Genomic DNA, 56,658 nt, shown 5'->3' with positions numbered 1-56,658 from the left:
GAGGTAGTCCTTGCTGCTGACGTCGCCGGGGTTGATTCCGTAGACGGTGACGTCCTGGGCCTTCGCGTACTCGCCGGCCTCCTTGAGGGTGAGGATCGGTTCGCCGGCGACGTAGTTGTCGGTCGCGAGGACGATCGACCGTGACCGCTGCTCGCCGACCTGGTCGAACCGCATGACGCACGAGCCGAGACCGTCGCCGATGAGTGAGGAGCCGTTGCCGAGGTCCGTCCCGTTCCAGTACTCGTAGTCGCTCTCGGGCGAGGTGAGGTCTTCGACGAGGTGGTCGAGTTGGGCGGTCACGTAGTCGTAGTCGCTCGTGAGCGGGAAGTAGGTCGTCGCGGACGCGTTGAACAGCACGAGCGCGATCCGTTCGCCGTCGAAGCGTTGCACGAGGGACTCGAACACCCCCACCAGGGCGGCGTCGTACTCGGTCATCGAACCGGACACGTCGAGGCAGAGCACGATGTCACGGTTCCGGAGCTCGGGCTGGAACACCGTGGTGCTGACCACGCGTGATCCGAGCGCCGTGCCGGCGAGCAGCAGGACCGCCACCGCGGCGATGGTCGCGACGACCAGCCGTCGGTACCGCGTCAGCGCCCGGCGGTAGCCCGGAAGCGCCGTGAGGCGTCCGGAGTGGGCGACCCACAGCGGCTCCTGGTTCGCCTTCCGACGACGGCCGGCGCGCGTCGCGAGCACGGCGACGGCGACCACGGCGGCGACGGCGAGGAGCCAGACGAGCGGCATCCACCAGTAGATCAGCTCCATGTCGTCACCACCTGTCGGGCGAGCGCGGCGGCGTCCGGGACGCTCCCCGTCTCCGCCTCACGGAACTCGACCGGGTAGTACGCGGACACGGCACGACTGAGCGGCGCGAGCCCCGCGCGGTCGAGGTCGGCGAGGGTCATGACCTGGGCACGGACACCGCTCGACTCGTGGGCGTACATCCGGAGGATGGCGCCGAGCCGCTGATGGGCCCGTCGGGTGCTCAACCCGCCCTCGGCGTGCTCCTGCTCGATCTCGCCGATGAGCCCCAGGTAGCGGTCCCGCAGCACGGTCGGCGACGGCGGAGGCGTCGGTCGGGGCGCGCTGCCGCGGGCGCGTCGGCGTACGTGCGCGAACATCCAGACGTACCACCCGATCACGAGGGCGATGAGCACGAGTCCGATGACCGGCCAGAGGAGCGTGTACTGGACCGGTGCGTAATAGCCGTTATCGCCGGGCATGACGGTGGGCCTCGAGGAGATGGAAGAGCACGGGGATGACGTCGTCGGCCCCGGTCACCCGCTGCCCGCTGATGCCGAGCGTTTCGAGCTGGTCGAGATGGCGGGCCGTGGCGTTCCGGACGGCGTCGGCGAACTCCCGGCGGAGCGCGTCGTCCGACCGGACGAAGGCCGGCAGGGACCGCTCGTCGGCGACGTCGACCATCGACCGGCTGGTGTAGTCGGCGCGCATGAGGTCGGCGTCGCCGACGGAGATCCACAACACCTCGTGCTGCGCGTGCAGGCGGCGGAGGATCGCCGACCGTCTCGGGGTGATCTCCTCGTCGTCGGAGACGATCACCAGCAGGCAGCGCTGGGTGACGGAGCGCGCGGCGAACCCGAGGAGTTCGTCGAGGTCGCTCTGCGGCGCTGCGAGCGAGGCGCGCCGGTCGATGTGCTGCAGCAGGCGCTCCAGAGCGGACTCGGTGCCAGCCGGTCGCACGAGTTCCGGTGCCGCGGCGTCACCGGCGACGAGACCGACGAGGTCGCCGTGCCGGATCGCGAGGTACCCGAGGATGCCCACGGCCAGGATCGCGACCTCGCGTTTCGTGCTGCCGCCCTCGGCGAGCGCCGCGAGGTCGCGTCCGGTGTCGACGGCGAACAGCACGTGGTGCTTCCGGCTCGCAATGTAGCGCTTGACGAGCGGCGTGCCGTGCCTGGCGGTCGCCTTCCAGTCGATGTCCTTGATGTCATCGCCGGGCGTGTACTCCCGGAGGTCGTCGAAGTCGAGGCTCCTGCCCTGGAACACCGATCGGTACTCGCCGTCGAGCATCCCCCGCACGCGGCGGTGGGCATGGATGAAGAGCTTCGACTTCACCCGGTGGAGCAACGGAGCGGACATGGTCCTACGGCGCCTGGACCGCACCGAAGACGGCGTCGATGATGGTCTCCGCCGAGACGTCGTCGGCCGCCGCCTCGAAGTTGAGGATGATGCGGTGGCGGAGCACCTGGTGCCGGTAGCTCTTGACGTCCTCCGGGATGACGTGGTCGCGGCCCGCGAGGATGGCGAGCGCGCGGGCGACGGTGCTGAACGCGATGCTGGCACGCGGGCTGGCCCCGTAGTCGATGTAGCTCGCCAGCTTGGGCGGGAGGTAGTCGCGCGCATGGCGGGTCACGTAGACCGTCTGCACGATGTAGTTGAGGATCGACGCGTCGAGGTACACCCGCTTCGCGAGTGACTGCAGGAACAGCACGTCCTCGAGGCTCACACCCTCGCGGTGCTGGTCCGTCTCGTACAGACCGGAGTTCACGCGGCGGACGATCTCGGCCTCCTCGCCGATCGTCGGGTAGTCGAGCACCTCTTTCAAGAGGAAGCGGTCGAGCTGGGCCTCGGGCAGCTGGTAGGTGCCCTCCTGCTCGATCGGGTTCTGCGTGGCCAGCACGAAGAACGGCTTCGGCAAGGGGTAGTGCGTCCCGCCGATGGAGGTCTGTCGCTCCTGCATCGCCTCGAGCATCGCGCTCTGGGTCTTCGCGCTCGAACGGTTGACCTCGTCGAGCAGCACGAAGTTGGCGTGCACCGGACCGAGCTGGGTCTGGAACGCGCCGGTCCTGGCGTCGTAGATCTGAGTGCCGATGATGTCGCTCGGCAGGAGGTCCGGCGTGCACTGGATGCGCTTGAAGGAGGCGTTCACCGCTTCGGCGATGGACTCCGCCGCCGTCGTCTTGGCCAGGCCGGGGACGCTCTCCAGGAGCACGTGCCCGCCGGAGACGAGGGCGGCGAGGAGCGTGGTCCGCAGCCCCTGCTGCCCGACGACCTTGGCGTCGTACGCGCCGACGATCTCGGAGAGGATGCTGCGCGCCCGTTGCAGCTCGGCGGGCGCGATGGGGGTGCTCGGTGTGAGGGTCACTGGTCTCCCTGGCGAAGCGGGCGGTCCGGCCGGATGACCGTCGAACACGGAGGGCCGGGTGGAACCCAGCGGTCCGGACAGTCTACGTGGCCGGATGCGCCGGACGGGTGCATCGGCAACCGGATGGTCACCCCGGCGTCGGTCGCCGTTCGCCCGGTGTCCCCCTCCCGGCCACCGCGGATTCCTACCGTGGATCGATGACACACGCAGCGAACGCTCAGCTCCGGACGGGCGACGGGGCGACGGCGATCGTCCCGGTCCGGGGCGGTTCGAAGGGGATCCATCGCAAGAACCTGCGGACGGTCCGCGGCACCACCCTGATCGCCCGCTCGGTCGAGGGACTCCTGCGCTCCGGTGGTGTCTCACGGGTCGTGGTCACGACGGACCACCCGGACCTCGCAGCCGCCGCCGTCGCCGCCGGCGCCGAGGTGATCGACCGGCCCGCAGCCCTCGCCGAGGACAGCACCTCCTCCGAGGCCGCGCTGCTGCACGCCCTCGGCGTCCTCGCCCGGCGCGGCGAGCTGAGCCCCGTGACCGTGTTCGCACAGGCGACATCGCCCTTCCTCGACGTGGAAGCACTCGACGACGCCATCGCCTCGGTCGCCTCCGGGCAGGCGGACTCCGTCTTCGCGGCGGTGCTCGACCACGGCTTCCTCTGGACGGAGAAGGCGAAGGGCGCCCGAGGGATCGGTCACGACCATCGCGAGCGTCCCCGGCGGCAGGACCGTGCCCCGCAGTATCGCGAGACCGGGTCGTTCTACGTCTTCGACACGGACGGCTTCCTCGACGCCGGTCACCGCTTCTTCGGCCGGATCGCACCGGCCGTCACCCGGTCCTTCGCCGCGCTCGACATCGACGAACCGGAAGACCTCCTCGTCGCCGAGGCGATCGCCGGACTCGCCGAACGCCAGCTCGGGATCCCGTCGGGCTCGGAGCACCCGGAGCACCACCTCGACGTCGACGCCGTCGTCACCGACTTCGACGGTGTGCACACCGACGACCGCGCCAGCATCGACGCCGACGGTGTCGAACGGGTGAGCGTCCATCGCGGTGACGGCCTCGGCGTCCGCCTGCTGCGCGAGGCCGGGCTGCCGTTCCTCATCCTGTCGACCGAACGGGTCCCGATCGTCGCCGCGCGCGCGGCCAAACTCGGCGTCGACGTCGTCTACGGCTCCGCCGACAAAGCGAGCGCGCTCCGCGACTGGGCCGAGACGAACGCCGTCCCGCTCGAGCGCATCGCGTACCTCGGCAACGACGTCAACGACATCCCGGCCCTCGAGATCGTCGGCTGGCCCGTCGTCGTCTCCGATGCGCACCCGGCCGCCAGGGCCGTCTCCAGGCTCGTCCTGGAACGCCGCGGCGGCGATGGCGCCGTCCGTGAACTCGCCGACCTCGTCCTCGCCGCTCGCGCGGTCACCCACCCAGAGAAGCTGTCCCCGCCGCAACCGAACGGAGCATGACCATGAGCATCCACCAGGACTCGAACGACCGGACCACCATCGACGGCGGTGTCACGCCGGCCCCCGTGCGGATCGACGGCATCCCCGTCGGCGGCGACGCCCCCGCCTACGTCATCGGCGAGATCGGCCTCAACCACAACGGCGACGTCGAACTCGCCAAGCGACTCATCGACGTCGCTGCGGACGCCGGCGCTCAGGCCGTCAAGTTCCAGAAGCGCACGCCGGAGATCTCGACCCCGGCACACATGCGCGACGTCCCGCGGCAGACGCCCTGGGGTGAGATGAGCTACCTGGAATACCGCTACCGCGTCGAGTTCGACCGTGAGCAGTACATCGAAATCGGCGACCACGCCACCCTGCGGGGTCTCAGCTGGTTCGCCTCCCCCTGGGACGAGCCGTCCGTCGACTTCCTCGAGGACCTCGGTGTCAGTGCCCACAAGGTCGCGTCGGCCTCGGTGACCGACTCGGGGCTGCTGACCCGTCTCGCCGCCACGGGGAAGCCGATCATCCTCTCCACCGGGATGTCGACGCTCGAGCAGATCGACCGCGCGGTCGAGCTCCTCGCCGGCTCCCCGCTCGTGATCCTCCACGCGACCTCCACCTACCCGTTGCCGCCAGAGGAGGCCAACCTCCGCATGATCGACAGCCTGGCGGCCCGCTATCCCGGCGTGCCCGTCGGCTACTCCGGGCACGAGACCGGACTGCAGATCTCCCTCGCCGCGGTCGCGCTCGGCGCGAAGGTCGTCGAACGACACATCACGCTCGACCGCGCCATGTGGGGATCCGACCACGCCGCCTCGCTCGAGCCGCACGGGTTCTCGAACCTCGTCCGCGACATCCGCGTCATCGAGACGGCGATGGGCGACGGCGTCAAGCGCATCTTCCCCGGCGAACTCGCACCGTTGGCGAAACTGCGCAGGGTCGATGCCTGATCACGGACCCCGCCGGCGGGTGATCGGGGTGGTGGACTCCGACTCCTTCGTGAAGTGGGGTGCCGCCACCCTGTCCCGAGCGACCGACTGGGACGTCGACCTCGTCCTGATCGAGAGCGACGTGTCGGCGACCGACCGCCAGGTGGACATCGCGTTGCTCCACACGGCGTTCGAGGGGCGTTCCGTCCGTCGGTTGACGCTCCGCCAGTTGATCGCCTTCGTCGGATCCGAGCGCCCCGACGGCGTCTTCGTCTCGACCAGGGGGCCGGTCGCGGAGGTCGTCATCTCCGAGCTGCTCGCGCTGGGGCGCACCACCCGGCCGGTCCTCCTCACGGGTCTGCCGGGCATCTCCATCCCCGCGAAGTGGAAGGGGATCTTCCTCCGCGCCCAGGCGGACGTCTTCATCCTGCACAGCCACCGCGAGGTCGCGGCCTACCGGGAACTCGCCGCGGAGCACGGGGTCGAGCCGGCCTTCGCGCTCGCCACCCTGCCGTTCCTCGCCGTCGCCCCGACCCGGCCGCCCGCCGTCGACATCGATCCGGCACCACGGACCCGGGTCGTGTTCGCGGCGCAGGCGACCGTTCCGGCCGATCGCGGCGACCGGCTGCGGATCATCTCCTGGCTGCGGACCCTCGCGAACCGGCATCGGGACCTCGACGTCGTCATCAAGGTCCGAGGGCTCGCCGGCGACCCCCAGACGCATCACGAGCACTTCCCCTTCGACACCCTCCTCACCGGCCCGATCCCCACCAATCTCAGGGTCGCCACCGGGTCGATGGCCGTGCACCTCGGCCACGCGGCCGGTCTCGTCACGGTGAGCTCCACCGCGGCGATCGAGGCTGTGGCGGCCGGGGTCCCGGTCATCGTGCTCGACGACTTCGGCGTCGATCCGGCGCTCATCAACAGCGTCTTCGAGGGCAGCGGCCTGCTGGCGTCCAAGGATGAGCTCATGGCCGCGCGGTTCCGCCACCCGAACGAGGACTGGCTCCAGCAGAACTACTTCCACCCCGAAGAGGAGGACGACTGGATCGAACGGTCCGAGGTGGCCTTCGCCGCCCGCGACCGCGGTGTCCTGCCGATCCGCCCGCGGGCCCGACAGAGCCGGGGCGGCATGCTCCGCACGGGCTGGGAGCGACGCCGGGCGTTCGGTCGAGCCGACACGAGCGTCCTCGGGACGGTCGCCTTCGTCATCGGTCGACCGATCCAGATCGCGCGCCGCCTGGTGCGCCGCGCGCGCGGCATCAGGCCTGCCGAGCGGCGACCGATCCCGTCACGCCGGCTGGAGCCGATCGAACCGGAGCCGACCATGCGGGCTCCGCGTGGCGCCCGGCACCGGACGGCTCGCTGACGACCACGACGGTGGTGCCGCCCGATCAGGCGGTGTCACCGTCGACGGGAACAGCGCGACCCGGTCAGTTCGCGCCGACGGTGACCACGGGTGCGCCCGTGGAGCTGTCGTCGGCCGGCATCTCGGCGGCGAGCCGGTTGGCCTCTTGGATGAGCGTCGCGACGATCTCGGACTCCGGGACCGTCTTGATCACCTCACCCTTCACGAAGATCTGCCCCTTGCCGTTCCCGCTGGCGACGCCGAGGTCGGCTTCACGGGCCTCCCCCGGACCGTTCACGACACAGCCCATGACGGCGACGCGGAGCGGGACGCTCATCCCCTCCAGGCCGTCGGTGACGTCGTTCGCGAGCTTGTAGACGTCGACCTGGGCGCGTCCACAGCTCGGGCAGGAGACGATCTCGAGCTTCCGCTCGCGGAGGTTGAGCGACTGCAGGATCTGCAGGCCCACCTTGATCTCCTCCGCCGGCGGGGCCGAGAGCGACACACGGATGGTGTCGCCGATCCCTTCGGAGAGCAGGATGCCGAAAGCGGTCGCGCTCTTGATCGTGCCCTGGAACGACGGACCAGCCTCGGTCACGCCGAGGTGCAGAGGCCAGTCACCACGTTCCGCGAGGAGTCGGTAGGCCTTCACCATGACGACCGGGTCGTTGTGCTTGACCGAGATCTTGAAGTCGTGGAAGTCGTGCTCCTCGAAGAGGCTGGCCTCCCAGACGGCGCTCTCGACGAGGGCTTCCGGTGTGGCCTTGCCGTACTTCTGCAGCAAGCGTGGGTCGAGGGAGCCGGCGTTGACGCCGATGCGGAGGGAGACACCGGCCGCCTTCGCCCGACGGGCGATCTCGCCGACCTGGTCGTCGAACTTCCGGATGTTGCCGGGATTGACCCTGACCGCCGCACAACCCGCGTCGATCGCCGCGTACACGTAGGCGGGCTGGAAGTGGATGTCGGCGATGACCGGGATCTGGCTCTTCTTCGCGATGATCGGCAACACCTCTGCGTCGTCGCGGGTCGGGACCGCGACTCGGACGATGTCGCAACCGGAGGCGGTGAGCTCCGCGATCTGCTGGAGGGTCGCGTTGATGTTCGTCGTCTGGGTCGTCGTCATCGACTGGACGCTCACCGGGGCGTCACCGCCGACGAGGACCTTGCCGACCTTGATCTGTCGCGACTTGCGTCGCGGGCTGAGCGTCTCGGGAACCGACGGAAGACCCAGATTGATAGCTACCACGAACCTCAGCTTACGCGCGCGACGCCCCGCAGGCTCCCCGTGGGCTGAATGCCGGCTGGGACGTCGCGATCGGCGGTCAGCGGGTGGGCGGAGCCTCGCGGTTCGACCGCAGGACGCCGAGCCGTTCGCGGTACTCGGCCTCGTCCACCTCACCCTGGGCGAACCGCTCGGCGAGCAGTTGCTCGGCGCTCCGTGTCCCCTCATGACGCCAGGCCCACGGCGGCCCCTGGCGGCCGTCCGGAGACGTTCCGGCCCAGGCGCGGCGACGCCACCGTCGACCGACGAGCGCGACGACGAGGGCGATCACGGCGATCCAGAACACCGGGATGAGCGCGAGCCACAGGAGGTGGAACCCCGGCCCGTTCCAACCCGGGTGCATGGCGGTCATGGCGATCATGGTCAGGGAGGTGGACACGATGGACTCCGTTCGTCGGGCGGGCGACGACGACCGTCGTCCGCATCACGACCTCGAGCCTCCTCCGGCGGTCGGCCGCACGCATCCGACGACGGGACCGTTCGCGGGACTCCCCGGGGAGTAGGCCGTGCTCCGCTCAGGAACCGGGGCTGACCAGCCCGGTCTCGTAGGCGATGACGACGAGCCTGACCCGATCACGCGCGGCCAACTTCGACATGATGCGCGACACGTGGGTCTTCGCGGTGAGCGGGCTGAGGAACAGGGCGCCGCCGATCTCCTCGTTGGTGAGGCCTCGCCCGACGAGCGCCAGCACCTCGCGCTCGCGTTCCGTGAGGCCGACGATCGCTGCGTCGTCGAGCGGCGCCGCGATGACCCCGGCGACCTGGGTCAGGAGGCGTCTCGTGACCCCCGGCGACAGGAGGGCGTCACCCGACGCCACCACCCGGACCGCTCGGATGAGTTCGGCGGGCTCCGTGTCCTTCACCAGGAACCCACTCGCGCCGGCGCGGATGGCCTGCGCGACGTACTCGTCGAGCTCGAACGTGGTCACGACGATGATGCGGGTCGACCCCAGCGCCGGGTCGGCGACGATCAGCTCGGTCGCGGCGAGACCATCACCACCCGGCATCCTGATGTCCATGAGCACGACGTCCGGGTGCTCGCGGCGGACCAGCTCGAGCGCCGCGACGCCGGTCGCCGCCTCGCCGACGACCGCGATGTCGGGCTCGGCGTCGAGCAGGGCGCGGAACCCACCACGGATGAGCGCCTGATCGTCGGCGACGACCACGCGGATCATGCGACACCTCGCACCGGGACGCGCGCCTCGACACGGAACCCGCCGAGCGGGCCGCGTCCCGTCTCGAGCGTGCCGCCCAGGAGTTCGGCGCGCTCGGTCATCCCGAGCAGCCCGTTCCCGCGCTCCGCAGGACCCGGCGGCGCCCCGACCCCGTCGTCGGTCACGCACAGGCGGTACACACCGTCCGCTTCCACGAGTTCGATGGCGACCCGCCGTGCACGTGCATGCCGGAGGACGTTCGTGACGCTCTCCTGAGCGATGCGGTACAGCGCCGACTGCAAGGCCGCGCCGGGCTGCGTGGTGAGGCGCTGCTCCAGCACCGCCTCGACACCCTGCTCGCGGAGGGCCTCGGCGAGCAGCGGCAGCGCGGTGAGGTCCGGCCCCGGGCGGGTCGGCGCACCGGTCGCCGGATCGGCCGAGCCGTCGGAGCCTCGGAGGACGTCGAGGAGTCCGCGCACCTCGTCGAGCGAGGCCGTGCTCGCCATCCTGATGTTGGTGAGCGCCTCCCTCGCACGTTCCGGCTGGGAGTCCATGAGGTGGAGCCCCATCCCGGCCTGCACGGCGATCTGTGCGAGCGAGTGCGCGATGACGTCGTGCAGGTCGCGCGCGATGCGGACGCGCTCCTCCTGCGCGGCTGAGGCGCGGCGCTCCCCCTGGCGGATCCGGAACGCCTGGAGCTGTTCGCGCCGCGTCCGGAGGCCCTCGGCGAGGAGGACGGCGATCACGACGAGGACCGAGGTGACCCCGATCCGGAAACCGGACAGCCCCCAACCGACGGCGAGGGCAGCGGCCAGCGGGAGCACCCAGGCGAGCCCCAGCGAGAGGTAGGCCCAGCCGCGCGCCCCGCGGACGATCCCCGATCCGGCGGCGAACGCGAGGGCGACGGCCGGCGGTCCCCACACCGGGCCCGTGAGCATGGAGGCGCCAGAGAGGACGGCCACGACGGCGACCGTCGGGCCGGGCGATCGCCGGGCGGCGAGCAGGGCCAGGACGGCACCGAGCACCGTCAGCACGGCCGAGACGCGCGACCATGCGGAAGCGTCGGCTCCTGCGGCGAGTGAGCCGTGGAGCGCGAGGGCGGCGGTCGCCGGCACCTGGACGAGGAAGGAGACGACCACAGGAGCCCACAGCCGCCAGACGGGTCGGCCCTGGCGGATCAGCGGGCCGCCGAAGCGACCGTCGCCTTGGCGCCCGTGCACCGCGCTCGTCTCGACCGATGGCATTCCTGCATGGTACCCGCGGGCCTCGCCGGTGGCGTCGGCTCCGCGGTGCACGGTTCGTACTCCCTAGGGAGTACGACGATCTCGGAGCACCCGGCTTACGGGCGCGTCGCGACTATCCGAAGAGGTTGACGGGCTTGACGATGTCCGCGTAGACGAGCAGGGCGCTCATGCCGCCCAGCACGATGACCACGCCGAAGGTCAGCGGGATCAGCTTCGCCGCGTCGACCGGGCCGGGATCACGGCGGCGGAAGACCTTCGCGACACCGCGCCGGAGGGCCTCCCACAGCGCTGCGGCGACGTGACCGCCGTCGAGGGGCAGCAGGGGGATGAGGTTGAAGACGAACAGCGCGACGTTGAGCGAGCCGAGGATGCCGAACACCGTGGCCGCCTTCGACGCGACCGGGATCTGGTCGAGGCTGACGACCTCACCGACGACCCGTCCGACGCCCACGACGCTCATCGGGCCGTTCGGATCGCGCTCCCCGGGACCGAAGGCCGCCTGCCCGACGTCGATGAGCCGTTGCGGCAGGTTGAGGATGATGTTCGCGGTGCGGGCGATGGTGTCGCCGACCGTCGGCAGGATGGCGGTGAACGGTTGGGCGACCATCTGCTGCTGCGGCGTGATCCCGACGAAGCCGACCTCGTGGGTCTTGGGCGAGCCGTCGGCGTTCGTCACGATCTTGCCGGTGTCGGCGTCCACGACGTCCCGCTCGAGGAGCAGCGGCGTCAGGGTGAGGTCCAGTCGTCCATCACCGCGGGCGACCTCGAGGGCGAGCGGCTCGCCGGGCGAGCGCTGCACCGCCGCCGACACCTCCGCGAAGGTGGAGACCGGGGTGCCCTGGATCGACAGGATCGTGTCGCCCGGCTTCAGGCCGGCTGCGGCGGCCGGGCTCTCCGGGTCGCCGGATGCGCAGCTCTGGCGTTCGCTCGTCGACGGCAGGACACATTCGTACACGGAGGTCAGCGTGCTGCTCTGCTGCGGCACACCGAACCCGGACACGGCGATGCCGATGAACAGGATGGCGAGCACGAGGTTCATCGTCGGACCGCCGAGCATCACGACGATCCGCTTCCAGACGGGCAGACGGTAGAAGGTGCGCTCCTCGTCGCCGGCGCCGATGGTGTCGGCGCTGGCCTCACGTGCGTCCTGGACGAGGGTGTCGAAGAAGCCGGTGCTCGCGTTCCGCGCGGCCTCGCCGGGCTGCTTCGGTGGGAACATGCCGATCATGGAGATGTACCCGCCGAGCGGGATCATCTTCACGCCGTACTCCGTCTCACCCTTCCGGCGCGACCAGATGGTGCGCCCGAATCCGATCATGTACTGGGTGACACGCACCCCGAACAGTTTCGCCGGCACGAGGTGACCGACCTCGTGCAGCCCGATGGACACGATGAGGCCCACGAGCACGATGACGATGCCGAGGATGTAGAGGAGGACGGTTTCCACGGCGCAACCTTACTCGCGCCAGGACGGCCTCGACTGCGCGCCGGCTGTGCGGACGCCCTGAGGGTCTGGACGGGCGACGCGGGGCGTCAACCGATCCGCTGCTGCGCGCGCGCCCTCGCCCAACGCTCCGCCTCGGCGAGCGCCTCCCGGGTGAGTTCGCCCTCGGGCGCCTCGTGGTCGTCCACGACCGCCCGCACGGTGTCGAGGATGCCGAGGTAGCCGAGTCGCCCGGCGTGGAACGCCTCGACCGCCTCCTCGTTCGCGGCGTTGAACACCGCCGGGTAGGTCCGGCCCTGTCCACCGACGAGCTTCGCGAGGCGCACCGCCGGGAACGCCTCGTGGTCGAGCGGTTCGAAGGTCCACTGCTGCGGCACGGTCCAGTCGAGCGGGACACCGACGCCGCCGACCCGGTTCGGCCAGTCGAGGCCGAGCGAGATGGGCAATCGCATGTCGGGCGGGGAGGCCTGTGCGATCGTCGAGCCGTCGACGAACTCGACCATCGAGTGGACGATCGACTGCGGGTGGACGGTGACCTCGATGCGGTCGTACGGGACGTCGAACAGCAGGTGCGCCTCGATCACCTCGAGGCCCTTGTTGACAAGGGTCGAGGAGTTGGTGGTCACGACGAGGCCCATGTCCCAGGTGGGGTGGGCGAGGGCCTCTGCCGGGGTGACATCGGCCAGCGAGTCACGGTCCCGACCACGGAACGGACCGCCCGAGGCGGTCAACACGAGCCGACGGACCTCCGCCGGGGTGCCCGAGCGGAGCGCCTGGGCGATCGCCGAATGTTCGGAGTCGACCGGCACGATCTGGCCGGGAGCCGCGATGCGCCGGACGAGGTCACCCCCGACGATGAGTGACTCCTTGTTCGCCAGAGCGAGCGTCCGGCCGGTCTCGAGGGCCGCGAGCGTCGGTCCGAGCCCGATGGAACCGGTGATGCCGTTGAGCACCACGTCGGCGTCGACGCTCCGGATCAGCCGTTCGGCGTCGTCCGCTCCCAGGGCGGTGTCGTCGACGTGGAACGCGGCGGCCTGTTCGGCGAGCAACTCGGCGTTGGAGCCGGCGGTCAGGCCGACCACCTCGAAGCGGTCGCGGTCGCCACGGATGACGTCCAGCGCTTGCGTACCGATCGAGCCGGTGGATCCGAGGATGATGACGCGTCTCACGCCGGTCAGTCTACGGCGGTGGGCGGTGGGACGGTCAGCCTGCTGCCGGCGCGGTGGTGCTGCTCGCGTCGAGGATGTCGATCACGAACACGATCGTGTCGTCGGCCTCGATACCGGCCTGACTGTTGCCACCGGCCGGCCCGTACCCGAGGTCGGGCGGGATGACCGCGACGACCTGCGAGCCGATATGCTGGCCGGCGATCGCGCTCGAGAAGCCCTGCACCACGGCGGACAGCTGGAAGTTCGTCGGCCCGTTGCCCCAGCTCTCGTCGAAGACCTCGCCCGTCCGCCAGTTGACGCCCTGGTAGTTGATGATGACCTCGGCGTCGGGCTGGACCACCGCGCCGTCGCCCTGTTTGAGGACCGCGACCTGCAGCTCGGCCGGGGCCGCCGCCTCGGGGATCGTCACCGTCGGCCGGCCTGCGGAGTCGAGTTCGACCGCCGGCATCCCGGCGACGGGCTCCTGCGGAACGCCGTCCGCCTTCGCGTCACTGTGGACCGTGCTGAGCACGTCGGCCACCACGACGAGGGGCTGGTCGGCCTGCACCGTGCCGTCGCTCGAGCCCGCCGAACCGAATCCGTCACCGGCGGTCACGAAGGCCGCGACCCGCGTGCCGACCGTCGTGCACTCGACCGCGCGGACGAGGCCCTTCAGGTACTTCTGGTCGTTGACGACGATCGCCGTCGCCGGGCTCGCGCCGTAGGCGGTCTGCGCGACGATGGAGCCCGTGACGGCGTTGTAGATCGACATCTCGACGAACGTCGTGTCGCCCGGATCGACGCGCTCGCCGTCGCCCTTCGCGACGATCGTGCGCTCGGTCGTCTCTGCCGAGAGGGTGCCCTTCGCGAAGGTGACCTCCGGGATCCGGCCGAAGTCGCCGCTCACCGAGATCGCCTTGGAGGCGGTGCCCGCGCTCGTGTCGGCGCACTCCCCCGGACCGGCCAGCGCCTGCGACTGCGACGTCGCCGAACTGCAGGCCGTCAGCGACACGAGGGACGCGATGACGGCCAGGAGGGAGAGGCTCTTGCGCACAGGGGAACTTTCGGTCGTTGCTGAGGGGTCGGTCCAGTCTCACCCACGAGGCTCCATGCTGGCTGACAGCGCGCCGAACATCCTGGGTGCGCCGCCGCCAGGCCAGTATGCCGACCCACGCATGCGTCCGCGAGTACAGTCGTCCGCATGGCCGATGAGGAGCAGACGCAGCGACGCGCCCGGGAATCGTCGGAGACGCAACCGGCCGAGGCCGCGGAACCGACCTCCAAGCCCGGACTCGTCTACTACGTCGGGCGGGCTGTGTTGAACACCACGGCGAAGTTGCTCTACCGCCCGAAGATCATCGGCCGGAAGAACGTGCCGAAGCGCGGCCCGGTGATCCTCGCGAGCAACCACCTCTCGTTCATCGACAGCATCGCGATCCCCATCAGTGCGCCTCGACGCGTGCAGTTCCTCGCGAAGTCGGACTACTTCACCGGCCGGGGACTGAAGGGCTGGGTCTCGCGCACCTTCTTCACCTCGATCGGCGCCGTGGGCGTCGAACGCGGCGTCGGCCAGGCCGCCCAGGAGGCCCTCGACCAGGGACGGCGGATCCTCGAGGGCGGAGACGCCTTCGCGATCTACCCCGAGGGCACCCGATCACTCGACGGACGTCTGTACCGCGGCAGGACCGGGGTCGCCTGGCTGGCGCTCACCACCGGCGCGACCGTGGTGCCCGTCGGCCTCATCGGCACCGACGAGCTCATGCCGGTCGGTACGACCATCCCGAAGTTCAAGCCCGTCACCGTGATCTTCGGTGAGCCGATCGACGTGAGTCACCACGGTGCCGCTGAGTCCGGGCGCGCACGCCGGAAGGCGACCGACGAGATCATGTCCGCGATCCACGCCCTCACGGGGCAGGAACTCGCGAACGCCTACAACGAGTCGCCGCCGGCCGACGCCGTCGAGCGGATCAAGCGAGCCCTGCGCCCCGAGCGACTCTGAGTCGCGGCATCGGACCGTGCGGTGCTCCGCCGGTCTGCGGCGGCCAGTCGGTCAGACGGCGTCGTCGGATCCCGCGACGACGATCGTCGGCTCGTGCCGCACCGGGAAGTTCACCGAGTTGGCGATGAAGCACAGCTCGTTCGCCCTGGCGTGCCCGGCCCTCGCGGCGTCGACCATCGAGTGGTCCGCGACGGTCACGCGCGGTCGGAGGACGACCTCGGTGAAGGCACCGCTGCCCGCACCGTCCTCGACCATGGTGCCGACGGCGTCGTCCGTATAGGCCGTCACGACGACACCGAGGGTCACCGCGACGTGCAGGTACGACAACAGATGGCACTGGGCGAGGGACGCGAGAAGCAACTCCTCCGGATTCCACCGGGCAGGGTCGCCTCGGAACGGCCGGTCGGCGGAACCCTCGAGATCGTGTTTGCCGACCGCGGTGACGGTGAGCTCCCTGGAGTAGTCGCGGTAGCCGCTCGTACCTGTTCCGAGGTCGCCGTCCCAGCGGACACCGATGGCGTAGTCGTGGTGGCCGGAGATCATGCCACCAGTATCCCACTGGCCTGCCCGCCGGGGGCCCGCCCAGCGGCTCCGGTGTCAGGAGGTCGCGCTACGCTGGAGGACTATGACTGACACGCTCGACACCACGAACCAGACGTCCGCCTCCGCCCCCAGCGTGACGCAGGAGCGTCGGATCGTGACGGCCGTTCCGGGGCCCCGCTCACAGGAGCTCCACGCTCGCCGGACCGCTGTCGTGTCCGACGGCGTGTCGAGCGTCCTGCCCGTCTACATCGAGCGCGCGCACGGCGCGATCGTGGTCGACGTCGACGGCAACCAGTTCATCGACCTCGGGGCCGGCATCGGCGTCACCACGATCGGGCACACCGAGTCGTCCGTCGTCGGCGCCGTCCAGGACCAGGCGGCCGACGTCCTCCACACGCTCTTCACGATCACGCCCTACGAGGAGTACGTGCGGGTCGCCGAGCTCCTCGCCGAGCACACCCCCGGCGACTTCCCGAAGAAGTCGGTGCTCGTAAACTCCGGCGCCGAAGCCGTCGAGAACGGTGTCAAGATCGCGCGGAAGTACACCGGTCGCCGCGCCGTCGCGGTGCTCGACCACGGCTACCACGGGCGTACCAACCTGACGATGGCGATGAACTACAAGGCGGCCCCGTACGCCACCGGCTACGGACCGTTCGCCGGCGACGTCTACCACGCACCCAACTCCTACCCGTACCACGACGGCCTCAGCGGCACGGCGGCAGCGGCGCGCACCATCGCCTACCTCGAGAAGCGCATCGGCGCGACGGACCTGGCCTGCCTGGTCGTCGAACCGATCCAGGGCGAGGGTGGCTTCGTCGTGCCCGCCGAGGGCTACCTGCCCGCCCTGCAGGAGTGGTGCACCGCCAACGGCGTCGTGTTCATCGCCGACGAGATCCAGAGCGGCATGGCCCGCACCGGCGAGTACTTCGCCAGCTCCCACTTCGGCCTCGTCCCGGACCTGGTGCTGAGCGCCAAGGGCATCGCCGGCGGCCTCCCCCTCGCCGCGGTCACCGGGCGCGCCGAGATCATGGATGCGAGCCAGCCCGGCGGGCTCGGCGGCACCTTCGGCGGCAACCCCGTCGCGTGCGCCGCCTCGGTCGCGGTCTTCGAATCGATCGAGTCCCGCGGCCTGCTCGCCGAGGCCGACCGCATCGGCGCGACGCTCACGGCAGCCCTGCTCGAGCTGCAGCGGAAGTACGACATCATCGGCGACGTCCGGGGCATCGGCGCGATGATCGCCATGGAGCTGGTCCAGCCCGGCACGGGCGACACCACGAAGGAGCCGAACGCGGCGGCGGTCAGTGCCATCGCGGCCGCGGCTGCCCAGCAGGGTGTGCTCGTCCTCACGGCCGGCACCTACGGCAACGTCCTCCGCTTCCTCCCGAGCCTCGCGGTCTCCGACGAGCTCATCGCCGACGCGATGACCGTCATCGACCAGGCGCTCGCGGCGCTGTGAGCACGGCGGCCCCGCAGACCTTCGGCGTCGAGGACGCCGTCGAGCTCGCCGTCGTCGAACGCAGCGGTTTCGTCGAGTCGAGGCACGCCGGTTCGGCGATCGTCCTCGGGCCGGAAGGCGAGGTGCTCGCAAGCCTCGGCACGCCGAGTGCGCCGGTCTTCCCCCGCTCCTGCCTGAAGCCGTTCCAGGCGATCACGATCATGAACGCGGGCGTCTCGCTCGAGGGCGCGCAAGCCGTGCTCGCCACCGCGAGCCACGCCGGTACGCGCAAGCACGTCCAGGTCGTCCGGAGCATGCTCGGACGCGCTCGCATCGAGGACTCGGCGCTGCAGTGTCCGGCCGACTGGCCGGGCGACCGCTCCTCGCGCGACGAGCTCGTCCGCGACGGACTCGGCACGAGTCCTCTGTACATGAACTGTTCCGGGAAGCACGCTGCCATGCTGCTCGCCTGTGCGCAGAACGGCTGGGATCAGGCGACGTACCTCGATCCCGAGCACCCGCTGCAGCTCGCTGTCCGCGACACCATCGAACGGTTCACCGGTGAGAAGCCGCCCGCGAGCGGCGTCGACGGTTGCGGTGCCCCCGTGCACGCGATCTCCCTCACCGGGCTCGCGCGCGGCATCGGGCGCGTCGTCAACTCATCGCCGACCTCGCCGTTCGCCCTGTACCGGAACGCCGGGCTGCTCACCGCGGCGGTCCTCGCCGACGGCTGGGCGCTCGACGGTCCGGGCCGAGCGAACACCCTCGTCATCGAACGCCTCGGCGTGTTCGCCAAGCTCGGCGCCGAGGGCGTCATGGTCATGTCGGTCCCGGGTGGCGCGACCGTGGCACTCAAGGTGCTCGACGGCTCGCTCCGGGTCTCGACGATCGTGGCCCTGCGACTGCTCGTCTCGGTCGGCGCGCTCGACGCGGCGGCCGTCGACGCTCTCGAACCCGAGCTCGACCTCGCCGTCCACGGCGGCGCAGCGGTCGTCGGTCGCATCACCGTCACAGCCGTCTGATCACCGTCGGGGCAGGTCTGCTCGGCGGGTGATTCAGTCATCGAGCAGATCGACCCGTCGGGTCGGCTCACCGGCGCGCCACCACCAGGCCCGACCGCTCGCGTAGCCGAGCAGCGGCGGCAGCTCCCGGCTCCGCGTCACCTGCCGGAAGTCCGCGGCCGAACAGGCGTGGATCACGAGGTCCGCCCGCGCCACCCGCGGCGGGAGGTCCCGCCCGACCACCAGTCGACCCGACGACCACGTCTCCGGGTCGACGAGCACGATCACGGCCGCTGGATCCTCGTGTCGGAACGCATCGTTCCGGTTCCCCGCGACCATCGGGTGCGGGAACGGTTCTGCCGCCGGTTCGATCAGCCGCACCTCGGCGTGCGAGGTGTCGCGCTGCTGCAGCGCCGAACGCAGCACACCCGGTGCGCGGGTCACGACGACCGTCGTACTGCCGGGTGCAGGCCGCCACCGGTGGGCATCGGTCATGGGTGCCCCGTGCGGCAGCGGTGACGTGATCGCGATCTGCACCTCCGCGTCCTGCCAGTGAGCGCGTCCGGCCGGGCGCCGCGGGTCGAAGCAACTCGCCGGCGCGCCGGCGACGAGATGATCCTGACGATCCGCGAGCCGCAGCACCACGGTGCTGTCCAGGTGAGCCGAGAAGCGATGGACCACGCCGCCGACCCGCGAGGCCACCAGGACGACGCTGACCCCGCGGCGTCCGCCATCGCGGAGGAGGGTCAGGATCGCCTCGCGGAGCGCGGCTCCGTGCTCGTCTCCGGCGGTCGCCAGCAGCGACTCGACGTCGTCGACGAGCAGCAGGGTCCTCTCAGGCGGGCGGAGCGGTTCGGCCAGCGCCATGATGACGTCCCAGCCCTGCTCGGCATCGTGCGCCACGCGCTCGACCCGCCATCGACCTCGTGCCGAGGCCTCGACCGTGTCCAGGAAGGACGTCCGGCCGGAGCGTCCGGCACCGAGGACCAGCAATGATCCGTCGGTCGACGGCCGCCAGATCGCCGGTCGTTGTGCCTGCTCCTCGGGAAGGTCGGCGAGTCCGAAGACGATGCCCTCAGCATCCGTCTCGTCGCCGGTGAGCGTCCGGCCGTCGGTCCGGCCGGAATCCAGTTCGAGGACGGCCTCCAGCGGGAGGCTGAACGGGAGCGGATCCAACCAGGGACGTCGAGGGCGGGGCGCGTGGCGCCAGCGTTCGCGCACCGTCGTGAGATCACCAGGACTCGTGACGGCGGCTTGGAAGACGACCCGCCCCTCGCCGTTCCAGACGATGCAGCGACCAGGTGTCCCTGCGGGGAGTGCAGCGGCGTCGGCCACGCCGAGGATCGCCGTGCTGTCCTGGCGGGAGGTGACCCTGAGCGAGAGGCGCAGGGTGCAGTTGGCGAGGATGGCGTCGGCCGCGACGGCCGCCGGACGCTGGCTGCAGAGGATCAGATGGAGTCCGAGCGATCGACCACGCGCGGCGAGGTCTGCGAAGACCTGGTGTAAGTGTGGGCTGGCGTCCAGGAGCGCTTGGAACTCGTCCACCACCACCACGAGCCGCGCCGGTCGATCGTCGGGCGCGAGGGCGCTGTCCAGGAGATGGCGAGCCCCGAACCGTGCCAGGATCCGCTCCCGGTGCCGGAGTTCCGCGCGCAGACTCGACACGACCCGTTCCGCGGCACCCGGCTCGAGATCGGTCACCATGCCCACCACGTGCGGCAGTGATTCGACGGCACCGAACGAGGCGCCACCCTTGCAGTCGACCAGCAGCAACGAGAGCTCCCGGGGTGAGGACCGTGCGGCGAGCGCCGTGATCCAGGTGATCAACAGCTCGCTCTTCCCGCTCCCCGTCGTGCCGCCGACCAGGGCATGCGGTCCGTCCGCCGCGAGGTCGAGGGTCACCTCGCCGTCGGTTCCGAGCCCGATGGGGACACGGAGTGCGTCGGGTGCCCAGCCTGCCTCATCATGCGGGCGCCGCCCCCGGACCGGACCCACCTCCTCGAAGGCGACGTTCGACGGCAGGCTCGAGAGCATCGGGGACTCCCCCGTCGTCAGCGCGGCCGCGGCGAGCGCACCGACGAGGTGCTGTGCCTCGGCCTCGGCCAGGAGTGTCGGGGCCACGGTGACGGACGGCGATGCTCCGGTTCCGTCGGCCAGTGTCGTCCGCCCGTCGGCGTCGAGGACGAGGAGGTGCCGGCATCTCGTCGGGAGGAGTTCGATCGTGTCGGAGAGCGCGACGAGCACCCCACCGGCTGGAGGGCGTCCCACCTGACGGGCCGGCGTGGCGGTGCCTGTCTGCCACCGTTCGGAGATCGAGACCCTGACGGACTCGACGTCGCGCCCGCTCTGGAACGGGTCGACCGCGATCGCCGCCGATCGGTGTGGCAGGTCGTCGAGGAAGGCCCAGGGTGCGCCCTCGACGTCGGAACCGGGGGCGGCGTCGCGGGTGAACTCGGCCGCATGCGGGGGCAGCTGACGGCCGAGTTGGACCAGGATGCTGCGAGCCACCGCACGAGCAAGCACCCTCCCGCCGACGATGCCGATCCCCTCGGCCGCGTCGACGACGACGGGCGCGTCCGGGAGCCGCGCCGCCCACGCCCATCGCTCGTCGTCGGCCGCGGCGTCGACTCGGACGGAGCTGGCGGTCTCGCCGCGGCCGACGCTCACCAGGGTTCGTCGATGGTCGGGGACGCGCCATCGTGCGCGGTCCGGGCCGTCGAGGAGCTCGAGCGACCGACCCGCCGGATGCAGGGTGCGCAGCTCCTCGCGTTCCACGGCGTGGGCTCGCTCGATCTCGAGCTCCAGTTCGTCGGCGGCAAGGCTATAGGCGGCTCGCGCCCGTCGCCCACGCCGACGGCGCGTCCAACGTGCGTCGACGAACCCGGCGACGGCGATCAGGGGACCGAGCGCGGCGAAGACGAGCGTGACCGGTGATCGGGTGATGGCGAACAGGGCGAGCGACCCGACGACGGGCGCGATGCTCGCGAGGATCGGGAGCGAACCGGACGCCGCCTCCTCCGGCTTGCGCGGCGCGTGCAGCCGGGCCGGGGGCGTGGTGGTCCGGTGCGATGCGATCGCCGAAGCGGTGACGTCCGTGGGGCTCATGGTCCCAGTGCAGCACGGCGACGGGTCGGGACATCGCCGGACCCGGCCTCGTGGAGTGGCCAGGCCGAGGACGGAGGCTGTGGAGCGGGCTCAGGAGCCCGGCTGCTCCTGGGGCTCGTCCGCCGCGTCGTCGAGCTCGGCGATGTCGAGGACCACGACCGAGACGTTGTCACGACCGCCGTTGTCGAGCGCGGCGCGCAGGAGCAGCTCCGCGGCGTCGACGGGGGTGCTCCCCTCGGTGAGGAAGTACCAGATCCCGTGATCGGTGAGTTCCTTGGTGAGCCCGTCGGAGCACACGAGCCATCGGGCGCCACCCTGGATCGGGAAGAGTTCGACGTCCGGCACCGGATCGTCGGACGGACCGACGGCCCGGGTGATCATGTTGCTGTTGGGGTGGAACTCGGCCTCCTCCGGGCTGATCGCTCCGGCACGGATGAGTTCCTGCACGATCGAGTGGTCCTCGGTCATCTGGACGAGCTCGCCGTCCTGCAGGCGGTACACGCGCGAGTCGCCGATGTTGAAGACCGCCACCCTGCCCTCGCCCTCGTCGGCCGTCAACACGACGCCGGTGACGGTCGTGCCCATGCCGAGCTCGCCCTCTTCCGCGGTGTCGATCATGTCGGCCACCGCCATGCGCAGCGCGTCGACGAGGCCGTCCACGGTGAGGATCTCCGCACCGTCGGTCGCAAGGGTCAGACGGTGGGCGACCGCGGCGCTCGCGACCTCCCCGGCGGAGTGTCCACCCATGCCGTCGGCGACGGCGAACACGGGAGGCAGTGCCACGAAGGCGTCCTCGTTCAGCTCGCGCCGCTTGCCCACGTCCGTCATCCCGGCCCACGCCAGGGAGAGCCGACGTCCGCCGGGCAGCGTGACGATCCGTTGCCCGTGCTCGGTCACGTCTGCTCCTCTAATACGGCTGGCGGTGGCTGATGCACCATCGACGATAGTACGGTACCGATGCGCCGCCCGACCGCCCCACGCCGCTCCTCCGATTCCAGAACGGGGATCGGCGAGCGGAACGACGGATCCGTCGGCCGCGGTCGCCCAGCCCTGCGGATCCGCTTGCCGCAGGTGGGCGCCGCTGCCATGATCGACGCATGATACGAGCGAGCTCCGACCCGCATTCGAAGGTGGCCCAGCCCGATGACACCTCGAAGGCGATCATCGAGCAGCTGCAGACCGATGGACGCCGTTCCTATGCCGAGATCGGGAAGGCGGTCGGGCTCAGCGAGGCGGCCGTCCGGCAGCGGGTGCAGAAGCTCACGGAGTCCGGGGTCATCCAGATCGTCGCGGTCACCGACCCCATGCAGCTCGGCTTCACACGCCAGGCGATGATCGGTGTGCGGGTGGCGGGTGACACCCGGGTCGTCGCGGACCGCCTGGCCGGCCTGGCCGCCGTGGACTACGTGGTGCTCACGGCCGGATCCTTCGACCTCCTGGTCGAGGTCGTCTGCGAGGACGACGAGGAGCTCATCGCGCTCCTGAACGACGACATCCGCACGATCGACGGCGTCGCGGGAACCGAGACCTTCGTCTATCTGCGCCTGCACAAGCAGCTCTACGACTGGGGAACCCGGTAGGTCCCGACCCAGGGATCCGTGGTCGGCGCCGACGTGCGCGTTGCGCACCGCGTACCCCCCGATCGCGGTACTCTCAACCCATGCCCGCGAAGCCGACCGGAGAACGGACGCCCCCGTCCGACGAGTCGCGGTCCAGCGCCACCCACGGGTCGGCGAGCGGCGGCGACACCGGCCCCGTGAGGACCGGCCCGCACGCCGTGGAGGTCCCCCGACGCGTCGGACGGATGACCGGGTACAGCGCCTTCCCGCAGCTCCTCTTCGGACTGGCCGTCGTCGCCATCCTGTTCGCGACGCTGTTGTTCCAGGGTGTCGAGGACAACTCCGTCCTGTTCTACGTCGGCGTCATCCTCGCGTTCATCGCGACGGCGCTCGCTCCGATCGTTCCCTGGCATCAGGTGCCGCGGCTCCTCATCGCGCTCCCCATCCTCGACATCATCGCCATCGCGTTCATCCGGCAGGGCGAACCCGTGATCGGCGCCGGCCTCCTCTGGGTCTTCCCGACCATCTGGATGGCGACGGCCTTCGGACTCTCGGGGGCCGTCACCGCCATCGTCCTCGTATGCGCGTCGACCTGGTCGACGCTGGCCATGACCCCGGGGCAGATCACCCTCGCCAACCTCCCCGGTCTCGTCATCCTTCCGATGGTGCTCGGATTCGTCGCCGTGTCCACAGCGATGACGGCGAAACGGACGGAAGCCCAGCGGGTGCTCCTCAACAAGCAGGCCGGCCAGCTGGAGACCGCCCTCTGGCGCGCCCAGGATCAGGAGAGCCGCCTCGCGGAGATCCTGAACGCGGTCAACTTCGGCGTGGTCCGCTTCGACCGCATCGGCGCCAGGGCGATGGTGAACCGCTTCCAGACCCGCCTGCAGGACGAGGTGGGCGAATTGTCCGACGTCAACCCCGACCTCCCGGTGTGGGCGGAGGACGGGCTGACGCCGCTCGAACCGCAGGACAAGCCCTACATCCGGGCGCGTCGTGGTGAGGAGTTCGAGAACCTGACCGTCTGGCTCGGAGCTCCCGGCACCGAGCGGGTCGCCCTCGCACTCACCTCTCGGCGGCTCTACGACCACGAGGGCGGGTACGACGGCACCGTCCTCGTCTCGCGGAACGTCACGACGGAGATCAACGCGATCCGGGCGAGGGACGACCTCGTCGCGTCCGTGTCGCACGAGCTCCGGACGCCGCTCACCTCGATCCTCGGCTACCTCGACCTCGCGCTCGACGACCCTGAGCTGCCGCCCCGTGTCGCGAAGCAACTCACGATCGCGCAGACCAACGGCGACCGGCTCCTGGAACTCATCGCCGACATCCTCGCCGCCTCCCGCGACGTGAACCGGACGATGGCGCTCAAGCGCTCCGACTGCGAACTCCGCGAGATCGTCGACGTCGCGGTCGAGTCGCTCGCGCACCTCGCCGCCGAGCGGAACATCACCATCGTCCGCCACGACGAGGAAGCGGTGCCGCTCTTCGCCGACCCGTTCCGGCTCCGCCAGGTCGTCGACAACCTGTTGTCGAACGGCATCAAGTACAACCGTGACGGCGGTGAACTGAGCGTCGGTGTCACGGCCGAGGGCGACACGGCCTGGGTGATCGTACGCGACACGGGCATCGGCATCTCGGAGAAGGACCAGCCGAAACTCTTCGAGCGGTTCTTCCGTTCGGACCTCGTCCGCAATTCGACCGTGCACGGCAGCGGGCTTGGCCTCGCCATCAGTCGCGACATCGTCAGACTCCACGGCGGTGACCTGACGCTCCACAGCGTCCTGGGCGAGGGCACCACCGCGGTCGTCCGTATTCCGAGAGGCCGGACCGAATGACCCTCGACACGCAGACCGTCGCCGTGATCAACGCGCTCGTGATCTTCGTCTGCGGTGCGACGTTCATCGTCAACACCTTCATGCGGAAGGACGACGCCAGCGGGCGGGTGTGGTCCGTGTCGTACATGGCGGGGATGTTCACGAGCTTCTCCTACGTGGTCGGTGCGCTCAGCCCCGACGCCTGGTGGGCCACCGCGGCGGGGAACGGCGGCTACGTCCTGAGCATCGCCGCGCTGTGGTCCGGAGCCCGCCTGTTCAACGGTCGGTCGAATCTGCTGTGGATCTCCCTCGTCGGCGCGACGGTCACCGTCGTGGCAGCCCTCGCCGCCGGTCCGTCCGGCGGGCCGTGGGCCGGATCGGGCGTGACGTTCGCGTGCATCGCACTGTTCGCTGGGCTCGGGACCGCCGAGACCCTCACTGGCGCGATGCGCGACAACCCGAGCACGCGGGGGTTCACCGTCGTGCTCGGCATCGCCGCCGTGTTCTTCACGGCGCGGTTCGTCGTCTTCCTCGTCGAGGGCTCGTCAGGCAGGTTCTTCACCACGTTCTTCGGGACGGTCGCCTCCTCGCTCCTCCTCATCGCCCTCCTGATCGTGGCGACCGTGGTGCTGTCCGTCCTCCGCGCCGAACGGGCCGCCCCGGCGAGCCGCCGGCACGGCAGCATCGTCGCGTACACCGGTGACGACGTCCTCCTGCACGAGTCCTTCATCAGGATCGCCGACGACTGGCTGGAGCGCGCCAACTTCCACGACGAACAGCTCGCGATCCTGCACATCCGGCTCGACGACCTCGACGAGATGACGACGGCGTTCGGCTCGAACTTCAGCAGCGAGGTCGCCGGGGGGTTCATCTCCTCGATCCGTCGGTACGGACCGACGCTCTCCGACATCGGGGAGGACGGCGCCGGATGCCTCCTCATCGCGACGCCCGCGGTGGACGTCGACGCGGCGCTGCAGGCGGCGGCCGGCATCCAGGACGGGCTGCTCGACCACCCCGTGGAGACGACGCCCCGGCTCCGCCCCACCGCGAGCATCGGCATCGCCCTCACCGACTACCTCGGCTACGACGTCGGCGTGCTCACCCGAGCGGCCAGGGACGCCAGCCTCCGCGCGTCCGACGCCGGAGGCAACCGGACCGTCCTCGCCGCGTCAACGGCGGCGGGCGCCTGAGGACCTCGCCGAACAGGCGAGGTCCCGCGATCACTCCGGTTGGGCGATCGCGATGGTCAGTGTGTCCACCGCGGTCTGCTTCGCGTACTCCGCCGACGTCGGGGTCGCCTGGACGAGCAGCTCGTAGGTGATCGTCAGCGTGACGCCGGTGGCTGCGCTGTCCACCTCAGGGAGCACGAAGGTCTGGCTGTAGCTGTACGGCGCCTTGATCAGGTACCCGGGGGCCACCGTCGCCTGGTCCGTGAACGGTGCCGGCGACTCCAGCTGCCCGGTGGGCCCGTGGACGGTCGTCGTGAGCGTCACCCGCGACAGGTAGAGCGCCTGGAGGTCGTCTGGGGTGAGGATGCCGCTCAGTGAGAAGCTCACGGGCTTGTTGACGTCGGCCGTCCACGCGTCCATCGAGAGCGTCGACCAGTAGTCGACCGAGAGCGTCGCCGACCCCGCCGTCAGGGAGTGCTTCGCGCTCCCGCTCGCCAGTTCGTTCGTGATGGCACTGACCGTCGGCTTCGGCGTCTTCGAGGTCCGCGGCGACGCCGTCGGCCCGGCACCTGGCTCCTCCCACGGCGGGGTCCCACAGGCGCTCAGGCCGAGGACGAGGAGCGCTGCGGTCGCGAGCTGCGCGGCGTGGACGAGGCGCCGGTTCCGCACCGGGCTGGGCTGCTGGGACATGGGACTCCTGGCGGGGTTCGGAGGGGTGGTCGGGCGATGCTCAGGACGTCGCGCGACCCCCTGAACTGGGGGCACAGCGAATCTTGAGGAAATCCTGAGCCGACGCTATCGCATTCGCGCGCCAAACCAGCACCCGGCGCGGCAGAGTTGGCTCTACAGCGCGAACCGCTGTATCCGGCCCCCTCAGAACAGGACCTCTGATGTCAGAACTCGAAGCGCGACCCGACAACACTCGGCCCGCCGCACAGCAGGCTGACCCTCGGTACATTCAGACCCAGCCGCTTCTCGCGCCCGAACTTGAAGCGTATGCGAACGAATTCATCGACTCGGTCAACTCGCTTCCCGAGTACCGGGCCACCATCGGCTGCATCATCCCCGCCTACAACGAGGAGGAGTCGCTGCCGGCCGTCCTGGCCTCCCTGCTCGAGCAGACGCGGATGCCCGACGTGATCCACGTGGTCATCAACAACACCACCGACCGCTCGGTCGACGTCGCAGCACCCTACGCCGGCCCGCACTCGAAGGTCGACGAGCACGGGTACGAACAGTTCACCGAGGTGTTCATCCACGACATCGGCAAGAACCCCGACAAGAAGGTCGGTGCGCTGAACTACGGTTTCACGCTCGTCGAGGGGTACGACTACCTCCTCGGCGTCGACGGCGACACGGTCGCCGACCCGACGGCCATCGAGTCCCTCGAAGCGGAGATCGTCTCGGACACCCGCATCGGCGGTATCTCCGCGATCTTCTCGATCGACGACGAGCCGTTCAAGAAGCAGATCATCCCGGCCTTCCTCATCGCCGGCCAGCGCACGCAGTTCGCCGCGTTCAACATGCAGAACATGCTGCGAGGCCGCAACATGGCCGTGCTCGGCGGGCAGTACTCCATCTTCTCCGTCCAGGCGCTGCGCGACGCCATGGAGCAGAACCACCAGTCCACCCCGTGGGTGAAGGACTCCGAGGTCGAGGACTCGCTCCTCTCCTTGCAGATCAAGAGCGCCGGGTACCTCACGAAGATCAGCGCCCGCGCCCGCGCCGACGTCGGCGGTATGACGACGGTCCGCTCCCTCGACGCGCAGCAGGTCAAGTGGAACTACGGCGCCATCGAGCTCATGTGGCCGGGCCAGCGCGGCGACACCAAGGGGCAGCCGTTCCACCCGAACCTCCGACTGCGGTGGCTCGAAAACGCCGAGATGCTCCTCAACATCGTCACGCGCATCCTCTTCATCGTGCTGCTCGCCGGTTCGCTGTCGATCCACGCGTTCGTGTTCAGCCCGGTGTGGCTCATCCCGCCGGTCGTCGCGATCCTCCTCAACCTCCGCATCGCGCTGTCGATGAAGAAGCGCAACACCCGCGACATCCTCTTCGCCGTCCTGGTGTTCCCCGCCGAGTTCTACATGTGGATCCGTATGGGCCACTTCATCCGGGCATGGTCGAAGTTCGCGTCGAACAAGAAGGTCGACAACTGGGCGGAGCAGGCCAAGGCCGAGCGTGGTTCGGGCAACGCCCACCTCGCGCCGCTGCTCTTCGTCCTCGCCGCGATCATCGCGATCGTCGCCGTCTGGACCCAGCTGTCCCCCGTCGTGCAGTCCACGATCCTCTGGGCGGGTTGGCCCGTGCTCGGCGTCATCACCGTGCTGCAGACGCTCAGCATGTTCGGCAAGCTCATCCGTCGCCAGCGCGGCTACCGGGTGTGATGACGTCCGACCCAGGAACCGTCGACGCCGGCGAACTGCGCAGGTTGCTCCGAGAGCTCTCGGGCGACCTGCGCAGTCGTCGTCGTTTCGTCCACACCTACGTCGAGATGTGGCCGACGCGCCTCAGCCGTCTCGAAGCCGCACTCGAGGCGGAGGACCTCGACGAGGCGAAGGTCGTCCTCCTCAGCATCCGCTCGTCCAGCGTCATGCTCGGTGTGATCGGGGTCTCCGCCCTGGCGAGCGCCGGACTGCGCGCCGTGGAGCAGGCCGACCTCGTACGGGCCGCGGACATCCGGTCCGCGCTCTCGGAGCTCGGAGCGCGCAGCTGCGAACGGCTGCTCGAACTGGACGCGGCCGACGTCTCGGAGGCGTGACCGACGGATGGTCCCGTCGGAGACGGACCGGCTCCGGTCTGGAGGGGCGTCCGCTCAGTCGTCGGAGGTCATGCGGTAGCCGACGCCGCGGACCGTCTCGATGAAGCGCGGCGCGACGGTGCTGTCCGCGAGCTTCCGACGCAGGTTGGCGAGGTGGACCTCGATGGCGCGCTTGTCGGCCTCACTGACGTAGTACGCGGTGATGTAGCTCTCGCCTCGGAGCATGAGCGCCAGGTCCGCCTTGCTGCGCACCCGACGCCGGGACTCCATGAGGGCCTGCAGCAGGTCGAACTCGCTCCGCGTCAGGTCGACCTCGCCACCGTCCACCTCGACGATGCGCGTGGCGGGACTCAGCTTGAGACCTCGGTGGACGAGCCACCCCTCGACATCGTCGGAAGCGGATGTCGTGGGCTGCATGATGATGGGGACGACCGATTGACCGACCGGAGCGGCGTGACGCGCGACGTTCTCGTGCACGATCGTGGGATCGGACGACTGGACCGGCTGCTGAGAGACGGGCTGCTGGGACATGGGCTGCGCCTGGGGCACGGGCTGCACCTGCGGCACGACGGCCGCGGCCGGTGATGGCTGGACAGGCACCGGAGTCGGTGCGGCAGCCGCCTCGCCGTTCGCGCGAGGCCGACGCAGCATCGCCTCGATGCGCGCCCGGAGTTCACGGGGTCGGAACGGCTTGGTCATGTAGTCGTCGGCACCGGAGTCGAGCCCCTGCAGGGTGTCGATCTCGTCGCCACGGGCCGTGAGCATCACGATGTAGGTCGAGCTGATGGCCCGGATCCGCTTGGCCGCCTCGAAGCCGTCGATCCCTGGCATGCTGACGTCCAGCGTGGTGACGAGGGGGTCGTGCAGGCGGACCGCCTCCACGCCGTCCAGACCGTTCGCAGCGGAAACCGTCTCGAAGCCGGCCTGTTCCAACACGGTCTCGAGCAGTTGACGGATGTCGGCATCGTCCTCGATGACGACCGCGGTTCGACGTTCGCTCAGCTGATCGGTCACGATGCCCCTACCCGTTCCACCCGTCAGCGACATGCCGGATGTGGCCGTCGCCGGCTCACCACGCGCTGAATCCCTTGGCCAGTTGCACGGCCTGCTCCGGCCACCATACCCCAGCAAGGGGGCCACCGTTGCATGCCCCGTCGCTCTCGCCGGGGGCTTTCACCCACAGGTTCGCGTCGAGGTGCTCGGCCTGCGCCGTGAGCGGTTGCTGCCCGACCGTCCGACCTGACGGGTTGCACCATTCGCCGTTCGATCCGCTCCCGTTCCGCGAGGTGTCGATGACGTAGTGCGCACCGTCGAGCAGTCCGCTCAGCTCCTCGGCATAGGCGATCTCGTCCTCGGTCGCGTTGTAGTTCGAGACGTTGGTCGCGAAGCCCGTCGCGTCGGCCACGCCGGCCTCCTTGAGGAGTCCGGCCATCTCCGACGGCGGTCGCCAGTCGGAGTGCCCGCCGTCGAGATACACGGGCACAGACGCTGCCGCGAATTGCTTCGTCGCGGCACTGAGCTGCTGCATGCGGGCGGTCCGGTCGCCGCAGTCGGGTGCGAGGGCGACCGCGTCCGGCTCGAGGACGATCGCCACCCGATGGTCGGCGACGGCCGCGACGATCTCCGCCACCCAGTCCTGATAGTCGTCACTCGAGAGGCCACCGGCGGACTCGTTGCCGCAGTCGCGCTCGGGAACGCCGTAGACGGTGAAGACCGGCATCGCGCCTGCGCGCTCGGCCGAGCGGACGATGTCCGACACCGTCTCCTCGACCGTGCCCATCGGGTACCGCTCAGGCACGAGCCAGATCGCCGTCGGTTCAGTCGCCAGCCGAGCCGCTGCCGCGCGCTGCTGTGCCGTGTCCGAAGGATCACCGTTCGAGCCGCCACTCGTCCCGGTGGTGGCGGAAGACGTCGGATCCTGAGACGCCAGGCCCGCCTCCGCAGCTGCACGGGCGGCCAGTGAGGTGGGATCGACGTACAACTGTGCGCCGTCGAACGGGCCTGCTGCGGCACTCGGGACGCGGCTCACGATCGACACCGCGAGGGCTCCTCCGGCAAGGAGGACGGCGACGACGCCGAGGGCGACGGCCGTGCGGGTGCGACGTCGGTCGCGGGGCGTTCTCGGCACGGATCCTCCAGCATGGTCATCCGCAATTCTGCCCGACATTCCGGTCGCACGGTGCCGATTCGCCCGAATCCGTCCCCCGAGCGGGGGTCGCACGCAAGGGGTGCGGACGATGCGCGCCCCGTCCTAGGCTCGACGTGCGGTTCCCACCCCTCGCCCGACACCAGGAGGCACGATGTCCGAGTCGACAGCACCGACGTCACCGGACGTCCGATCCATCGGCCCGAGGCGCACCGATCCGGCGTGGCGTTCCGCGCTCGCGCTCCTCTGCTTCCTCCTGATCGCGTTCGCGGTCGCAGCGTTCGGCTCGCTCACCACCATGGAGCAGATCGACGGTTGGTACGCCGACGCCGACAAGGCGGCCTGGAACCCGCCGAACTGGATCTTCGGTCCCGTGTGGGCGGTGCTGTACACGATGATCGCGGTGGCCGCATGGTTGGTCTGGCGACGACGACGGGATGGGACGCCCGAGCTGAGCGACGGCGCGAGCCGGGCGCTCGTCCTGTACATCGTCCAGCTGGTGCTCAACGCCCTCTGGACCCCGTGCTTCTTCGGGCTGTACCCGTTCATCGGCGCGCCGGCCCTGTGGGTCGCCCTCGTCATCATCCTCGCGCTCGACCTCGCCGTCCTCGCGACCATGTTCGCCTTCTGGGAGGTCTCGCGGGTCGCCGCCGTGCTCCTCATCCCCTACTGGGCGTGGTTGCTCTTCGCCACGACCCTCAACTGGTCACTCGCGGCACTGAACAGCTGACCGACGGCACAGCACACCCGGGCCTTCGTCGCAACGTTGTCCGGATCGCCGCCGCTCCCTACCCTTGGTGGGCGGGACGACGCAGGGTCGTCCGCACGGCCCGAGGAGCGCATCAGTGAGCACCAAGACCATCCCCACCTCCGACGCGGCCACCGCGAAGGCGCCGACGAAGGTCATCCCCTGGGTGCTCGGGCCCGCCCTCGTCGTCATCCTCGGCGTCGCACTGTTCTCGATCCTGCTCCCCGAACAGGCCGAGTCGGTTTTCGGGTCCATCCAGTCGGGGATCATCGGCGGCCTCGGGTGGTACTACGTCCTCCTCGTGGCCGCGTTCGTGATCGTGGCGATCGTCTTCGCGGTCTCGAAGTTCGGCGACATCAAGCTCGGCAAGGACGACGACGAGCCGGAGTTCTCGCTGATGTCCTGGTTCTCGATGCTCTTCGCCGCCGGCATGGGCATCGGGCTCGTCTTCTACGGGGTCGGTGAGCCGCTCACGCACTTCCTGGAGCCGCGGCCTGGCGTCGTCGGTTCGCAGCAGTCCCTGGCGCAGCAGGCGATGAGCCAGACGTACCTGCACTGGGGGCTGCACGCCTGGTCGATCTACGCGGTCGTCGGCGTCGCGCTGGCCTACGCCGTCCACCGCAAGGGACGTCCGATGTCGATCCGTTGGGCCATCGAGCCGCTCCTCGGCAAGCGCGTCCAGGGCGGCTGGGGCAACGCGATCGACACCATCGCCGTCATCGGCACGGTCTTCGGTGTCGCGACCTCCCTCGGGCTCGGTGTCCTGCAGATCTCGGCCGGACTCGGGTACACGGGCATCGCCGAGCCGAACATCCTCACCCAGGTCATCCTCATCCTGGTGATCACCGGCGTCACGATCTTCTCGCTCGTCTCCGGCGTGCACAAGGGCATGAAGTGGCTCTCGAACACGAACCTCATCCTGGCCGGCCTGCTGCTGTTCTTCGTCCTGTTCGCCGGTCCGACGCTGTTCCTCCTCCGCGAGTGGGTCCAGTCCATGGGCGCGTACCTGCAGAACGTCGTCGGACTGACGTTCAACGTCTCCGCCTACCAGGGTGCCGCGGGTGAGGCCTGGCAGTCGTCGTGGACGACCTTCTACTGGGGCTGGTGGATGTCCTGGGCGCCGTTCGTCGGCGTGTTCATCGCCCGGATCTCCAAGGGCCGCACCGTGCGGCAGTTCGTCCTCGGGGTCCTGCTCGTCCCGACCCTCGTGACCTTCCTCTGGTTCGCCGTGCTCGGTGGCACCGCCATCATGCAGTCGCTCGAGGGGCGGGACTTCAGCGGCTCCGACGGGCCGGTCGACCTCAACACCGCACTGTTCAACATGCTGGCCGGCCTTCCGGGCGGCTCCATCGCGACCGTCGGCGCCCTGCTCCTCATCCTGCTGTTCTTCGTGACCTCCGCGGACTCGGGTTCCCTCGTCATGGGGATGCTCACGACCGGTGGCACCGAGCCGCGGAACCGGGTGCGGATCGCCTGGGCGCTCGTGACGAGCCTGCTGGCGATCTCCCTGCTGATCGCGGGCGGTCTCGCCTCCATGCAGACGGCGGCGATCATCACGGCACTGCCCTTCAGCATCGTGATCATCCTGATGTGCGTCTCGTCGTTCAAGGCGTTCGGCATCGAGGTCCGCCGGGAGCAGCGGGCCAAGCGCCGTCTGTTCGCGGCGGAACTCACGGAGAGCGTCTCCGCCGACCTCAGCGGGCAGGTGTCCGACCAGGTGACGGAGCAGGTCACCGAGCATCTCGGGACGATGACCGCTCAGCTCGACCTCCGGCAACTGGCTTCGCCCGACGCACCACCGGCGACCGATGCGTCGACGTCAGCGGAGTCGGACCGTCCGGATTCCGGGCGCTGACGCGACGCTCAGTCGAGCGGGAACCGGTCGGAGATCCAGGCCGTCTCCTCGTCCGTCGGTGACCACGCAGAACCAGCGGCGGCGTTCGCGCGGATCTGTGTGGGCGTCGTCGCTCCGGCGATGACGCTCGTCAGTCCGTCGCGCGCGAGCAGCCACCCGAACGTCGCTTCGAGCATGCTGATGCCGCGCTCGTCGCAGAACGCCTGGTAGGCCTCGATCGCGTCCCAGGGCGCCTGGTCCAGGATGTGCTTGCGCTGGCGCATGATCCGGCTCTCGGCCGGCCCGCCGTCGCGCGAGAACTTCCCCGTGAACAAGCCGTTCGAGAGCGGGAAGTAGGGCAGGAAGCCGACGCCTGCCGCTCGCATCGCGGGGAACACCTCACGTTCGGCCGCGCGGACGAGCAGGCTGTACTCGTTCTGGGCGGAGACGAAGGCGGGGTGACCGGCCGAGGTCGCCGCCCAGTGCGCCTCGGTCACCTGCCAGCCGGCGAAATTGGAATGTCCGTAGTAGCGGATCTTGCCCTCGTGGACGAGTTCGTCGAGGGCGGCGATCGTCTCCTCGATGGGCGTCAGCGGGTCGGGCGTGTGCATCTGGTAGAGGTCGATCCACTCGGTACCGAGCCGGCGGAGCGAGCCCTCGACCGCGAGTCGCAGGTAGCGGCGCGACCCCTTGGAGCCCCAGTTCGGGATCGGACTCTCGTAGTCCGCGTGGCCGAACTTGGACGCGAGGACGACCTCGTCCCGCCGGCCGGCCAACGCCCGTCCGAGCAGTTCCTCGCTCAGTCCGTACTCGCGACCGTAGATGTCGGCCGTGTCGAACAGGTTCACGCCGGCATCGATGGCCGCGTCGACCACGGCCGTGGTCCCCTCCTGGGTCTCGGTGACGGTGCCGGGCCGCCCGAAGTTGTTGCAGCCGATACCGACGGCGGAGACGATGAGGCCGCTGCGACCGAGCGGACGATAGCTGAGAGCAGACATGGTCTCCAGGCTAGTCCGACGCCGCTCCACAGGCGCCCCACGCCGGCCGAATCCCGAGGAGGAGACGGCTCCCCCGACGGCCGCAGTGTGACCTTCGTACGCTCGGCCCATGACTCCACACCTCGTCCCCACCACCGCGACCGTCCCGATCACGGCAACCGTTCCCATCACGGCGACCGTCACCTCCCCCGCCGGGACACCCGGCCGCGCCGACCACGGGTTCCTGCGCATGCCGACTCCTGTCGGACGGCTGGAGATCCGATCCGTCGACGGGGCGGTCTCCGCCGTCCGCTTCGAGCAGGATGGGCGGCTCCCACTCGACGGTTCGGACGAACGACCCACCGAAGTCATCCTGGAGGCCGTCGAGCAGCTCGACGAGTACTTCCGCGGTCACCGGACGGTGTTCGACGTGCCGATCGCCGCGACGGGCACACCGTTCCAGGAATCGGTCTGGTCCGCGCTCCGCGGGGTGGGCTTCGGAACCACCACCGGCTACGGGGCCCTGGCTGCAGCCGCCGGCGCCCCCGGCGGTGGACGCGCCGCCGGACAGGCGGTCCGGGCGAACACCATCGCCCTCCTCATCCCCTGCCATCGGGTGCTCGGCACCGGGGGCGTCGTCACCGGCTATTCTGGCGGTGACGGGCCGCCGACCAAACGGTGGCTCCTCGACCACGAAGGGATCCTGTACCGCCGATGACCGGCTCAGCATCCCTCGTCGTCGGAACCGACGGACTCCCCCGGTGCGCCTGGGCCGGCACCGATCCGGAATACCAGCGGTACCACGACGAGGAGTGGGGCGTCCCGCTGCACGGCCAACGGCAGGTCTTCGAGAAGATCAGCCTCGAGGGGTTCCAAGCGGGCCTGTCGTGGATCACGATCCTGCGGAAGCGGCCCGCGTTCCGCGAGCGGTTCCACGACTTCGACCTCGAGGCTGTCGCAGCCATGACGGAGGCGGATGTCGAGATGCTGCTCGAGGACGCCCGGATCATCCGGCACCGCGGGAAGATCAACGCGGTCATCGGCAATGCCCGCACCGCCCTCGAGCTGGGCGACGACCTGGACGAGCTCCTCTGGAGCTTCGCTCCACCTCCTCGTCCGATGCGGTTCGCACAGTGGAGCGACGTCCCGGCGATCACGCCGGAATCCACCGCGCTCAGCGCCCACCTGCGGAAGCGCGGCTACCGGTTCGTGGGCCCGACGACGATGTACGCCCTCATGCAGTCCGGCGGCCTCGTCGACGACCACCTCGTCGGCTGCTGGCGCTCCGAGAGTGCTCCCTGATCCGGAGGGGTCAGACGACGAGGGCGAGCTCGGTCACCCGACCGTCGGCGGCACGCGCGTGGACGTCGAGCACCCATCCGGACGATCGCGCCCAGTCGAGCAACGAGCCGACATCAGGGTGGTCGACACCGGCCTCCAACAGCTCGCGGGCGAACCGGCCCTTGCCCTGCTTGTTGAAGTGGTTGAGCGCGCGACGGCGGCCATCGTCGCCGACCGTGAGCACACGCAGGTACACGGCACCGTCGCGATCCGGCAACGGCCCGAGCGCCGCGTAGCCTTCCGAGCGCAGGTCCAGCAGGACACCCGGGACGGCGTCCAGCTCGCGCGCGACCGGCACCGCCCAGTGACGTTTCAGGACGAACCCGGGGAGCCTGGAGTCGTGGGAGAGCCGGTACGCCGGAATGGAATCGAGCGCGCCGACCGGGCCGAGCAACGCCGAGTGCACCACCAGGTGCGCAGCAGCGAAGCGTCTCGCGTCCACGGAGAGCGTGGCTGCATCGAGCGCGTCGAACAGCACCCCCGTGTACCGGTCGATCGCCGGCATCGTCGCGGACGTCGCGGCCACGCGGTTGCGCTGGACCTCGCCGAGCTGTTTGGGGCCGAGCTTCAGGGCCTTCACCGTCGCGGCCTCATCGGCAGCGAGCGACACCACGGCTCCGACGACATCGTTCCGGGACGACGAAAGCCCTGGAAACCGCAGCAAGGCGGTGTCCAGGGCTGGTCCGTCGCCGCCGTCCCGCTTCGTCTCCGAAGGGGGAAGGAGGATCAGCACCGGTTCAGGAGCGGGTCACGAGCGTGGCGTTGCCGGCCACGACGGTGACGGTGTTGTTCTCGACCGACAGGAAACCGTCTTCCGCGTTCGCGACGATCTTGGAACCGTCGTCGAGGGTGACACGGACTTCACCGGCAGCGAGGATGGCCAGCATCGGCTCGTGTCCGGGGAGGATACCGATCTCGCCGTCGACGGTCTTCGCGATCAGCTGGCGCGCCGCACCCGACCACACTTCGTGGTCGGCTGCGACGACGCTCACGGTCAGAGGAGTCGCGGCCATGATCAGCCGTTCTCCTTCTGGATCTGAGCCCACTTCTCTTCGACGTCGGTGATCGAACCGACGTTGAAGAACGCCTGCTCGGCCACGTGGTCGAACTCACCCTTGGCGATCGCGTCGAAGGACTCGATCGTGTCCTTCAGCGGGACGGTCGATCCCTCGACACCCGTGAACTTCTTCGCCATGTAGGTGTTCTGCGAGAGGAACTGCTGGATGCGGCGCGCACGCGACACCGTGATCTTGTCCTCTTCGGAGAGCTCGTCGACACCGAGGATCGCGATGATCTCCTGGAGTTCCTTGTTCTTCTGGAGGATCTGCTTGACCGTCGTCGCCACGCGGTAGTGGTCGGCACCCAGGTAGCGGGGGTCGAGGATACGGCTGGTCGAGGTCAGCGGGTCCACCGCGGGGTACAGACCCTTCGACGCGATCTCACGGGAGAGCTCGGTCGTGGCGTCGAGGTGCGCGAAGGTCGTCGCGGGAGCCGGGTCGGTGTAGTCGTCGGCGGGGACGTAGATCGCCTGCAGCGAGGTGATCGAGTGACCGCGCGTCGAGGTGATGCGCTCCTGGAGGAGGCCCATCTCGTCGGCGAGGTTCGGCTGGTAGCCCACCGCGGACGGCATGCGACCGAGCAGCGTCGACACCTCGGAACCGGCCTGCGTGAAGCGGAAGATGTTGTCGATGAAGAGCAGCACGTCCTGCTTCTGCACATCGCGGAAGTACTCCGCCATGGTCAGAGCCGACAGCGCGACGCGAAGACGCGTTCCCGGCGGCTCGTCCATCTGGCCGAACACGAGGGCCGTCTTCTCGAAGACGCCGGCCTCTTCCATCTCGTGGATGAGGTCGTTGCCCTCACGGGTGCGCTCGCCGACACCGGCGAACACTGACACACCACCGTGGTCCTGCGCGACACGCTGGATCATCTCCTGGATGAGGACCGTCTTACCGACACCTGCACCACCGAAGAGACCGATCTTGCCACCGAGGACGTACGGCGTCAGGAGGTCGATGACCTTGATGCCGGTCTCGAACAGCTGGGTCTTCGACTCGAGCTGGTCGAAGGGCGGGGGCTGACGGTGGATCGGCCAGCGCTCGGTGATCTCGATCTGCTCGCCGGGCTCGGCGTTGAGCACGTCGCCGATGACATTGAAGACCTTGCCCTTGGTGACGTCGCCGACGGGCACCGTGATGGGGGAACCCGTGTCGGTGACCTCCTGACCGCGGACGAGGCCGTCGGTCGGGTTCAGCGCGATGGCGCGGACGAGGTCGTCGCCGAGGTGCTGTGCGACCTCGAGGGTCAGGACCATCGTCTGCTCGCCGATGACGACGCTGGTCTTCAGGGCGTTGTAGATGCCCGGGATCGCGTCGTGCGGGAACTCGATGTCGACGACCGGGCCGGTGACGCGGGAGATGCGACCGACGGCGCCGGCCTTCACCTCTGCAGCGCCCTGCTCGGCAGTTGCGGTGGGAGTCATGTTCTTCTCTTCTCTGTCTCTACAGATACGTGTGCGTGTTGCGATGACTAGGACGAGAGCGCGTCTGCGCCGCCAACGATTTCGGAAATCTGCTGGGTGATCTCGGCCTGCCTCGCGTTGTTTCGGAGGCGGGTGTAGTCGGTGATGAGCTTGTCGGCGTTGTCGCTGGCCGACTTCATCGCCTTCTGCGTCGCGGCGTGCTTCGCGGCGGAGGACTGCAGCAGCGCGTTGAAGATCCGGCTCTCGATGTAGTTCGGGAGGAGCGCGTCGAGGACGCTCTCCGCATCCGGTTCGAACTCGTAGAGCGGCAGCACCGCGGTGTCGGTCGGCTCTTCGACACCCTCGACGACCTCGAGCGGCAGGAGACGGACGACCTCGGGGGTCTGCGTCATCATGCTCACCAAGCGGTTGTAGACGATGTGGATCTCGTCGACCCCGCCCTCCGAGGCGTCCGTGAGGAACGCCTTGAGGATGGACTCGCTGATCTCCTGTGCCGTGGCGAAGTCGGGGTTCTCGGTGTTGCCCACCCACTGGCCGGCAGCCTGCATCCGGCGGAACGTGAAGTACGCGACGGCCTTACGACCCACGAGGTAGTGCGTGACGTCCTTGCCCTGGCTCCGGAGGAGCTCGGTCAGTTCCGCCGCTTCGCGCAGCACCTGGGAGTTGAAGGCACCCGCGAGGCCTCGGTCGGACGCGAACACGACGACCGCGGCCCGCTCAACCCGCTCGGGCTCGGTGGTCAGCACGTGGTCGACGTTGGAGTACGTCGCGACGGCCGACACGGCACGAGTGATCGCACGAGAGTAGGGCCCGGACGCCGCCACCCGCGCCTGCGCCTTCTGGATGCGCGACGCGGCGATGAGCTCCATCGCCTTCGTGATCTTCTTGGTCGTCTGCGCAGACTTGATCTTCTGCGTGTAGACCCGGAGTTGAGCGCCCATGGACTAGCGGCGACCCTTCACGATCTTCTCCTGGTTGACGTCTTCAACCGGGAGCTCCTCGACCTGCTCCGAACCGAGGGCAGCGCCCTCGCCCGTCTGGAACTCGAGCTTGAACTGGTCGACAGCGGCATCGAGCTTCGAGACGGTGTCGTCGTCGAGCACGTTGGTGTCGCGCAGCGTGGTGAGCACCTCGGTGTTGCGACCCAGGTAGTCGAGCAGTTCACGCTCGAAGCGGAGCACATCCTCGACTGGGACGTCGTCCAGCTTGCCCTTGGTTCCGGCCCAGATCGACACGACCTGCTCCTCGACGGGGTACGGCGAGTACTGCGGCTGCTTGAGCAGCTCGGTGAGGCGAGCACCGCGAGCGAGCTGACGACGGCTGGCCGCGTCGAGGTCGGAGGCGAACATCGCGAACGCCTCGAGCGAGCGGTACTGCGCGAGCTCGAGCTTCAGCGTTCCCGAGACCTTCTTGATGCTCTTGACCTGTGCGTCTCCACCGACACGCGAGACGGAGATACCGACGTCGACCGCGGGGCGCTGGTTGGAGTTGAAGAGGTCCGACTGCAGGAAGATCTGGCCGTCGGTGATCGAGATCACGTTGGTCGGGATGTACGCCGAGACGTCGTTCGCCTTGGTCTCGATGATGGGCAGACCCGTCATCGAACCGGCGCCGAGCTCGTCGGACAGCTTCGCGCAACGCTCCAGCAGACGGGAGTGCAGGTAGAAGACGTCACCCGGGTAGGCCTCGCGTCCCGGCGGACGACGGAGGAGGAGGGAGACGGCACGGTAGGCCTCGGCCTGCTTCGACAGGTCATCGAAGATGATGAGGACGTGCTTGCCCTCGTACATCCAGTGCTGGCCGATGGCCGAACCGGTGTACGGAGCGAGGTACTTGAAGCCGGCCGGGTCGGACGCGGGCGAGGCGACGATCGTCGTGTACTCGAGCGCTCCGGCCTCTTCCAGCGCGCCCTTGACGGAGGCGATGGTCGAGCCCTTCTGACCGATGGCGACGTAGATGCAGCGAACCTGCTTGTTGACGTCGCCGGAGTCCCAGTTGGCCTTCTGGTTGATGATGGTGTCGATCGCGATCGCGGTCTTGCCGGTCTGGCGGTCACCGATGATCAGCTGACGCTGGCCACGGCCGACCGGGATCATGGCGTCGATCGCCTTGATGCCGGTCTGGAGCGGCTCGTGCACCGACTTGCGCTGCATGACGCCCGGAGCCTGGAGCTCGAGGGCGCGGCGGCCGGTGCTGGCGATCTCGCCGAGGCCGTCGATCGGGTTGCCGAGCGTGTCGACGACACGACCGAGGTAGCCGTCGCCGACGGGGACCGAGAGGACCTCGCCCGTGCGGGTGACGTCCATGCCCTCGACGATCTCATCGAACTCACCGAGGACGACGACGCCGATCTCGTGCTCGTCGAGGTTGAGCGCCAGGCCGAGCGTGCCGTTCGCGAACCGGAGGAGCTCGTTCGCCATGGCGCCCGGGAGCCCCTCGACGTGGGCGATGCCATCGGCGGCGTCGATCACGCGTCCGACCTCGGTCGCCGCGGCTGCGCCGGGCTCGTAGGCCTTGACGAAGTCCTTGAGAGCATCCCGGATCTCGTCTGGGCTGATCGTGAGTTCTGCCATCATGTTCCTTTTGGTTGTGGAACCCGGGGGTTCCGAGAGGTGCGATCCGTCAGGATCAACGTCTTGAGTTGTGGAGACCGTCGGGTCGGTCCCCGCGCTGCGCAGGCCCTATCGGGCCAGTTGCAGACGGAGGTCGTTCAGTCGGGCAGCGAGGCTGCCGTCGATGACGTCGTCCCCGAGCTGCACGCGCAGTCCGCCGACGACGGCGGGGTCGATCACCTGGTTGATCTTCACCTGACGGCCGTAGGCCGTGGCGAGGTGGCGTTCGAGGCGCTGCAACTGCGACGCCTCGATCGGTGCGGCAGCCGTGACCGTGGCGACCGCAAGGCCCTGCTGGTCGGCGACGATGCCTGCGGCGTAGCGGAGCAGCTCTCCGATACGCCGACCGCGGGGCTGCTGCACGAGCTGACCGACGATGCTGACGGTCTGCGGGCTCGCATGGCCTGCGAGCAGGGATGCCGCGAGGGCACCCTTGGCCTCGGCCGATCCGAGCTTGCTGCTGAGCGCGAGCTCGAGCTCGTGGTTGCTCGAGACGAGCTTGCCGAACTCGAACAGCTCCGCCTCGATGTCGCCCTGCGCGCCTGCGGAGACCGAAGCCGCCCGGAGACCGAGTTCCTCGATGCCGGCGAGCAGGTCCTGCTCACTGGACCACCGTGCTGAGACGACCGTCTGGAGCAGCCCGAGCGCCTGAGCGCCGAGCTGACCACCGAAGATGCGGTCGACGACGACGCGCTTGGCGTCGGCGTCGGCCGCCGGGTCGCTGAGCGCAGCGCTCAGGTGGCTCGAACCGCCGATGGCCCGGCCGGCTGCGAACAGACCGTCCGCGGTGGCCAGATCGGCCCCGGCGCCGAGGGCGACGAGGGCCTCCTTCGACGAGGCGAGTGCTTCTCTGGTCGCGCTTCCCATTACTTGGCTGCCTTCTCCGACGCTTCGAGGTCCGCGAGGAACCGGTCGACGACGGCCGTTGCCTTCGCGTCGTCGTTCAGCGTCTCGCCGATGACGCCGCTGGCGAGGTCGAGCGCGAGCGTGCCGACCTCGGCACGGAGCGACACGACGGCCGCCTGACGCTCGGCTTCGATCTGCGCCTGGGCGCTGGCGGTGACGCGAGCTGCCTCGACGGTCGCCTGCTCCTTGAGCTCGGCGAGGATCGTCTGACCCTCGACACGAGCCTGCTCGCGGATGCGTCCGGCTTCCTGGCGGGCTTCGGCGAGCTGAGCGTTGTACTGCTCGAGCGCGGCCTCGGCCTGCTTCTGGGCCTCGTCAGCCTTGGCGATGTTGCCCTCGATGGCCGCTGCGCGGTCGTCGAGGAGCTTCTGCACCTTCGGCAGGATCAGCTTCCAGAAGAAACCGAGGATGATGACGAAGACGACCGCAGACCAGATGATGTCGTACCACTCTGGAATCAGCGGGTTCTTGGCCGCCTCTTCAGCAGCGGTGATCACTGCGTGAGACATCTTGCCTCCTTCGGAGTTGTGAAAGGGGGCTTACTGGAAGATGAAGTAGGTCGCGATGCCGATGAAGGCGAGCGCCTCGGTGAAGGCGATACCGATCCACATGAGGACCTGGAGACGACCACCCAGCTCGGGCTGACGCGCGGTGCCTTCGATCGTCTTACCGACGACGATACCCACACCGATGGCGGGGCCGATGGCTGCGAGACCGTAACCGACCGTCGCGATGTTTCCTTCAAGGGCGGCGAGAACGGTAGTTGCGTCCACGTTTGTTTCCTTCCGTTGGGTGAGACCTGGCGGGTGCCGGGCTCGATTAGTGCTCTTCTGCGACCGCGAGCTGGATGTAGACCGCGGTGAGGAGGGTGAAGACGTAGGCCTGGAGGACGGCCACCAGGAGCTCGAAGAGAGTGAAGGCCAGGCCGAAGGCCAGGGTTCCGACACCCATGAGGGCGAACCAGCCGCCGGCGGTGAAGAGGAAGAACTGGGTCGCCGCGAAGAACAGGACCAGCAGCAGGTGCCCGACGATCATGTTCATGAGGAGTCGGAGCGTCAGCGTGAGGGGCCGGATCACGAAGGTCGAGATGAGCTCGATCGGCGTGACGATGATGTAGACCGGCCACGGGACCCCGGAGGGGAAGAGGGAGTTCTTGAAGAACTTGCCCGGGCTCTTCTTGACGCCGGCATAGATGAAGGTGACGTACGACACGAGCGCCAGCACGAGCGGGACGCCGATGACCGAGCTGCCGGCCAGGTTCAGGAACGGGATGATGCCCGTCAGGTTCATGGCGAGCACCATGAAGAAGATGGTCGTCAGGATCGGCAGGAACCGCAGGCCGTCCTTCTTGCCCAGGAGGTCCTCGGCGATGTTGACGCGGACGAAGCCCAGGCCCATCTCGGCCAGGCTCTGCGCCCGGCCGGGGACGAGGCGCATCTTGCGCGTCGACAGCCAGAAGAACAGCAGGAGCGCGATCACCGCGATGAAGCGGATCAGGATGACCCGGTTGATCGCGAAGGGCGTGCCCTCGAAGAAGATGATGTCAGGGAAGAACTCGTTGATCGTCGGACCATGGAATCCACCGTCATCGGTGGCCATCGGTGCGATCAGATGCACGGCGTTAGCGAACAGCACGTATCTCCAGTTTCGGGGGCGTGGAGCAGAGCTCTCGCGGCGACGAACAGGGGGGATGTCTCCTCGCCGCACGCCGAAGCGGTGCTAGTGGGAGGATTCGTTGACGAGTCTAGCAAGGAAACCGGCCCCCGACGAACCCAGGGGTGGTATTCCACGGCTATATTCCGAGCGGGGCTCGGGCCTGGGACGCGGATGCCGCTTCCGGCATGCTGACGGCGGATGCCACCCGCGTGCGGTGTTCAGCCCTGATCGGCGTCGTGCGGCGGCGCCTTCGGGAGGATGCTGTCCGAGACGTACGGCACGCGCACCTTCGCGGCCACGACCGCGTCGATGACGAGCGATCCGACGACGCCGACGATGACGCTGCCGAAGAGGATCGGCGGATTGACCCACGGCTGGTCCTTCAGGATGAAGCCGAGGACGAGGAACAGGACGAACTTCACCAGCCAGCTGCCCATCACCACCCCGAACAGGATGCCGACGAAGAACTCCTGTCCTGACCAGCGGTTCGCGAAGAGGATGCTCACCGAGGTGATGCCGAGGAAGACGAGGGCCATGGCCGTGCCGATGAGCGCGCTCGTGAGCCCGCGGGTCCCGTCGACGCTCCACCCGACCACTCCCCCGACCACCGCGATGACGAGCGCGAGCAACGCGCTGTACTTGAGGGCCGTGCTGAAGACCCGGTTGGCGCTCGAATGCGAGCCGGCCTTGGCGGGAGGAGTCATGGGTGCTGGTCCTTCTTGGCGAGAGAGTCGAGGGTGTCGAGGGTGTCGCCGCTCACGGGCGCCTCGGGGTCGCGCTGAACGGAGGCCTCGTCGAGGCGATCGTACAGCGCCGACCCGGGAGCCCCGTCAGCGTCCGATGCCGCTCGCTGGGCGAGACGGTCGGCCCGCCGGCGGCGACCGAGGGGCAACAGGGTGAACACGGTGCACGTGAGGACGCCCACGGTGACGAACAGCAGCGCCATCCAGGACGGGACCGCGAAGAACGCGAGACAGCCGACGGAGATGACGACCGTCCACCCGTAGAAGATGAGCACGGCGTGCACCTGGCTGTGTCCGAGGTCCAAGAGGCGGTGGTGGAGGTGCATCCGGTCGGCGCTGAACGGTGACTTCCCGGCCCGGAGGCGTCTGAGCACGGCCAGGACGAAGTCCGCGAGCGGCACGACCAGGATCGCGAACGGCAGCAGGATCGGGATGAACGCCGGGAGCAGCTGGGTACGCCCCAGGGCGGCCGGGTCGACCTGCCCGGTGACGGCGGCAGCCGAGGTCGCCATGAGCAGTCCGACGAGGAGCGCTCCGGCATCCCCCATGAACAACCGCGCCGGGTGCCAGTTGAGTGGGAGGAACCCGAGGCAGGCTCCGACGAGGATGGCCGCGATCAGCGAGGCGAGGTTGAAGTAGTCGCTCGCCCCCGTCGAGGTCACGAGCAACTGGGTGTAGACGAAGAACACCGTGTTGGCGATGATCGCGACGCCCGCGACGAGGCCGTCGAGGCCGTCGACGAAGTTGATCGCGTTCATGACGAGGACGATCGCGAAGACCGTCATCGAGAAGGACACCCAGGAGGAGCCGACGGTCAGCCCGCCGATCGGCAGCGAGTAGATCTGCACACCGAGCCAGGCGACCAGTCCGGCCGCCATGAACTGCGCGGCCAGTTTGATCATCCAGTCGAGGTCCCACAGGTCGTCCGCGACCCCGATGCCCACGATGAAGAGGGCCGCACCGAGGATGGCGAGGACGGGCTCCGGGTCCGCGAACACGAGGTCGAAGAACGGGAGCTGCCAGGCGACACCGAACGCGATGAGGATCCCGATGAACATCGCGACGCCACCGAGGCGGGGCGTCGGCGTCTGGTGGACGTCGCGCTCGCGGATCGGCGGGTGCAGACCGTACTTGACCCCGACGCGTCGTGCGAGGTGCGCGAAGCCGAACGTGATGCCAGCGCTCACGACGAGCACGATGAGGTACCCGGAGAACTGGTTCATCGCTCGCTGAGGTCTGGCAGGAGCTCCCCCACCACGTCCCGGATCGCCTCGCGGGACACGGCGCCGTCGCGCAGGACGACGAGCCGTTCGTCGGCGGTGCCGAGCCTCGTGGCGTCGACGATGGTGGACGACACCTCCCCGCCGGCACCGCCGTCGAGGTATACGGACACCGAGTCGCCGAGCATCTCGAGCGCGGCCGCAGCGGACGTCGCGGCCGGTCTGCCGGTGAGGTTGGCCGAGGAGACCGCCAGTGGGCCCGTGTCCTGGAGCAGTTCGAGGGTCACCGGGTTCGACGGCATGCGGAGCGCGACCGTCCCGGCGGTCTCCCCGAGGTCCCAGGCGAGCGACGGCTGGGCTTCGAGCACGATCGTCAGACCGCCAGGCCAGAACGCCTCGACGAGCCGGTGCACGGCGTCGGGGACGGACGCCGCCAGCGCCTCGAGCGTGTTCACGCCGGAGACGAGGACCGGCGGCGGGGACTGACGGGTGCGCCCCTTGGCGTCGAGCAGGCGCTGGACGGCGGTCGGCGAGAACGCATCGGCCGCCAGGCCGTAGACCGTGTCGGTCGGCAGCACGACGAGTTCACCGCGTGCCAGGGCCGTCCGGGCCAGGCGCATCCCGGCGAGCAACTGCGCGTGATCCTGGCAATCGAAGGTCTGCGACATGAGCGTGGTCCTGGCTGGGCGGGGCCGCCGATCAGTGATCAGACGGCCGGATGATCGGGGTGACGACGCTCAATCATAGCCTCGGGCGCCGGCCGAGCAGTCGAGGGGAGCCCAGGTAGGCGGCGAGGACGAGCAGGATCCCGAGCACGGCGAGCACCTGGAAGGGGAACGCCGCCGTCGCCACGACGACCCCGAGGAGGCCGGTCGCGAGCGTCGCGACACTGACGACGGCCGCGGAACCGAGGTGCCCGAGGCCACCAGCGGCGAGACGCTGGTAGACGTGGCTGCGGTGCGCTTCGTGGAGCGGCTCCCCCAGACGCCAGCGCGCGATGATCGTCGTCCCGGTGTCCGCCACGTAGACGAGTACCGGTCCGATCAGCGCGATGAAGGACACCCCGCTGAAGGCCGCGTAGACGGCGACCGCGACGAGGGATCCACCGAGCAGGTAACTGCCGACGTCGCCGAGGAACATGCGTCGCTTCGCCAGGTTCCAGGGCAGGAATCCGAGGAACGCGGCCGCCACGACGAGACCGGCCGCGGTCACCCCCGGCAGCCCGGCCGCCGCGCCGAGGCCGGCGTAGAACCCGCCGACCACCGTGCCGTGCAACGAGGAGATGCCGTTCACGCCATCCATGAAGTTCGCGATGTTCGTATACGCGACGAGGGCGACGATGCCGAGGGGGATCCACCAGAACGACGCCGACATGGACACGACGAGCACCCACGTGGCGAGCAGCCCGAGGACCACCTGCAGGCCGAACCGGACCCGGACCGGGAGCCCGCGGACGTCCTCGACGGCACCGATCGCCGCGTTGAGCACCGAGATGCCGGCGACGATCCAGAGCGGCAGGCTCTGGAAGACCACGGCAGCCGTACCGAGGCCGACCGCGACGGCGATCGCCACGCCGATGCCGCCGCCACGGATGGTGGGCGTGACGTGCATCGAACGGTGGTTCGGAGTGTCGACGACCGAACGGTGGATGAGGATCGGGCGGATGACGAGTTGCGACAGCAGACTCACGACGAGCGCGACGACCCCCGCCAGCACGGCAGCGGTCATTGCACCAGGTGGTGCGTCTCGACGCAGTCCTCGGAGATCGCCTCTCGCCAGACCGCGATGTCGAGCATGGCCGGATCCAGCGGTTGGATGCGCGTGTGCGAGACCTTCGGGTGCTTCGAACGGTCGGCGATCTCATCGGTGTCGATGAGGACCTCGTGCAGCTTCTCGCCGTGGCGGAGTCCGGTGTACACGATCTCGACGTCCTTCCCGGACGCGGCGATCATGCGCTTCGCGACGTCGAGGATGCGGACCGGTCGCCCCATGTCGAGGATGAGGACCTCTCCCGGGTCGCCGATGGCGCCGGCCTGGATGACGAGCTTCGACGCCTCTGGGATCGTCATGAAGAACCGGGTGACGTCGGGGTGCGTGACCGTCACGGGCCCGCCGGCCTCGATCTGCGCGGTGAACGCGGGGATCGCGGAGCCGCGGCTCCCGATCACGTTGCCGAACCGCACGGACAGGTAGCGGGAGTCGGTCTCCTGTGCGCTCATCCAGGCGGTGAGCTTCTCGGCGATGCGCTTGCTGTACCCGAGGACGGTCGTGGGGTTCGCCGCCTTGTCGGTGGAGATGTTCACGAAGGTGCCGACGCCGACGGCCCTCGCGGCGTTCAACACGTTCAGCGTGCCGAGCACGTTGTTCTTCCACGCCTCGTCCGGATACTGCTCCAGCATGGGCGCGTGCTTCAGCGCCGCCGCGTGGAACACGACGTCCGGGCGGCGGTCCTCGAAGACCTCCAGGAGGGAGGGGAAGTCGCGGATGTCGGCGAGCACGACCTCCTTCGTGTCGAGCAGCCCGTGCCCGGAGATCGAGAGCTGGGTGGTGTGGAGACCCGTCTCGTCGCGGTCGAGGAGGACGAGCTCGGCCGGTCCGAACTGGTTGACCTGCCGTGCGATCTCCGAGCCGATCGACCCGCCAGCACCGGTGACGAGGACGCGCTTGCCCGTCAGGTACCCGGCGATGCTCTCCACCTGCAGGTCGACCGTGTTGCGGCCGATGAAGTCCTCGACGTTCAGGTCGCGGAGGCTCGGCGCGCTCTCGGCGGTGCCCGGCGCGAGCATGGTGTCGATGGGCGGGACCACCAGGACGCGGAGGCGGGCCTCGTCGGCCCGCTCGCTGACCTGGCGGATGAAGTCGTTGTCGACGTCCGCGATGCTGATGATGATCGCCTGCGCTCCGGTGCGCTTGACCGCCGCGACGAGGTCGGCGCCGGTGCCGACGACGGCCACGGAGGCGATCCGGAAGTTGCGTTTCGACGGGTCGTCGTCGATGACGCCGACGGGCAGGTACGGCGACTGCGGGTCGCGCATGAGGCGCGGGATGATCGACATGCCGAGCGCGCCGGCCCCGTAGACGAGGACCCGCTGCGCCTCGATCGGGCGGCTGCGGCTATCGACGAAGAGCCGCTTCACGTACCGGGTGATACCCATGAACACGATCGCGAACGGGAAGGCGATGACCGTGGTCGACCGCGGGACCCCCCAGGCGACACCGAACACGGCGTTGACGGCGACGAGGATCGCCGTGACGATCAGGGCGACGACGATCAGTTGTTTCGCCTCGTAGAAACTGCCGAAACTGTGGAGCCCGTGGTAGTAGCTCCACAGGTAGGCCACCACGAGCTGGGCGACCACCGCGATGACGCACAGGGCGACGGTGCCGACGAGGGCGACCCGCTCGTACTCGAGTTCGAAGCGGACCAGCTGGGCCACCACGATGGCGAGGACCCAGCACAGTGCGTCGAGGGCCGTCTTCGCCGCGAAGCGGGGTCCGGGCGCCTGTGTCCATCTACGGGGGGCGTCGGGGAGAGTGGGGGTCATAACCTGTCAATCCTACCGATCGTCGGCTTCGCGTTGGCTGCGGACGGGCTGCGCGTCGGCGGGGTCGCCTGGGCGTGCACGCTCCGCGGCGAGCGCCGCGATCGAGGCCCGGAGGCCGTCGTCGGTGGCCACCGGCATGCGGTCGCTGCCGAGCGCGGCGAGCAGACGGGCGCCGGAGACCCGGTAGTCCTGGGTGAGCTTGCCCAGGCGAGCGGTGTTGAGGGGCACCACAGGGACGCGGTCCCCCACGGCGGCTGCGAGTCGCACGAGTGCGGGTGGCAGCGCGAGGCGTCTGACCCGGCGACCGGTGACCTCGCTGATGAGGGTGACGAGGTGGCCCGTCGAGACGGGTTCGTCGTCCGCGACGAGGTAGACCCCGGTCGGCACCGCAGGCGTCTCGATGATGCTCCTGATCGCCCACGCGAGGTTCTGGATGGACACGAAGCTGCGCGCGTTGCGGAAGGCGTCGAGTGGGTACGGGATGCCTCGGGACAGCAGCCCGAACAGCAGGCGGAGGTTCCCCTTGTCCCCCGGGCCGTGGACCATCGTCGGGCGGAGGACGATCGTCCGACGCCCCGCCGGGGGGTCGACCGCGAGCAGCAGACGCTCGGCCGCAAGCTTGGACAGGCCGTACGGGGTCGTCGGGCGGGGTTCCGCCGACTCGTCCAGCACACCCTCCACGCTCGTCTCGTTCACCGCTGCGACACTGCTCAACTGGATGAACGTGGACGCGTTCGAGGCGAGGAACGCGACGTAGGCGCGCTCGGCGAGGTCCGTGTTGATACGGCGGTACACCTCGGGTCCGGCCGTGCCGTCGAGGTCGTGTGCTTTGCCGGCGAGGTGGACGACGGCGTCGATGCCGGCCGGGAAGGGCTCCCCCGTCCATCCGCGCAGGGAGAACGGCACGACCTCGTGGCCCGCGTCTTCGAGGACGGGGACGAGGTTCGTCCCGATGAAGCCGGTCGCACCGGTCACGAGTACGCGGCTCATCGGCCGAACCACCCCCACGTGCGGAAGTACACGAAGGCTCCCTGGATCGAGTACCACATGAGTTTCCGGTTGTGATGGGACCCCTTCGCGAAGTGATGGTGGATCGTCGCCCCCGGGTAGTACGCGGTGCGGGACACCTGGAGGAAGCGACGCGTCAGGTCGGCGTCCTCGATGTACATGAAGATGCGTTCGTCGAAGAAGCCGACGCGGTGCAGGGTCGAGGTGCGCAGGAACATGAAGCAGCCGGAGAGGTACGGGACGTCGAACATGGTCTTGTCGTAGTCGTGCGCCGGGTTCTCGTCGATGTCGCGGTACTCGTACCTGGCCATGCGCTTCGCGACCAGCGGCTTCAGCGGCCCGGGGAGGAATCGTCGGGCGAACAGGTCGAAGACGGAGGGGTTGCGCTTCACCAGGTACTGGAGCGACCCGTCCGGGTACAGCACCTTGGGCATGACATGGCCGACCTCGGGGTGCTCGAGCATGAACTCGTAGAGTTCCTCGATCGCCGACGGCTCGAAGTAGACGTCCGGGTTGACGACCATGTGGAACTTCGAGCGCCCGAGGACCTTGGCGATGGCGATGTTGTGGGCGGCGCCGAACCCCGGGTTCGACGGGTTGTGCAGGTACTCGATGCGCGGGTCGTCCGCGAGGTCGCGCAACTCGTCCGTCGGGGAGTTGTCCACGAGGTACAGCGTCTCGACGAGGGGGCTCCCGAGCGTCGAACGGATGGCCGCACGCAGTTTGTCGCGATCGTTCTGGTACATGACGATGCACCCGGTCACTGGACGGTCCACGGTCCACCCTCTCCGGCAGCGGGACGGCACCACCGAGACACGACGGACGTGGGCCCGGCGCGCGTCGTCAGTCTACGTGCTGCCCGGTCGTGGCCCGGGAGCCGCGGGCCGCATACTGGAGAGGTGCCAGAGCGTGTGTTCTTCTTCGACTGCGACAAGACCCTGTACGACTACGACTTCCGGAAGCGCCTCCCCGCGCTCGCCCGCCTGACGGGTGTCAGCCAGTACCGCCTGGCCAAGCAGTGGTGGGTCGGCGGCCACGAGGCGGCAGCCAACATCGGCGAATACCCGACGAGCGACGACTACTTGGCCGTGTTCGCCGAGGTGACCGGGTACCCGCTCTCCCTCGACGAGTGGCGGGAGGCGAGGGCGGCGGCCATGACGCCGGTCCCCGGTGCGCTCGCGACCCTCCGACGAGCCGCCTCCCTCGGGACCGTCTCGCTCCTGTCGAACAACCCGATCCCGTTCCGCGACTCCTTCGCACAGCTGGCACCGGAGGCGGCCGCCCTCCTCGGCGAGAACGACCTCGTGTCCGCCGTGCTCGGTGCCGAGAAACCCGAACCGCGGATCTACACGAGGGCCCTCAGCCGCTACGGCGTGGCGCCGGAGCGGGCGATTCTCATCGACGACTCCGCAGCGAACTGCGCGGGGGCCACCGCTGTCGGCATGCACGCCTTCCACCTCACGAAGGACGCTTCGGGCACGTTCGACATCGCGGGACTCGACGCGGCGGTCGACGCCTTCGTGGCCGCCACACCCTGACCCTGCCGCCCTTCGACAGGCTCAGGGACCGGAAGCGGCTCGGAGACCGGAAGCGGCTCAGGGACCGGAGGTCGCGAGAGCCGGGTCAGCGGATCGCGATGGTGGTGCGGTCGCGCGTGGTGAGGTCGCGGTGCGTCGCAGCGGCGTTCCAGCCGTCGGCCGTGAGGAGCTCGCGGATCGCCTGCCCCTGGAGTTCTCCGTGCTCGATGATGAGCGTGCCGCCGCGATGGAGCAGGCGCTTGGCCGTCGTGGAGACCTGTCGGACGACGTCGAGACCGTCCGGACCGCCGTACAGGGCGGCGGAGGGATCGTGGAACCGGACCTCCGGATCGCGCGGGATCGCATCGTCGGGGACGTACGGCGGGTTCGAGATCACGACGTCCACCATGCCGTCGAGCTCGTGGAAGGCGTCGGCCAGGTGCTCGAACACGACCGTCGCGTTGTCGGTGGCCGACTCGGCGAAGTTCTGCTTGGCCCAGATGAACGCCTCGACCGAGTTCTCGGTCGCGTAGATCGCGGCGTTCGGGACCTCGGTGGCCATGGCGAGCGCGATGGCGCCACTCCCGGTGCCGAGGTCGACGCCGATGGGACGCGGAATCGGGACGGCCCGGAGCGCGTCGATCGCGAACTGGACGACGGACTCCGTCTCGGGCCTCGGGACGAAGACGCCCGGGCCGACCGCGAGCTCCATGGAACGGAACGCCGCCCGCCCGGTGATGTGCTGCAACGGCTCGCGTGCCGCGCGACGTTCGACGAGCTCCGCGAACACCGTGCGCTCCTCGGCGTCGAGGACGCGGCCGGTGATGGCCGCGGCCTGGACGGCGCCACGGCCGAGTCCGAGCACGTGACCGAGCAGCAGCTCGGCGTCGACGTCGGGCGACGGGACCGCGGCCCGGGTGAGGATCTCGACGGCGTGCTGGCGCGCGAGGTCGACGGTCGCTGGGTGACCGCCGGACGGGCTGTCGGCGGGGACGGCGGGAGGTGTGCTGGGCATGAGCGAGGTCATCTGTGGGGTGGGCCTGGTCGGATGGGCCGCACCGAGCCTACCTCACAGCCTCGTCGTGGCCGTCGGCCGTCCGGCTCCACGTCACACAGGAGGAGCGCCGTCGCCCACGACGTAGGCTGAACCGACCCCGTACGAGGAAGAGGTACACCGTGGCAGGCACCGTCTACACCGACATCACGAAGGCCTACGGGCGCACCCCGCTCGTGCGTCTCAACCGGATCGCCGAGGGCGTCGGGGCGACCGTGCTCGCGAAGCTCGAGTTCTACAACCCGGGGTCGAGTGTGAAGGACCGCCTGGGCATCGCCCTCGTCGACGCGGCGGAAGCTTCCGGGCAGTTGCAGCCAGGCGGCACCATCGTCGAGTCGACGAGCGGCAACACCGGTATCGCCCTCGCCCTCGTCGGAGCGGCGCGCGGGTACCGGGTCATCCTCGCGATGCCCGCGTCCATGAGCAAGGAGCGCCGCATGCTCCTCCGGGCCTACGGGGCGGAGCTCGTCCTCACCGATCCCACGAAGGGCATGGCGAACGCCGTCCAGGAGGCGCAGCGCATCGTCGACGAGACGCCGGGCGCCGTCTGGGTCCGCCAGTTCGAGAACGAGGCCAACCCGGCCATCCACCGCCGCACGACCGCTCCGGAGATCTGGGAGGACACGGGCGGGACCGTCGACGCCTTCGTCGCCGGCATCGGCACGGGTGGGACGATCACCGGTGTCGGTCAGTGGCTCCGCGAACACAACCCCGACGTCCGGATCATCGCGGTGGAACCCTCCGACTCCCCGCTGCTGAGCGAGGGCCGAGCCGGCGGGCACAAGATCCAGGGCATCGGTCCGAACTTCGTCCCCGACATCCTCGACACGTCGCTGTTCAGCGAGGTCGTCCCGGTCGAGACCGACGTCGCTTACGCGACGGCGCGACGCCTCGCCACGGACGACGGCATCATCGGCGGGATGTCCGCGGGCGCCGCCGTCTGGGCGGCGCTCGAAGTGGGTCGCCGACCGGAGATGGCCGGCAAGACCATCGTGGTGATCATCCCCGACGCCGGCGAGCGCTACCTGTCGACGGCGATGTACGACGACCTCCGCGAGTAGGCTCGACCCATGGGAATGCTGTCGCGGGTCCGCGAGGACATCGGTGCGGCACGAGCCCACGATCCGGCAGCGCGCGGCAGCGTCGAGATCGCCCTCAGCTACGCCGGGCTGCACGCCGTGTGGGCACACCGGGTGAACCATCGTCTGTGGCGCCGCGGCTTCCGGAGCCTCGCCCGCTTCGGTTCGCAGTTCGCCCGATTCCTCACCGGGGTGGAGATCCACCCGGGCGCCCGCATCGGTCGGCGGTTCTTCATCGACCACGGCATGGGCGTCGTCATCGGCGAGACCGCCGAGATCGGCGACGACGTCATGATCTACCACGGCGTCACCCTCGGCGGGAAGAGCCGCGGATCCGGCAAACGGCACCCCACCATCGGCGACGGGGTCGCCGTCGGAGCGGGGGCGAAGATCCTCGGGCCGATCCGCATCGGAGCCGAGACCATCGTCGGCGCGAACGCGGTCGTCACCAAGGCCTGCCCACCGCGCAGCCTGCTGCTCGGTGTGCCGGCGGTCGAACGCCCGCGCGGCAGCGGGGCGCACGGCCTCGCGCTCCTCGACCCCGAGTACCACATCTGATCACGCCGAGCCGTCCGGCTCCTCCCCCGGCGCCCGACGCCTCACCGCGTCCCGCCGCACCCACGCACCTCGAGAGGGCACCATGAGTCTCATCCGTCTGCACGACGTCACCGTCCGCTTCGAGGAACGCCCCGTCCTGCGCGACGTCTTCTTCCGTCTTGAACCCGGCGACCGCGTCGGACTGATCGGACGGAACGGTTCCGGCAAGTCCACCCTCCTGAAGCTCGCCCTCGACCAGATCCAGCCGGACTCGGGCACCGTCACCGTCGAGGACGGCACACGGATCGGATACTTCTCGCAGTTCTCCGAACTCGACGGAAGCGCCACCATCACGGAGGTCCTCGAAGGACTGTTCGCCCACATCCACGCGATCGAGGCGGAGCTCGCGTCGATCGACGCCGCGATCGCCGCCGACCCGAACGACCTCGACGGGATGACGAAACTCATCGAACGGCAGGCCGAGCTCTTCGAGGAGATGGAGCGCCAGGACGGCTGGGATTACCAGCGCCACATCGACACCGCCCTCACCACACTCGGCTTCGACGCCGCACGCCGCGTGCTCCCCATCGACGCGCTCTCCGGTGGTTGGCGCAACCGCGCAGCGCTCGCGAAGATCCTCCTCGAGCGCCCGGACGTCCTGCTCCTCGACGAGCCGACGAACTTCCTCGACGTCGCAGGGGTCGAGTGGCTCGAATCCTGGTTCGGTTCGTTCCGTGGCGCGGCCATCGTCGTCTCGCACGACCGGACCTTCCTCGACGCCGTGGTCACCCGCATCGTCGAGGTGGAGAACTTCCACCTCCACGACTACCCCGGCAGCTTCGACGAGTACGTCGTGCAGAAACAGTTCCGGCTGAAGAGCCTCGAGGCCCAGTTCGTCCACGAGTCGGAGCTGCTCGCATTCGAGGCCGAGGGCATCTCGGACCGACGGGAGGCCGCGAAGGCCGCCGGCAAGAAGGACCTCTCCTCTCAGCTGGCGAAGATCAAGAAGGCCAGGCCACCGCGCCCCGTCGACGACATCATCACCGACATCTACGGCGGCCTGCACATCAAGGACACGCTGTGCCGGATCCAGGGGCTCACGAAGGCCTACGGCGAGCACACCCTCTTCGACGGCTTGGACCTCGAGATCGGCCGCCGCGAACGGATCGTCGTCCACGGACCCAACGGCGCAGGCAAGTCCACCTTCCTCCGCATCCTCGAGGGCGACGAACGCCCGGACGCCGGGCACGTCACCTGGACCGGCGGGGTCCGGTACGCCTCGTACAACCAGATGGTCGAGGACCTCGACCTCACCGACACCGTCGCGCACGCGGTCGGCGCCATGCCCGACAGCCTCGCGTTCGCCGCCACCAAGAAGTCCGTGAACCGCTTCCTCGGGATGTTCCAATTCTCGGACGCCGACCTCAAACAGAAGATCGGCATGCTCTCCGGCGGTCAGCGCGCCCGCGTGGCGATGGCCCAGTGCCTGCTCTCGGGAGCGTCGGTGCTCCTCCTCGACGAGCCGACGAACCACCTCGACCTCGCGAGCACCCAGGTGATGGAGCGCGCACTCGTGCACTTCCCCGGCGCGATCGTCGTGGTCAGCCACGACCGCTTCTTCGCCGACAAGGTCGCGACGAAGCGCCTGCGCATCGGCTGAGTGCCCGCCCTTCGACAGGCTCAGGGACCAGGGACCCGGGTGAACCGCCCTTCGACACGCTCAGGGACCAGGGACACGGATGAACCGCCCTGCTACAAGCTCAGTGAGCAGGGCGGTCCGAGGGGCCGGGGTGGTCAGTCCTGGTCGCCGATGTCGGCCAGACGGGCCTCTTCGTCCGCGGTGATCGCCGATTCGATGATGGGTCCGAGGGCGCCGTTCATGACCCCGTCGAGGTTGTACGCCTTGTACCCGGTCCGGTGGTCGGCGATCCGGTTCTCCGGGAAGTTGTACGTGCGGATGCGCTCGGAACGGTCCATCGTCCGGATCTGCGTCTTGCGCTTCGCGCTGTCGAGGGCGGCCTGCTCCTCCTGCTGGCGCGCGAGGATGCGGGCGCGCAGGACGCGCATGCCGGCCTCACGGTTCTGCAGCTGGCTCTTCTCGTTCTGCATGGACACGACGATGCCCGTCGGCAGGTGGGTGATGCGCACCGCGGAGTCGGTCGTGTTGACGGACTGTCCGCCCGGACCGCTCGAGCGGTAGACGTCGATCTTCAGGTCGTTCTGGCTGATCTCGACCTCCTCAGGCTCGTCGACCTCGGGGAAGACGAGGACACCGGTGGTGGAAGTGTGGATGCGGCCCTGGGACTCGGTCGCCGGGACGCGCTGCACACGGTGGACACCACCCTCGTACTTGAGGTGCGCCCAGACGCCCTGCGAGGGGTCGGTGGCGTTCGACTTGATCGCCACCTGGACGTCCTTGTAGCCGCCCAGATCGCTCTCGGTGCGCTCGAGGAGCTCCGTCTTCCACCCCTTGGACTCCGCGTAGTGCAGGTACATGCGGAGCAGGTCCGCCGCGAACAGCGCGCTCTCCGCACCGCCCTCGCCGCCCTTGATCTCCATGATGACGTCGCGACCGTCGTCGGGGTCGCGCGGGATGAGCAGGCGGCGCAGCTTCTCCTGGTTGGTCACGAGCAGCTCCTCGAGGACCGGCACCTCCTCGGCGAACGCCTCGTCCTCCTTGGCCAGCTCCCGAGCGGCGTCGAGGTCCTCCTGGGTCGACTGCCACGTGTGATAGGCCGCGATGATCTTCGACAGCTCGGCGTACCGG

Annotated in this window: 55 protein-coding genes (2 of these 55 only partly in view); 19 read left to right on the top strand and 36 right to left on the bottom strand. The window is 69.3% G+C overall.

Annotated elements, in window-relative coordinates:
• The 4 genes in view from ASE44_RS16155 to ASE44_RS16140 are tightly spaced (at most 4 nt apart) and all read right to left on the bottom strand, a layout consistent with a single transcriptional unit that may run on beyond the window.
• On the bottom strand, nt 1-765 hold the 5' portion of the coding sequence (locus tag ASE44_RS16155; RefSeq protein WP_056012339.1) for a VWA domain-containing protein. Its footprint begins 234 nt before the window's first position; only the first 765 of its 999 coding nucleotides appear in the window; it begins with the start codon at nt 763-765; its stop codon lies off the left edge, out of view.
• Nucleotides 756-1,223: a hypothetical protein gene (locus ASE44_RS16150; RefSeq protein ID WP_056012342.1), complete on the bottom strand. Its 468-nt coding sequence runs from the start codon at nt 1,221-1,223 to the stop codon at nt 756-758. Before ASE44_RS16150 ends, ASE44_RS16155 begins: the two co-directional genes overlap by 10 nt.
• Nucleotides 1,210-2,100: a DUF58 domain-containing protein gene (locus ASE44_RS16145; protein WP_056781842.1), complete on the bottom strand. Its 891-nt coding sequence runs from the start codon at nt 2,098-2,100 to the stop codon at nt 1,210-1,212. The genes ASE44_RS16150 and ASE44_RS16145 overlap by 14 nt, the downstream gene beginning before the upstream one ends.
• A 4-nt stretch (nt 2,101-2,104) precedes the next feature.
• Nucleotides 2,105-3,106 (bottom strand): MoxR family ATPase, encoded by a 1,002-nt coding sequence (locus tag ASE44_RS16140; RefSeq protein ID WP_056012348.1) that lies wholly within the window; start codon nt 3,104-3,106, stop codon nt 2,105-2,107.
• 197 nt (nt 3,107-3,303) lie between these two features.
• Here ASE44_RS16140 and ASE44_RS16135 point away from each other — a divergent pair, with 197 nt between their 5' ends.
• The 3 genes from ASE44_RS16135 to ASE44_RS16125 are packed head-to-tail and all read left to right on the top strand — an operon-like array spanning nt 3,304 to nt 6,846.
• Entirely contained in the window at nt 3,304-4,566 is a 1,263-nt protein-coding gene (locus ASE44_RS16135) for an acylneuraminate cytidylyltransferase (protein ID WP_056781841.1), read from the top strand.
• Between the two features lie 2 nt (nt 4,567-4,568).
• Nucleotides 4,569-5,498, top strand: coding sequence for an N-acetylneuraminate synthase family protein (locus ASE44_RS16130; RefSeq protein WP_082456156.1), 930 nt, complete (start codon nt 4,569-4,571; stop codon nt 5,496-5,498).
• Complete coding sequence (locus ASE44_RS16125; protein WP_157580029.1) at nt 5,491-6,846, top strand: DUF6716 putative glycosyltransferase; 1,356 nt, start codon at nt 5,491-5,493, stop codon at nt 6,844-6,846. Before ASE44_RS16130 ends, ASE44_RS16125 begins: the two co-directional genes overlap by 8 nt.
• A gap of 64 nt (nt 6,847-6,910) precedes the next feature.
• Here ASE44_RS16125 and ispG read toward each other — a convergent pair whose 3' ends face one another.
• The 7 genes from ispG to ASE44_RS16090 form a co-directional block, all read right to left on the bottom strand.
• Nucleotides 6,911-8,071: a flavodoxin-dependent (E)-4-hydroxy-3-methylbut-2-enyl-diphosphate synthase gene (gene ispG / locus ASE44_RS16120; protein WP_056012355.1), complete on the bottom strand. Its 1,161-nt coding sequence runs from the start codon at nt 8,069-8,071 to the stop codon at nt 6,911-6,913.
• A 76-nt stretch (nt 8,072-8,147) separates the two neighbouring features.
• Nucleotides 8,148-8,486 (bottom strand): SHOCT domain-containing protein, encoded by a 339-nt coding sequence (locus ASE44_RS16115; protein ID WP_235522668.1) that lies wholly within the window; start codon nt 8,484-8,486, stop codon nt 8,148-8,150.
• Between the two features lie 136 nt (nt 8,487-8,622).
• A complete protein-coding gene (locus ASE44_RS16110) occupies nt 8,623-9,282 on the bottom strand; it encodes a response regulator transcription factor (RefSeq protein WP_056781836.1) in 660 nt (219 codons plus the stop codon).
• Entirely contained in the window at nt 9,279-10,505 is a 1,227-nt protein-coding gene (locus tag ASE44_RS16105) for a sensor histidine kinase (protein WP_056781834.1), read from the bottom strand. Before ASE44_RS16105 ends, ASE44_RS16110 begins: the two co-directional genes overlap by 4 nt.
• Nucleotides 10,506-10,617: 112 nt before the next feature.
• On the bottom strand, nt 10,618-11,952 hold the full coding sequence (locus tag ASE44_RS16100; RefSeq protein ID WP_056781832.1) for an RIP metalloprotease: 1,335 nt from the start codon (nt 11,950-11,952) through the stop codon (nt 10,618-10,620).
• Nucleotides 11,953-12,038: 86 nt separating this feature from the next.
• Nucleotides 12,039-13,118 (bottom strand): 1-deoxy-D-xylulose-5-phosphate reductoisomerase, encoded by a 1,080-nt coding sequence (locus ASE44_RS16095; RefSeq protein ID WP_056781830.1) that lies wholly within the window; start codon nt 13,116-13,118, stop codon nt 12,039-12,041.
• 34 nt (nt 13,119-13,152) lie between these two features.
• Complete coding sequence (locus ASE44_RS16090) at nt 13,153-14,151, bottom strand: FKBP-type peptidyl-prolyl cis-trans isomerase (RefSeq protein WP_056781829.1); 999 nt, start codon at nt 14,149-14,151, stop codon at nt 13,153-13,155.
• Nucleotides 14,152-14,298: 147 nt separating this feature from the next.
• Here ASE44_RS16090 and ASE44_RS16085 point away from each other — a divergent pair, with 147 nt between their 5' ends.
• Nucleotides 14,299-15,096 (top strand): 1-acyl-sn-glycerol-3-phosphate acyltransferase, encoded by a 798-nt coding sequence (locus tag ASE44_RS16085; RefSeq protein ID WP_056012376.1) that lies wholly within the window; start codon nt 14,299-14,301, stop codon nt 15,094-15,096.
• Nucleotides 15,097-15,147: 51 nt separating this feature from the next.
• Here ASE44_RS16085 and ASE44_RS16080 read toward each other — a convergent pair whose 3' ends face one another.
• On the bottom strand, nt 15,148-15,639 hold the full coding sequence (locus tag ASE44_RS16080) for an OsmC family protein (protein WP_369796486.1): 492 nt from the start codon (nt 15,637-15,639) through the stop codon (nt 15,148-15,150).
• An 82-nt stretch (nt 15,640-15,721) separates the two neighbouring features.
• On the opposite strand from ASE44_RS16080, the gene gabT reads away from it, so the two are divergent.
• Nucleotides 15,722-17,095, top strand: coding sequence for a 4-aminobutyrate--2-oxoglutarate transaminase (gene gabT / locus ASE44_RS16075; protein WP_056012379.1), 1,374 nt, complete (start codon nt 15,722-15,724; stop codon nt 17,093-17,095).
• On the top strand, nt 17,092-18,096 hold the full coding sequence (locus ASE44_RS16070) for an asparaginase (protein WP_056781827.1): 1,005 nt from the start codon (nt 17,092-17,094) through the stop codon (nt 18,094-18,096). Before gabT ends, ASE44_RS16070 begins: the two co-directional genes overlap by 4 nt.
• Nucleotides 18,097-18,129: 33 nt before the next feature.
• Here ASE44_RS16070 and ASE44_RS16065 read toward each other — a convergent pair whose 3' ends face one another.
• Nucleotides 18,130-21,180, bottom strand: coding sequence for an FtsK/SpoIIIE domain-containing protein (locus ASE44_RS16065; RefSeq protein ID WP_056781825.1), 3,051 nt, complete (start codon nt 21,178-21,180; stop codon nt 18,130-18,132).
• Nucleotides 21,181-21,270: 90 nt separating this feature from the next.
• Nucleotides 21,271-22,077, bottom strand: a complete 807-nt coding sequence (locus tag ASE44_RS16060; RefSeq protein WP_056012388.1) for a PP2C family serine/threonine-protein phosphatase — start codon at nt 22,075-22,077, stop codon at nt 21,271-21,273.
• Between the two features lie 200 nt (nt 22,078-22,277).
• Between ASE44_RS16060 and ASE44_RS16055 the strand changes: the two genes are divergently transcribed.
• The 3 genes from ASE44_RS16055 (at nt 22,278) to ASE44_RS16045 (ending at nt 25,746) form a co-directional block, all read left to right on the top strand.
• Nucleotides 22,278-22,760: an Lrp/AsnC family transcriptional regulator gene (locus tag ASE44_RS16055; protein WP_056781824.1), complete on the top strand. Its 483-nt coding sequence runs from the start codon at nt 22,278-22,280 to the stop codon at nt 22,758-22,760.
• A gap of 80 nt (nt 22,761-22,840) precedes the next feature.
• Entirely contained in the window at nt 22,841-24,577 is a 1,737-nt protein-coding gene (locus ASE44_RS16050; protein ID WP_056781822.1) for a sensor histidine kinase, read from the top strand.
• On the top strand, nt 24,574-25,746 hold the full coding sequence (locus tag ASE44_RS16045; RefSeq protein WP_056012397.1) for a diguanylate cyclase: 1,173 nt from the start codon (nt 24,574-24,576) through the stop codon (nt 25,744-25,746). Before ASE44_RS16050 ends, ASE44_RS16045 begins: the two co-directional genes overlap by 4 nt.
• Before the next feature lie 30 nt (nt 25,747-25,776).
• On the opposite strand, the gene ASE44_RS16040 is transcribed toward ASE44_RS16045, so the two are convergent.
• Complete coding sequence (locus tag ASE44_RS16040) at nt 25,777-26,415, bottom strand: hypothetical protein (RefSeq protein ID WP_235522667.1); 639 nt, start codon at nt 26,413-26,415, stop codon at nt 25,777-25,779.
• A 200-nt stretch (nt 26,416-26,615) separates the two neighbouring features.
• Between ASE44_RS16040 and ASE44_RS16035 the strand changes: the two genes are divergently transcribed.
• Both ASE44_RS16035 and ASE44_RS16030 read left to right on the top strand, forming a co-directional pair.
• A complete protein-coding gene (locus ASE44_RS16035) occupies nt 26,616-28,112 on the top strand; it encodes a glycosyltransferase family 2 protein (RefSeq protein WP_082456155.1) in 1,497 nt (498 codons plus the stop codon).
• Nucleotides 28,112-28,486: a hypothetical protein gene (locus ASE44_RS16030; protein WP_056781820.1), complete on the top strand. Its 375-nt coding sequence runs from the start codon at nt 28,112-28,114 to the stop codon at nt 28,484-28,486. The genes ASE44_RS16035 and ASE44_RS16030 overlap by 1 nt, the downstream gene beginning before the upstream one ends.
• A gap of 54 nt (nt 28,487-28,540) precedes the next feature.
• On the opposite strand, the gene ASE44_RS16025 is transcribed toward ASE44_RS16030, so the two are convergent.
• Together ASE44_RS16025 and ASE44_RS16020 are read right to left on the bottom strand one after the other, a co-directional pair.
• On the bottom strand, nt 28,541-29,500 hold the full coding sequence (locus tag ASE44_RS16025) for a response regulator transcription factor (RefSeq protein ID WP_327078819.1): 960 nt from the start codon (nt 29,498-29,500) through the stop codon (nt 28,541-28,543).
• Nucleotides 29,501-29,555: 55 nt separating this feature from the next.
• Entirely contained in the window at nt 29,556-30,614 is a 1,059-nt protein-coding gene (locus tag ASE44_RS16020; RefSeq protein ID WP_056781817.1) for a glycoside hydrolase family 6 protein, read from the bottom strand.
• 172 nt (nt 30,615-30,786) lie between these two features.
• Here ASE44_RS16020 and ASE44_RS16015 point away from each other — a divergent pair, with 172 nt between their 5' ends.
• Nucleotides 30,787-31,362, top strand: a complete 576-nt coding sequence (locus ASE44_RS16015; RefSeq protein WP_056781816.1) for a TspO/MBR family protein — start codon at nt 30,787-30,789, stop codon at nt 31,360-31,362.
• A gap of 115 nt (nt 31,363-31,477) precedes the next feature.
• A complete protein-coding gene (locus ASE44_RS16010; RefSeq protein ID WP_056012412.1) occupies nt 31,478-33,235 on the top strand; it encodes a BCCT family transporter in 1,758 nt (585 codons plus the stop codon).
• An 8-nt stretch (nt 33,236-33,243) separates the two neighbouring features.
• Here the strand turns inward: ASE44_RS16010 and ASE44_RS16005 are convergent, their stop codons facing one another.
• Nucleotides 33,244-34,212: an aldo/keto reductase gene (locus ASE44_RS16005; protein ID WP_056781814.1), complete on the bottom strand. Its 969-nt coding sequence runs from the start codon at nt 34,210-34,212 to the stop codon at nt 33,244-33,246.
• A gap of 109 nt (nt 34,213-34,321) precedes the next feature.
• Here ASE44_RS16005 and ASE44_RS16000 point away from each other — a divergent pair, with 109 nt between their 5' ends.
• Together ASE44_RS16000 and ASE44_RS15995 are read left to right on the top strand one after the other, a co-directional pair.
• A complete protein-coding gene (locus ASE44_RS16000; RefSeq protein ID WP_235522666.1) occupies nt 34,322-34,909 on the top strand; it encodes a methylated-DNA--[protein]-cysteine S-methyltransferase in 588 nt (195 codons plus the stop codon).
• A complete protein-coding gene (locus tag ASE44_RS15995; RefSeq protein ID WP_056781812.1) occupies nt 34,906-35,493 on the top strand; it encodes a DNA-3-methyladenine glycosylase I in 588 nt (195 codons plus the stop codon). The genes ASE44_RS16000 and ASE44_RS15995 overlap by 4 nt, the downstream gene beginning before the upstream one ends.
• A 10-nt stretch (nt 35,494-35,503) precedes the next feature.
• Here ASE44_RS15995 and ASE44_RS15990 read toward each other — a convergent pair whose 3' ends face one another.
• The 16 genes from ASE44_RS15990 to ASE44_RS15915 all read right to left on the bottom strand — a co-directional run bounded on the left by ASE44_RS15990 (nt 35,504) and on the right by ASE44_RS15915 (nt 50,480).
• Nucleotides 35,504-36,265, bottom strand: coding sequence for a YaaA family protein (locus tag ASE44_RS15990; protein WP_056781811.1), 762 nt, complete (start codon nt 36,263-36,265; stop codon nt 35,504-35,506).
• 4 nt (nt 36,266-36,269) lie between these two features.
• Nucleotides 36,270-36,545 carry a F0F1 ATP synthase subunit epsilon gene (locus ASE44_RS15985; protein WP_056012423.1) on the bottom strand — a complete coding sequence of 92 codons (276 nt, stop codon included), beginning with the start codon at nt 36,543-36,545 and terminating at the stop codon, nt 36,270-36,272.
• A gap of 2 nt (nt 36,546-36,547) precedes the next feature.
• Nucleotides 36,548-38,014: a F0F1 ATP synthase subunit beta gene (gene atpD / locus ASE44_RS15980; protein WP_056012426.1), complete on the bottom strand. Its 1,467-nt coding sequence runs from the start codon at nt 38,012-38,014 to the stop codon at nt 36,548-36,550.
• A gap of 47 nt (nt 38,015-38,061) precedes the next feature.
• On the bottom strand, nt 38,062-38,955 hold the full coding sequence (locus tag ASE44_RS15975) for a F0F1 ATP synthase subunit gamma (protein WP_056012429.1): 894 nt from the start codon (nt 38,953-38,955) through the stop codon (nt 38,062-38,064).
• 3 nt (nt 38,956-38,958) lie between these two features.
• Complete coding sequence (gene atpA, locus ASE44_RS15970) at nt 38,959-40,587, bottom strand: F0F1 ATP synthase subunit alpha (RefSeq protein ID WP_056012432.1); 1,629 nt, start codon at nt 40,585-40,587, stop codon at nt 38,959-38,961.
• 108 nt (nt 40,588-40,695) lie between these two features.
• On the bottom strand, nt 40,696-41,493 hold the full coding sequence (locus tag ASE44_RS15965) for a F0F1 ATP synthase subunit delta (protein ID WP_056012435.1): 798 nt from the start codon (nt 41,491-41,493) through the stop codon (nt 40,696-40,698).
• On the bottom strand, nt 41,493-42,041 hold the full coding sequence (locus ASE44_RS15960) for a F0F1 ATP synthase subunit B (protein WP_056012438.1): 549 nt from the start codon (nt 42,039-42,041) through the stop codon (nt 41,493-41,495). Before ASE44_RS15960 ends, ASE44_RS15965 begins: the two co-directional genes overlap by 1 nt.
• A gap of 30 nt (nt 42,042-42,071) precedes the next feature.
• Nucleotides 42,072-42,305: an ATP synthase F0 subunit C gene (gene atpE / locus ASE44_RS15955; protein ID WP_056012441.1), complete on the bottom strand. Its 234-nt coding sequence runs from the start codon at nt 42,303-42,305 to the stop codon at nt 42,072-42,074.
• 46 nt (nt 42,306-42,351) lie between these two features.
• Nucleotides 42,352-43,131: a F0F1 ATP synthase subunit A gene (atpB, locus tag ASE44_RS15950; protein WP_200921131.1), complete on the bottom strand. Its 780-nt coding sequence runs from the start codon at nt 43,129-43,131 to the stop codon at nt 42,352-42,354.
• Between the two features lie 275 nt (nt 43,132-43,406).
• Complete coding sequence (locus tag ASE44_RS15945) at nt 43,407-43,892, bottom strand: hypothetical protein (RefSeq protein ID WP_056012444.1); 486 nt, start codon at nt 43,890-43,892, stop codon at nt 43,407-43,409.
• A complete protein-coding gene (locus tag ASE44_RS15940; protein WP_082456153.1) occupies nt 43,889-45,154 on the bottom strand; it encodes an MraY family glycosyltransferase in 1,266 nt (421 codons plus the stop codon). Before ASE44_RS15940 ends, ASE44_RS15945 begins: the two co-directional genes overlap by 4 nt.
• Nucleotides 45,151-45,819 carry an L-threonylcarbamoyladenylate synthase gene (locus ASE44_RS15935; protein WP_056012447.1) on the bottom strand — a complete coding sequence of 223 codons (669 nt, stop codon included), beginning with the start codon at nt 45,817-45,819 and terminating at the stop codon, nt 45,151-45,153. Before ASE44_RS15935 ends, ASE44_RS15940 begins: the two co-directional genes overlap by 4 nt.
• Nucleotides 45,820-45,892: 73 nt before the next feature.
• Nucleotides 45,893-46,879 (bottom strand): glycosyltransferase family 4 protein, encoded by a 987-nt coding sequence (locus tag ASE44_RS15930; protein ID WP_056781809.1) that lies wholly within the window; start codon nt 46,877-46,879, stop codon nt 45,893-45,895.
• Nucleotides 46,876-48,696 (bottom strand): nucleoside-diphosphate sugar epimerase/dehydratase, encoded by a 1,821-nt coding sequence (locus ASE44_RS15925; protein ID WP_056781806.1) that lies wholly within the window; start codon nt 48,694-48,696, stop codon nt 46,876-46,878. Before ASE44_RS15925 ends, ASE44_RS15930 begins: the two co-directional genes overlap by 4 nt.
• 12 nt (nt 48,697-48,708) lie before the next feature.
• Nucleotides 48,709-49,686: an NAD-dependent epimerase/dehydratase family protein gene (locus ASE44_RS15920; RefSeq protein WP_056781805.1), complete on the bottom strand. Its 978-nt coding sequence runs from the start codon at nt 49,684-49,686 to the stop codon at nt 48,709-48,711.
• A complete protein-coding gene (locus ASE44_RS15915) occupies nt 49,683-50,480 on the bottom strand; it encodes a glycosyltransferase family 2 protein (protein WP_157580028.1) in 798 nt (265 codons plus the stop codon). Before ASE44_RS15915 ends, ASE44_RS15920 begins: the two co-directional genes overlap by 4 nt.
• A 123-nt stretch (nt 50,481-50,603) precedes the next feature.
• Here ASE44_RS15915 and ASE44_RS15910 point away from each other — a divergent pair, with 123 nt between their 5' ends.
• Nucleotides 50,604-51,242: an HAD-IA family hydrolase gene (locus ASE44_RS15910; RefSeq protein ID WP_235522665.1), complete on the top strand. Its 639-nt coding sequence runs from the start codon at nt 50,604-50,606 to the stop codon at nt 51,240-51,242.
• 85 nt (nt 51,243-51,327) lie between these two features.
• Here the strand turns inward: ASE44_RS15910 and prmC are convergent, their stop codons facing one another.
• Complete coding sequence (prmC, locus tag ASE44_RS15905) at nt 51,328-52,236, bottom strand: peptide chain release factor N(5)-glutamine methyltransferase (protein ID WP_056013403.1); 909 nt, start codon at nt 52,234-52,236, stop codon at nt 51,328-51,330.
• 161 nt (nt 52,237-52,397) lie between these two features.
• Here prmC and cysK point away from each other — a divergent pair, with 161 nt between their 5' ends.
• The 3 genes from cysK (at nt 52,398) to ASE44_RS15890 (ending at nt 55,551) form a co-directional block, all read left to right on the top strand.
• Nucleotides 52,398-53,336: a cysteine synthase A gene (gene cysK / locus ASE44_RS15900; RefSeq protein ID WP_056781801.1), complete on the top strand. Its 939-nt coding sequence runs from the start codon at nt 52,398-52,400 to the stop codon at nt 53,334-53,336.
• Between the two features lie 9 nt (nt 53,337-53,345).
• Nucleotides 53,346-53,912 (top strand): serine O-acetyltransferase EpsC, encoded by a 567-nt coding sequence (gene epsC, locus ASE44_RS15895; RefSeq protein WP_056781800.1) that lies wholly within the window; start codon nt 53,346-53,348, stop codon nt 53,910-53,912.
• Between the two features lie 82 nt (nt 53,913-53,994).
• Nucleotides 53,995-55,551 carry an ABC-F family ATP-binding cassette domain-containing protein gene (locus ASE44_RS15890; RefSeq protein WP_056781799.1) on the top strand — a complete coding sequence of 519 codons (1,557 nt, stop codon included), beginning with the start codon at nt 53,995-53,997 and terminating at the stop codon, nt 55,549-55,551.
• Between the two features lie 134 nt (nt 55,552-55,685).
• Here ASE44_RS15890 and prfA read toward each other — a convergent pair whose 3' ends face one another.
• On the bottom strand, nt 55,686-56,658 hold the 3' portion of the coding sequence (gene prfA / locus ASE44_RS15885; RefSeq protein ID WP_056012468.1) for a peptide chain release factor 1. 107 nt of this gene lie beyond the right edge of the window; 973 of the gene's 1,080 nt are visible here — the last part of the coding sequence; the start codon falls outside the window, past its right edge — the gene reads right to left on this strand; it ends in the stop codon at nt 55,686-55,688.

The sequence above is a fragment of the Plantibacter sp. Leaf1 genome (assembly GCF_001421315.1).
Classification (GTDB): Bacteria; Actinomycetota; Actinomycetes; order Actinomycetales; family Microbacteriaceae; genus Plantibacter.
Note: the sequence above shows the minus strand (reverse complement) of the source record. Positions and strands in the feature narration are given on the sequence as shown.

Bases quoted from the DNA above. Each gene is read 5' to 3' on its own strand.
- ASE44_RS16150 (WP_056012342.1), bottom strand. From the start codon at position 1,223: ATGCCCGGCGATAACGGCTATTACGCACCGGTCCAGTACACGCTCCTC.
- ASE44_RS16145 (WP_056781842.1), bottom strand. From the start codon at position 2,100: ATGTCCGCTCCGTTGCTCCACCGGGTGAAGTCGAAGCTCTTCATCCAT.
- ASE44_RS16135 (WP_056781841.1), top strand. From the start codon at position 3,304: ATGACACACGCAGCGAACGCTCAGCTCCGGACGGGCGACGGGGCGACG.
- ASE44_RS16130 (WP_082456156.1), top strand. From the start codon at position 4,569: ATGAGCATCCACCAGGACTCGAACGACCGGACCACCATCGACGGCGGT.
- ASE44_RS16125 (WP_157580029.1), top strand. From the start codon at position 5,491: ATGCCTGATCACGGACCCCGCCGGCGGGTGATCGGGGTGGTGGACTCC.
- ASE44_RS16110 (WP_056781836.1), bottom strand. From the start codon at position 9,282: ATGATCCGCGTGGTCGTCGCCGACGATCAGGCGCTCATCCGTGGTGGG.
- ASE44_RS16105 (WP_056781834.1), bottom strand. From the start codon at position 10,505: ATGCCATCGGTCGAGACGAGCGCGGTGCACGGGCGCCAAGGCGACGGT.
- ASE44_RS16085 (WP_056012376.1), top strand. From the start codon at position 14,299: ATGGCCGATGAGGAGCAGACGCAGCGACGCGCCCGGGAATCGTCGGAG.
- ASE44_RS16080 (WP_369796486.1), bottom strand. From the start codon at position 15,639: ATGATCTCCGGCCACCACGACTACGCCATCGGTGTCCGCTGGGACGGC.
- gabT (WP_056012379.1), top strand. From the start codon at position 15,722: ATGACTGACACGCTCGACACCACGAACCAGACGTCCGCCTCCGCCCCC.
- ASE44_RS16065 (WP_056781825.1), bottom strand. From the start codon at position 21,180: ATGAGCCCCACGGACGTCACCGCTTCGGCGATCGCATCGCACCGGACC.
- ASE44_RS16055 (WP_056781824.1), top strand. From the start codon at position 22,278: ATGATACGAGCGAGCTCCGACCCGCATTCGAAGGTGGCCCAGCCCGAT.
- ASE44_RS16050 (WP_056781822.1), top strand. From the start codon at position 22,841: ATGCCCGCGAAGCCGACCGGAGAACGGACGCCCCCGTCCGACGAGTCG.
- ASE44_RS16045 (WP_056012397.1), top strand. From the start codon at position 24,574: ATGACCCTCGACACGCAGACCGTCGCCGTGATCAACGCGCTCGTGATC.
- ASE44_RS16040 (WP_235522667.1), bottom strand. From the start codon at position 26,415: ATGTCCCAGCAGCCCAGCCCGGTGCGGAACCGGCGCCTCGTCCACGCC.
- ASE44_RS16035 (WP_082456155.1), top strand. From the start codon at position 26,616: ATGTCAGAACTCGAAGCGCGACCCGACAACACTCGGCCCGCCGCACAG.
- ASE44_RS16030 (WP_056781820.1), top strand. From the start codon at position 28,112: ATGACGTCCGACCCAGGAACCGTCGACGCCGGCGAACTGCGCAGGTTG.
- ASE44_RS16015 (WP_056781816.1), top strand. From the start codon at position 30,787: ATGTCCGAGTCGACAGCACCGACGTCACCGGACGTCCGATCCATCGGC.
- ASE44_RS16005 (WP_056781814.1), bottom strand. From the start codon at position 34,212: ATGTCTGCTCTCAGCTATCGTCCGCTCGGTCGCAGCGGCCTCATCGTC.
- ASE44_RS16000 (WP_235522666.1), top strand. From the start codon at position 34,322: ATGACTCCACACCTCGTCCCCACCACCGCGACCGTCCCGATCACGGCA.
- ASE44_RS15995 (WP_056781812.1), top strand. From the start codon at position 34,906: ATGACCGGCTCAGCATCCCTCGTCGTCGGAACCGACGGACTCCCCCGG.
- ASE44_RS15985 (WP_056012423.1), bottom strand. From the start codon at position 36,545: ATGGCCGCGACTCCTCTGACCGTGAGCGTCGTCGCAGCCGACCACGAA.
- atpD (WP_056012426.1), bottom strand. From the start codon at position 38,014: ATGACTCCCACCGCAACTGCCGAGCAGGGCGCTGCAGAGGTGAAGGCC.
- ASE44_RS15975 (WP_056012429.1), bottom strand. From the start codon at position 38,955: ATGGGCGCTCAACTCCGGGTCTACACGCAGAAGATCAAGTCTGCGCAG.
- atpA (WP_056012432.1), bottom strand. From the start codon at position 40,587: ATGGCAGAACTCACGATCAGCCCAGACGAGATCCGGGATGCTCTCAAG.
- ASE44_RS15965 (WP_056012435.1), bottom strand. From the start codon at position 41,493: ATGGGAAGCGCGACCAGAGAAGCACTCGCCTCGTCGAAGGAGGCCCTC.
- ASE44_RS15960 (WP_056012438.1), bottom strand. From the start codon at position 42,041: ATGTCTCACGCAGTGATCACCGCTGCTGAAGAGGCGGCCAAGAACCCG.
- atpB (WP_200921131.1), bottom strand. From the start codon at position 43,131: ATGGCCACCGATGACGGTGGATTCCATGGTCCGACGATCAACGAGTTC.
- ASE44_RS15945 (WP_056012444.1), bottom strand. From the start codon at position 43,892: ATGACTCCTCCCGCCAAGGCCGGCTCGCATTCGAGCGCCAACCGGGTC.
- ASE44_RS15940 (WP_082456153.1), bottom strand. From the start codon at position 45,154: ATGAACCAGTTCTCCGGGTACCTCATCGTGCTCGTCGTGAGCGCTGGC.
- ASE44_RS15935 (WP_056012447.1), bottom strand. From the start codon at position 45,819: ATGTCGCAGACCTTCGATTGCCAGGATCACGCGCAGTTGCTCGCCGGG.
- ASE44_RS15930 (WP_056781809.1), bottom strand. From the start codon at position 46,879: ATGACCGCTGCCGTGCTGGCGGGGGTCGTCGCGCTCGTCGTGAGTCTG.
- ASE44_RS15925 (WP_056781806.1), bottom strand. From the start codon at position 48,696: ATGACCCCCACTCTCCCCGACGCCCCCCGTAGATGGACACAGGCGCCC.
- ASE44_RS15920 (WP_056781805.1), bottom strand. From the start codon at position 49,686: ATGAGCCGCGTACTCGTGACCGGTGCGACCGGCTTCATCGGGACGAAC.
- prmC (WP_056013403.1), bottom strand. From the start codon at position 52,236: ATGCCCAGCACACCTCCCGCCGTCCCCGCCGACAGCCCGTCCGGCGGT.
- epsC (WP_056781800.1), top strand. From the start codon at position 53,346: ATGGGAATGCTGTCGCGGGTCCGCGAGGACATCGGTGCGGCACGAGCC.
- ASE44_RS15890 (WP_056781799.1), top strand. From the start codon at position 53,995: ATGAGTCTCATCCGTCTGCACGACGTCACCGTCCGCTTCGAGGAACGC.